This is a genomic window from Niallia sp. HCP3S3_B10 (genome assembly GCF_052064465.1).
In the GTDB taxonomy this organism is placed as follows: Bacteria; Bacillota; Bacilli; order Bacillales; family Cytobacillaceae; genus Niallia; species Niallia hominis.
Map to the genome: position 1 here is coordinate 1 of NZ_JBQHVO010000044.1, position 46,362 is coordinate 46,362.

General features: G+C 34.3%; 39 protein-coding genes. 32 read left to right on the forward strand and 7 right to left on the reverse strand.

Annotated elements, in window-relative coordinates; genetic code table 11:
• Window positions 1-675 precede the first annotated feature (675 nt).
• Entirely contained in the window at window positions 676-2,550 is a 1,875-nt protein-coding gene (locus tag ACTNDN_RS17250; protein WP_031534978.1) for a sensor domain-containing diguanylate cyclase, read from the forward strand.
• 66 nt (window positions 2,551-2,616) lie between these two features.
• Here ACTNDN_RS17250 and ACTNDN_RS17255 read toward each other — a convergent pair whose 3' ends face one another.
• Window positions 2,617-3,102: a GAF domain-containing protein gene (locus ACTNDN_RS17255; RefSeq protein WP_031534976.1), complete on the reverse strand. Its 486-nt coding sequence runs from the start codon at window positions 3,100-3,102 to the stop codon at window positions 2,617-2,619.
• 275 nt (window positions 3,103-3,377) lie between these two features.
• Between ACTNDN_RS17255 and refZ the strand changes: the two genes are divergently transcribed.
• The gene (refZ, locus tag ACTNDN_RS17260; RefSeq protein ID WP_031534972.1) at window positions 3,378-4,004 is read left to right on the forward strand and encodes a forespore capture DNA-binding protein RefZ; all 627 of its coding nucleotides are present in this window, start codon (window positions 3,378-3,380) and stop codon (window positions 4,002-4,004) included.
• Here the strand turns inward: refZ and hisJ are convergent.
• The gene (gene hisJ / locus ACTNDN_RS17265) at window positions 3,987-4,793 is read right to left on the reverse strand and encodes a histidinol-phosphatase HisJ (RefSeq protein WP_031534970.1); all 807 of its coding nucleotides are present in this window, start codon (window positions 4,791-4,793) and stop codon (window positions 3,987-3,989) included. The two genes, refZ and hisJ, sit on opposite strands and share 18 nt — an antisense overlap.
• 409 nt (window positions 4,794-5,202) lie before the next feature.
• Here hisJ and ezrA point away from each other — a divergent pair, with 409 nt between their 5' ends.
• The 19 genes from ezrA to argH all read left to right on the forward strand — a co-directional run bounded on the left by ezrA (window position 5,203) and on the right by argH (window position 28,329).
• Window positions 5,203-6,906 carry a septation ring formation regulator EzrA gene (gene ezrA, locus ACTNDN_RS17270; RefSeq protein WP_031534968.1) on the forward strand — a complete coding sequence of 568 codons (1,704 nt, stop codon included), beginning with the start codon at window positions 5,203-5,205 and terminating at the stop codon, window positions 6,904-6,906.
• Window positions 6,907-7,254: 348 nt separating this feature from the next.
• On the forward strand, window positions 7,255-8,400 hold the full coding sequence (locus ACTNDN_RS17275) for a cysteine desulfurase family protein (protein WP_031534966.1): 1,146 nt from the start codon (window positions 7,255-7,257) through the stop codon (window positions 8,398-8,400).
• Window positions 8,397-9,605 (forward strand): tRNA uracil 4-sulfurtransferase ThiI, encoded by a 1,209-nt coding sequence (gene thiI / locus ACTNDN_RS17280; RefSeq protein WP_031534964.1) that lies wholly within the window; start codon window positions 8,397-8,399, stop codon window positions 9,603-9,605. Before ACTNDN_RS17275 ends, thiI begins: the two co-directional genes overlap by 4 nt.
• Window positions 9,606-9,743: 138 nt before the next feature.
• Window positions 9,744-9,950 carry an alpha/beta-type small acid-soluble spore protein gene (locus ACTNDN_RS17285; RefSeq protein WP_031534962.1) on the forward strand — a complete coding sequence of 69 codons (207 nt, stop codon included), beginning with the start codon at window positions 9,744-9,746 and terminating at the stop codon, window positions 9,948-9,950.
• Window positions 9,951-10,136: 186 nt separating this feature from the next.
• Window positions 10,137-11,711: an acyl-CoA synthetase MbcS gene (gene mbcS / locus ACTNDN_RS17290; RefSeq protein ID WP_031534960.1), complete on the forward strand. Its 1,575-nt coding sequence runs from the start codon at window positions 10,137-10,139 to the stop codon at window positions 11,709-11,711.
• A 149-nt stretch (window positions 11,712-11,860) separates the two neighbouring features.
• Window positions 11,861-13,462 carry an amidohydrolase gene (locus ACTNDN_RS17295; RefSeq protein ID WP_031534958.1) on the forward strand — a complete coding sequence of 534 codons (1,602 nt, stop codon included), beginning with the start codon at window positions 11,861-11,863 and terminating at the stop codon, window positions 13,460-13,462.
• A 721-nt stretch (window positions 13,463-14,183) separates the two neighbouring features.
• Window positions 14,184-15,110: an EamA family transporter RarD gene (gene rarD, locus ACTNDN_RS17300; protein WP_031534956.1), complete on the forward strand. Its 927-nt coding sequence runs from the start codon at window positions 14,184-14,186 to the stop codon at window positions 15,108-15,110.
• A gap of 92 nt (window positions 15,111-15,202) precedes the next feature.
• Window positions 15,203-16,216, forward strand: coding sequence for a signal peptide peptidase SppA (gene sppA, locus ACTNDN_RS17305; RefSeq protein WP_031534954.1), 1,014 nt, complete (start codon window positions 15,203-15,205; stop codon window positions 16,214-16,216).
• 11 nt (window positions 16,217-16,227) lie between these two features.
• Complete coding sequence (locus ACTNDN_RS17310; protein WP_031534952.1) at window positions 16,228-16,791, forward strand: RDD family protein; 564 nt, start codon at window positions 16,228-16,230, stop codon at window positions 16,789-16,791.
• A gap of 255 nt (window positions 16,792-17,046) precedes the next feature.
• Entirely contained in the window at window positions 17,047-17,733 is a 687-nt protein-coding gene (locus ACTNDN_RS17315) for a DUF2953 domain-containing protein (protein WP_031534950.1), read from the forward strand.
• 18 nt (window positions 17,734-17,751) lie between these two features.
• On the forward strand, window positions 17,752-18,204 hold the full coding sequence (gene ytfJ / locus ACTNDN_RS17320) for a GerW family sporulation protein (protein ID WP_031534948.1): 453 nt from the start codon (window positions 17,752-17,754) through the stop codon (window positions 18,202-18,204).
• 178 nt (window positions 18,205-18,382) lie between these two features.
• Window positions 18,383-18,883, forward strand: a complete 501-nt coding sequence (tpx, locus tag ACTNDN_RS17325; RefSeq protein WP_284561508.1) for a thiol peroxidase — start codon at window positions 18,383-18,385, stop codon at window positions 18,881-18,883.
• 191 nt (window positions 18,884-19,074) lie between these two features.
• Window positions 19,075-20,064, forward strand: coding sequence for a class I SAM-dependent methyltransferase (locus ACTNDN_RS17330; protein WP_031534944.1), 990 nt, complete (start codon window positions 19,075-19,077; stop codon window positions 20,062-20,064).
• Window positions 20,065-20,338: 274 nt separating this feature from the next.
• The gene (locus tag ACTNDN_RS17335) at window positions 20,339-21,529 is read left to right on the forward strand and encodes an acetate kinase (RefSeq protein WP_031534942.1); all 1,191 of its coding nucleotides are present in this window, start codon (window positions 20,339-20,341) and stop codon (window positions 21,527-21,529) included.
• 194 nt (window positions 21,530-21,723) lie between these two features.
• Window positions 21,724-22,542 (forward strand): EcsC family protein, encoded by an 819-nt coding sequence (locus tag ACTNDN_RS17340; RefSeq protein WP_441131617.1) that lies wholly within the window; start codon window positions 21,724-21,726, stop codon window positions 22,540-22,542.
• Complete coding sequence (gene helD / locus ACTNDN_RS17345) at window positions 22,543-24,858, forward strand: RNA polymerase recycling motor HelD (protein WP_441131618.1); 2,316 nt, start codon at window positions 22,543-22,545, stop codon at window positions 24,856-24,858. It begins immediately after the preceding gene.
• 18 nt (window positions 24,859-24,876) lie between these two features.
• Window positions 24,877-25,383, forward strand: coding sequence for a MogA/MoaB family molybdenum cofactor biosynthesis protein (locus ACTNDN_RS17350; RefSeq protein WP_441131619.1), 507 nt, complete (start codon window positions 24,877-24,879; stop codon window positions 25,381-25,383).
• 349 nt (window positions 25,384-25,732) lie between these two features.
• Window positions 25,733-26,941, forward strand: coding sequence for an argininosuccinate synthase (locus ACTNDN_RS17355; RefSeq protein WP_031534933.1), 1,209 nt, complete (start codon window positions 25,733-25,735; stop codon window positions 26,939-26,941).
• Window positions 26,938-28,329, forward strand: coding sequence for an argininosuccinate lyase (gene argH, locus ACTNDN_RS17360; RefSeq protein WP_284561501.1), 1,392 nt, complete (start codon window positions 26,938-26,940; stop codon window positions 28,327-28,329). The genes ACTNDN_RS17355 and argH overlap by 4 nt, the downstream gene beginning before the upstream one ends.
• A gap of 260 nt (window positions 28,330-28,589) precedes the next feature.
• Here argH and ACTNDN_RS17365 read toward each other — a convergent pair whose 3' ends face one another.
• Entirely contained in the window at window positions 28,590-29,030 is a 441-nt protein-coding gene (locus ACTNDN_RS17365) for a universal stress protein (RefSeq protein WP_031534929.1), read from the reverse strand.
• 110 nt (window positions 29,031-29,140) lie between these two features.
• Between ACTNDN_RS17365 and ACTNDN_RS17370 the strand changes: the two genes are divergently transcribed.
• Entirely contained in the window at window positions 29,141-29,287 is a 147-nt protein-coding gene (locus tag ACTNDN_RS17370; protein ID WP_284561500.1) for a hypothetical protein, read from the forward strand.
• A 144-nt stretch (window positions 29,288-29,431) separates the two neighbouring features.
• Here ACTNDN_RS17370 and ACTNDN_RS17375 read toward each other — a convergent pair whose 3' ends face one another.
• Together ACTNDN_RS17375 and ACTNDN_RS17380 are read right to left on the reverse strand one after the other, a co-directional pair.
• Complete coding sequence (locus tag ACTNDN_RS17375; RefSeq protein ID WP_284561499.1) at window positions 29,432-30,046, reverse strand: cupin domain-containing protein; 615 nt, start codon at window positions 30,044-30,046, stop codon at window positions 29,432-29,434.
• A gap of 204 nt (window positions 30,047-30,250) precedes the next feature.
• Window positions 30,251-31,351, reverse strand: coding sequence for a M24 family metallopeptidase (locus tag ACTNDN_RS17380; RefSeq protein ID WP_284561498.1), 1,101 nt, complete (start codon window positions 31,349-31,351; stop codon window positions 30,251-30,253).
• A 246-nt stretch (window positions 31,352-31,597) separates the two neighbouring features.
• On the opposite strand from ACTNDN_RS17380, the gene ACTNDN_RS17385 reads away from it, so the two are divergent.
• From ACTNDN_RS17385 to ACTNDN_RS17395, 3 genes are all read left to right on the forward strand, one after another.
• Window positions 31,598-31,843 (forward strand): hypothetical protein, encoded by a 246-nt coding sequence (locus tag ACTNDN_RS17385; protein WP_284561497.1) that lies wholly within the window; start codon window positions 31,598-31,600, stop codon window positions 31,841-31,843.
• A gap of 370 nt (window positions 31,844-32,213) precedes the next feature.
• Window positions 32,214-33,533, forward strand: coding sequence for a CBS domain-containing protein (locus ACTNDN_RS17390; RefSeq protein WP_031534921.1), 1,320 nt, complete (start codon window positions 32,214-32,216; stop codon window positions 33,531-33,533).
• A gap of 15 nt (window positions 33,534-33,548) precedes the next feature.
• Complete coding sequence (locus ACTNDN_RS17395; RefSeq protein WP_284561238.1) at window positions 33,549-34,481, forward strand: DHH family phosphoesterase; 933 nt, start codon at window positions 33,549-33,551, stop codon at window positions 34,479-34,481.
• Window positions 34,482-34,635: 154 nt separating this feature from the next.
• Here ACTNDN_RS17395 and ytrI read toward each other — a convergent pair whose 3' ends face one another.
• Window positions 34,636-35,145, reverse strand: a complete 510-nt coding sequence (gene ytrI, locus ACTNDN_RS17400; protein WP_284561239.1) for a sporulation membrane protein YtrI — start codon at window positions 35,143-35,145, stop codon at window positions 34,636-34,638.
• A 1-nt stretch (window position 35,146) separates the two neighbouring features.
• A complete protein-coding gene (locus ACTNDN_RS17405) occupies window positions 35,147-35,479 on the reverse strand; it encodes a YtrH family sporulation protein (protein ID WP_284561240.1) in 333 nt (110 codons plus the stop codon).
• A gap of 535 nt (window positions 35,480-36,014) precedes the next feature.
• Between ACTNDN_RS17405 and dnaE the strand changes: the two genes are divergently transcribed.
• The 7 genes from dnaE to ACTNDN_RS17440 all read left to right on the forward strand — a co-directional run bounded on the left by dnaE (window position 36,015) and on the right by ACTNDN_RS17440 (window position 46,203).
• The gene (dnaE, locus tag ACTNDN_RS17410; RefSeq protein ID WP_441131620.1) at window positions 36,015-39,377 is read left to right on the forward strand and encodes a DNA polymerase III subunit alpha; all 3,363 of its coding nucleotides are present in this window, start codon (window positions 36,015-36,017) and stop codon (window positions 39,375-39,377) included.
• A gap of 159 nt (window positions 39,378-39,536) precedes the next feature.
• Window positions 39,537-40,157 (forward strand): FadR/GntR family transcriptional regulator, encoded by a 621-nt coding sequence (locus tag ACTNDN_RS17415; protein ID WP_441131621.1) that lies wholly within the window; start codon window positions 39,537-39,539, stop codon window positions 40,155-40,157.
• 69 nt (window positions 40,158-40,226) lie between these two features.
• Window positions 40,227-41,096 carry an acetyl-CoA carboxylase, carboxyltransferase subunit beta gene (gene accD, locus ACTNDN_RS17420; protein WP_441131622.1) on the forward strand — a complete coding sequence of 290 codons (870 nt, stop codon included), beginning with the start codon at window positions 40,227-40,229 and terminating at the stop codon, window positions 41,094-41,096.
• Window positions 41,090-42,043 (forward strand): acetyl-CoA carboxylase carboxyl transferase subunit alpha, encoded by a 954-nt coding sequence (accA, locus tag ACTNDN_RS17425; RefSeq protein ID WP_441131623.1) that lies wholly within the window; start codon window positions 41,090-41,092, stop codon window positions 42,041-42,043. Before accD ends, accA begins: the two co-directional genes overlap by 7 nt.
• A 556-nt stretch (window positions 42,044-42,599) precedes the next feature.
• Entirely contained in the window at window positions 42,600-43,565 is a 966-nt protein-coding gene (gene pfkA, locus ACTNDN_RS17430; RefSeq protein ID WP_441131624.1) for a 6-phosphofructokinase, read from the forward strand.
• Between the two features lie 121 nt (window positions 43,566-43,686).
• The gene (pyk, locus tag ACTNDN_RS17435; RefSeq protein ID WP_441131625.1) at window positions 43,687-45,447 is read left to right on the forward strand and encodes a pyruvate kinase; all 1,761 of its coding nucleotides are present in this window, start codon (window positions 43,687-43,689) and stop codon (window positions 45,445-45,447) included.
• A gap of 366 nt (window positions 45,448-45,813) precedes the next feature.
• Window positions 45,814-46,203: an FxsA family protein gene (locus ACTNDN_RS17440; RefSeq protein WP_441131626.1), complete on the forward strand. Its 390-nt coding sequence runs from the start codon at window positions 45,814-45,816 to the stop codon at window positions 46,201-46,203.
• Window positions 46,204-46,362: the final 159 nt, after the last annotated feature.

Here is a 46,362-nt window from a genome sequence, read left to right on the forward strand (position 1 = left end):
CTACCGCGCTTGCGTTTGGTTGGCGGTCTAACGACCACCAACCAAACCAGAGGGTAAATTATTTTCTACCCACAAACATTTTACTCATACTTACTATTAATTTGAATGGATGAGAACAGAATGACATAAGTTAGAGATCATGGGAAATGTTAACGAAAGTAAAAAAATATTTTTGTCTAATCTATTTATTGCCAATATGGTATAATTAGTATAATTTAACTATATAATTAGGTGGAGTTCAAGAAATAATTAATTCTATTATATCCATGATAAAATAAAACCTAGTGTATAGTAATATTTAGTGGTATTGCAAACTAGATTCCTCCTATTCACATTTGTGAATAGATATGTAATTAGTACTATATTATAGGCTTTATCATTGTTGGTTTACATCCTCAATAGAAAAATATTTCCCGTTAATTTTATTCTGATTGGTTACATATATAAGTTGTTATTTTGGTACTTATTCTAAAAGGGAATCTATTTATGAATCAGTACAAAAGTATTATAATTACGACAATAAATAAAAAATCAATATATATAAAATAAAGATTGTTCCTTGGAAAAGTGCTTCGATTAATTTTTACTCTTTATTAAATTTATCTCGTATTTATATTTTAAATAAGAATTACTAAATCAAAGAATGAATAGTTAGGTGAATTAGGTGATAAATACATGGACTTCCTTGGCCACCAAAAAATATTAATATTAAAAAGTCGTTTTTTTGAATTGTATGATATTAAATTAATAAACGATGATTACGACATAATTATCCAAGAAGCGCTCCAAGCGATAAAAGAAGTATTTGGGGCTGTTGAAGTTACTCTATATACCAGTGAAGAATGGGATTTGAATTGGTCAATCGTATCCACCACAGCTAGTAGAGATGATTTAGGAAAGAATACCTGTATAAAGGAAAATTTACAATTGGCAAGTGGGTATAAATTTTTCCGGTTGCCTATTACGGAAGATACAATACATGATTATATGATGCTAGCCCTGAAAAGTAAGGAGAAACTTGACTATATTCTAGCAATAAAGATCAAGAAGGAATTATTGGACGAGCCAAATGGAGAAATTTCTTTATTCGATATGGTAGCAAAGGAAGTCGGAATATTATTTAGAAATATGCAAAATATGTTAAATGTTAATAGAGATAAGAAGAAATATAAGCAGTTATTTAAAGTGACTGAAAAATTTCATTCCTCTATGAAAATGGAAGATGTATTAAGAGAGGTTATTTTTACCTTAAAAAAAGTGTATCCTTCGTATCATTATTATCTTTTGCTATCACATGATAATAATAGTCCAATGGATCTGCCAATAAAGGATTTAGAATATGACAGTGAAAACATGGCCGCTATGGAAGCATATGTTACGGCTGAATTGCAATTCGAAAATTTGAAAGAAGAAAAAAGTTCTGTTATCTATGCTCCTTTAAAAGGAAAACAAGGAGTATACGGAGTTCTGCAAATTATTGTTCCAGATGTTAGCTCTTTTCCGAAAAATGAAGTGGAATTTATTTCTTTATTGGCAAATACGGCAGGAGGTGCATTGGAAAATGCTCAGCTGTATCAGCAATCAAAAAAATTAGTTACTGATTTACAGTTAATAAATGAGGCGTCGGATCAATTAAATTCTAATTTACGCTTAAATGAAATGATGACATATATTTGTGAAAGAATATCTGCGAGTTTTAATGCAAAGGAAGTAGGATTTATTCTGTTTTCCATCGAAAATGATTCAACAAAAGTGCTACAAGGAAGCTCTTCTTTCTTTTTTGAGCCGGAATCGAAGAATTATATTGATTATTTTAAAGAGAAAATTCAAATGGAGAAAGATTCCCTCTTTTTAGGAGATTTCAGTATGCAGCTTGAGGATGTTCGGTATAAGTCTGTAATGGCTGTGCCTATGATGCAAACAGGGGTATTAAAGGGGTTTGCTATAGTAATGCACCCAGATGCATACCATTTTTCATTTGATACATTTAAACTGTTACAGTCTTTAATACATCATTCTACTCTTGCCTTAACTAATTCCTTGTTAAGAGAGGAGTTGGAAAAAATGGTCGTAACAGATCATTTAACAAAACTTTTTTCTAGAAGTTATTTGGATGAAAAGATTCAAAGGTCCTTAATAGAAGATAAGGAAGGAACATTTATTTTAATCGATATTGATGATTTTAAATTAATAAATGACACATATGGACATCAAATTGGCGATGATATTATCATTCAAGTGGCGAATATTATTAAAGAAAATATTCGGAGTTCAGATGTTGGTTCCAGATGGGGTGGAGAAGAGCTAGCTATTTATTTGCCAAAAGTCACTCTTTCTTTAGGTGTTACGATTGCTGAAAGATTGGTGAAAAAGGTAAGGGATTATTCTAAGCCATCTGTTACCATTTCCTGTGGAGTTTCTTATTGGAATAAGCAAACTAATGATACGTATAATACGCTTTTTAAGCGTGCAGATAAAGCATTGTATATAGCAAAGGAAACAGGAAAAGACAAGGTAGTTATCCAAAATACTCTCCTTGTTAGCGAATAAAAAAGGTGTTCTGCCTCTCATGAAGAAGGGCAGGACACCTTTTTATATTTGGAAGTACATCCCGATTTATTTTATAAACTTAACTAATGTAGATACAAAAATCTCTAAATATTTTTGATCTAATTCATCAAATCTATTCTTTTCTGGAGAGTCAATATCAAGGACGCCTATTAAAGTACCGTCTTCCTTGACTAATGGGATGACGATTTCGGATTGAGAGGCTGCATCACAGGCAATATGACCTGGAAATTGATGAACATCTTCAACTCTTACTGTTTCTTTATTAAAGGCTGCGGTACCACAAACACCTTTTCCCAATGGAATACGGACACAAGCAGGTAAGCCTTGGAATGGTCCAAGAACAAGCTCATTGTCTTCAACTAGATAAAAGCCCACCCAGTTGGTTTTTTCTAGAAATTGATTTAATAATGCTGATGCATTAGAAAGATTTGCAATTGTATTATGTTCTCCCTCTAATAAAGCACGTAATTGTTTTTCAACTAATTGGTACTGTTCTTCTCGTTTACCTTTATATGTTTCGACGCTAAACATGTATATCACCAATCTTTCTCATTTTTTTTGTTGTTTTTTGACGATAAATACAGAAGGAACCCATACTTTGTCGGTAATCTTTTAAAGGATTCTCCCTCTTTATAAAGAAGTGTAAGGAATAGCATATTTGTAGATTTAATGGCTGTTCTCCAAAATACTGATATGGAAACTCATACACACTCTTCCTTGAAAAAACAGTCTTTATCATAAAGCGAAGTTTTTAATAATTCAACCATACTTTTTAAGGATTCGCAACAGAAAAGAGGTTAGGCTAGATGAAAGAAATTTCAACAAGGGATGCCATTGTAGAAGCTGCCATTTCGTTATTTAATCAGAAAGGTTATCATGGTACTTCTATCCGAGATATAGCTGGGCTGGCTAAAGTGAATACAGCAAATATTTCCTATTATTTTAATGGTAAGCAAGGATTGTTAGAATATTGTTATATGAATTTTTTCGAAACCTATTTAGAATTGTTAGAACAAGTTTATTTACAATCCTGCAATCCAACGGAAAAGTTAAAAAAATTAGTAGACAGTATTATCACCTATCAATGCAAAAATCCTCAATTAACCAGATTTATATTAAGAGAAGTTACGATTGATTCACAAGTTGTAAGGGAAATAATGTCGACTTATTATGTGAAAGAAAGATATATCTTTACACAAATTTTGGAAAAAGGGATAGAGAAAAAAGAATTTAGGAAACAGTCTATTTCCTATAGTATCATTCAATTAAAAGGGCTACTCTCCATGCCTTTTATTCACTCTTTCTATGTTACCGAGGTTCTTCATATTTTTCTAAATGAAGATTATTTCAAAAGAAAATATTCAGAAGAGATCCATCGATGGATACATGACGTTGTTTGTATGAATGAAAATGAATTATCGATTATTCCATAACATAACGTTCCGGCCTTGTCCTAAATCTTTTGCCTGGTGAGCATCAGAACCATATACTAAGGGGATACCACGTTTAACCGCTTCTTCAGCTATCCACTTTGAAGGATATGGTTCTTTGCAATATGGCTTATTTACTCCTGCTCCGTTATAATCCAGTTCATAATTGTTATTTTTCACTTCGTCTAAAATGGTGAGTATAACAGTTTGAAAGTCTTGGTCAATGGGATACAAATGCTGGAATTTATGTATCAGCGTCATATGACCTATTCGTTTTGGTTTGTTAGGACCTAAGTCTGCTTGAATCGATTTCAAAAGTGTTTGGTAATAAGTAGCATATACTTTTGATATTCCTCCGTACTGCTCTACAATATTTCCAAAAAGCTCGGGGCTGTAATCGACACAATCATAGTGATTGTTTAAAGGATTTTTCAGGAAGTGTACACTTAAAATGCTGTCGTCTAATAAATGACCCCAATCTGCTAGAAAGTTTTTTATTTCTAGTTCAAATCCCTCCATATAATCAATTTCTAGTCCTACATTTATCTTGATTGTTTCTTCATATTCTGCTTTGATACACTGTATTTCTTTTAAATAAATGGGTAATGTTTCGATTGTTATACTGCTGTCTTGCGTTGGTGTTGTATCGATAAACCCTTCTGGTAAGGGGGCGTGCTCGGTAAATGTCATTTCTTTATAACCAAGGGCTAATGCCTGTTCTACGTATTGTTTAAGAGAATCTTTAGAACCATGTGGACAAAATGGAGTATGGATATGTCCGTCTTTTTGCATGGGAATAATCACCCTTTCTATATTTGCTAATATTGATATATACCTAATATAGCAGGAAGACTAATAAAGAAGTAGTTATACGTGTTATTTTTGAAAAATACTTATATAATTTAAGTTATCTAGCGAACTTTGAAAAAAGTAAACGAAATTATGAAAAAAACGTAAAATAATAGTCAAAAAATGTCGTTTACATGTTATCATAAATACAAAGAAATTTACCTGCAAAAAGGGAGATATCTAATATAGCTTAAAACATTTTGCTTGGATTTTGAAAAAGTAATCTTTTTTTTACGGCAGTTACCTTTATGCGTATTATTTTTGTGGAATACTGCTCTTTACTATTAGATAATTATTAGCTTAATTAAAATAGATACGGAATTATGGCCGGTGTATGAACAGGGGGCTTCAAATGAATTACATAATTGGTGGAATAGGTTTAGTTATTTGCCTATTTGTAGCGGGATATTTTATTAAACGAAAATATTATAATGGTGTCGATGAATTAGAAAATTGGAAAATAGACATGATGAATCGTCCCGTATTAGAAGAGCTTGCAAAGGTTAAACAATTGAATATGATTGGACAAACCGAAGAGTTGTTCGAAAGATGGAGAAAAGAATGGGATGACATTGTTACTACCGAATTGCCTACTATTGAGGAATTGCTTTTTGATACGGAAAATTATATTGATAAATATAACTTTCCGAAAGCCAAGAAGACACAAGATACTATTCGCTTTAAAATGGAAAGTGTAGATAAAAGAATTGATACTATATTAGAAGAACTTAATAATCTAGTTGGTAGTGAAGAAAAGAACAGATCGGAAATTGAAGAACTTAAAGAATCCTACCGTGTCAGCAAAAAAAATCTTTTAGCACATCGTCATACTTATGGTGAGACAGAGAAAAAGATTGAAACAATGCTTCACGAAGTTGCGGAATTATTTATAACTTATGATGAAAAAACGAATAATGGGGATTATTTGGAAGCAAGAGAGATTGTTTATAAAATGCAAGAACGTTTAACAACGATTACTTATCTGATGGAAAAAATTCCTCCATTACTGATTGAATGTCAGACAAAATTGCCAGAACAACTTGATGAGTTAAAAGATGGCTATGTAGATATGTTGGAGCAAGGATACATCTTGGAACATTTGCAAATGGAAGAAGCAATCGAAAACTTAATGAATGAACTTGCATCAACTGAAAATGATTTAAGAGAAGGAAAAGTTGAGGCAGTAGAAAAGGTTATTGCAGAAATACAGGAAAAGCTGGATTTGCTATATGATTTATTAGAAAAAGAAGTACTTGCAAAAAATTATTGTAGTAATAATATCAACGTAACCAAGGAAATCTTAGAAGATGTTCAGCAAGGAAACGCACAGCTTCAAGTAGAAGTTGGATTATTGCAGACAAACTATAATCTAGATAATGAAGATATTGAACTGCAATTTAAGCTTGAGAAGAAATTAAATCATCTCTATAAGCAATATGAAGTATTAGAACATAAGCTCTTGACTGAATCAGCAGCACATACTCTGTTGGGAGAAGAACTTAAGGAACTGAAAGGGCAATTAGAAAATGCCTCTTTAGAACAAAAAGAATTATTTGATAGGCTGCATGCTCTACGTAAAGATGAAGTTTCTGCACATAATCGTATAAGAGAACTAAGTAAACAAGTGGCAGAAGCTATTAGAAGTGTTACTAATAGCAATTTGCCAGGTGTGACAGATGAGTATAATGAGCTAGTACGAGAAGCAAAAGAAAGTATTGATGAAGCAAAAAGAATGTTAGATCGAACACCATTAAATATGGTTGAAGTGAAGAACATAATAGAAGTGACAGAAGAAAAAGTGACGGTGCTAGTTAATGCAACACTTGAATTGGTAGAAACCGTTTATTTAGCAGAGAAAATCATTCAATATGGGAACAGGTATCGTCGCCAATATCAAAAAGTCCATCAAGGCTTATTAGAGGCAGAAGCACATTTTAGAAATTATCGCTATAAAGAAGCATTGCAATATGCTGCAGCAACCATTGAAGAGATAGAGCCTGGAAGTACTAATAAGATTCAAGCTTGGTCACATGAATGGAAAGAAAATGAAAAGTAATGATGAGTAACATCTAATTCCATTATAAGTAGAAAAAAGTCTGAGGGACATGTCTCAGACTTTTTTTGTGGAAAGCGAAAAATTTCTCCGGTTATGGAAAGAGTTAACATTTTATTTCCAGTAAGAATAGATATAATGAATTTTTATGAAGCTTATTCTTTTATTTGAAAAAGTTTTTTGGTAGCATAATAAAGTGAAACTTCGATTAGTGAATATTATTCCGCTTTATAGAGGATAAAGTAGAGAGTTAAAGACGTAACAATTATAACGTTATGTGAGTGAAAATGATTGTCGCTAAAGGAAAAGCGGATTAACGAATTTTTATAATGGAAAGGAAATTCCAATGTAATGATATATTTAGATAATAGTGCAACAACTAAGCCTTTTCCAGAGGTTATTGAGTCTTTTACGACTGTATCCCAAAAATATTTTGGAAATCCATCCTCAATCCATCGAATAGGAATGGAATCAGAGAAGCTGTTAATACAAGCAAGAGAACAAATTGCGGGACTTTTAGAAGTGAAAAGCAATGAAGTATTTTTTACCTCAGGTGGTACAGAAGGAAATAATACCGTTTTAAAAGGAATTGCTCGTTCATATAAAAGTAGAGGGAATCATATTATTACCACAGCAATTGAACATGATTCCATTCACAAAGTAATGGAGCAATTAGAAGATGACGGTTTCACTATTTCTTATGTCCCTGTCGATGAGTTTGGTCAAGTATCAATCGAGGATATAATCAAAAATATACGCAAAGAAACCATCCTTGTTTCTATTATGCATGTAAATAATGAAATAGGATCTATTCAGCCAGTTGAGGAAATCGGTAAACGATTAACCAATTATCCAAATATATTTTTTCATGTAGATGGTGTTCAAGGAATTGGGAAAAAAGCCCTCTCAATAAATAAGGCAAACATAGATGCTTATACCATTTCTGCCCATAAATTTCATGGCTTAAAAGGAAATGGGGTTTTATATATAAAAGAAGGAAAAAGAATAGAACCTTTATTGGCAGGTGGCGGGCAAGAGAATACTTTTCGCAGCGGAACGGAGAATGTTGCTGGTGCAGTTGCTACTGCCAAGGCATTACGAATGCAGCTGCAAAATCAAAAAGAGAAACTGCCTATTCTGAAACAGTTGAATGTTTATTTGCGTGAGGAATTATCTAAGATAGAAGGTATCTCCATTCATACGCCAGCAGCAGAGAAAAGTGTACCTCATATTGTTAACTTCTCCATCGAAGGAATAAAGGCAGAAGTATTTGTTCATGCATTAGAAGAACGTGATATATATATATCCACTACAAGTGCCTGTTCATCAAAGACAAATAAAATTAGTAAAACATTATTAGGAATAGGAGTACCAGAACAGCTTGCAGAAAGCTCGTTCCGAATTAGCTTATCCTATGAGAATACAATAGAAGAAATGGAAAGCGTAATTGCAGCTATAAAAGATATTCAGGAATGGTTGAGAGGGGTAATGAAGTGAAATATGATCGTATTTTAATACGTTATGGAGAGCTATCTACGAAGGGGAGAAACAGAAAGCAATTTGTAGATAAACTAAAACGAACAATTGCAAAGTCTCTAGAGGGCTATCCATCTGTTTCAATTGAAGCAAAAAGAGAAAGAATGTATGTAATGTTAAATGGTGAAAAGGAAGAGGAAATTTCTAAAGTGCTTAAAAACATCTTTGGTATTCAATCCTTTAGCCCAGCAGTAAAGCTTGAGCGGGATATAGAGAAAGTAAAAGCAGCTGCTTTAGATATTGTTTCTTCTTTATATAAAGAGGGATGTACCTTTAAAATAAGTGCAAGACGAGCTGACAAAGAATTTGAACTAGATACAAATGAAATTAATCAGGCGATTGGTGGGCATTTGCTAAAAAATATCTCTGGTTTAAAAGTTGATGTTAAAAATCCTGATATAAATGTTCAGATTGAAGTTAGAACAGAAGCAATCTATCTTTCCTGTGAAAATATTCCAGGGGCGGGGGGGCTTCCTTCAGGAACGAGCGGGAAAGCAATGCTAATGTTATCTGGTGGATTAGATAGCCCGGTAGCAGGATATTTATCTATGAAAAGAGGATTAAAAGTTGAAGGGGTACACTTCTTTAGTCCTCCGTTTACAAGTGAAAGAGCAAAACAAAAAGTAATTGATATTTCGGAAAAGCTTGCAAGTTTTAATGGTCACTTTGTGTTGCATATTGTTCCATTTACAACTATTCAGCAGTTAATTCATAAGCAGATTCCAGAAAATTATACAATGACCGCAACGAGAAGAATTATGCTAAGAATAACAGATGAAATTCGCAGAAGAAAAGAAGCGCTGGCTATTATCACGGGCGAAAGCTTAGGGCAAGTTGCTAGTCAGACATTAGAGAGTATGTATGCAATCAACGATGTAACAAACACACCTATTTTAAGACCTTTAATAACTACAGATAAAACAGAAATAATCGAATGGGCAAAAAAAATTGATACACATGATATCTCTATTCGTCCATATGAGGATTGCTGCACGGTATTTGTGCCGGCATCGCCTAAGACTAAACCAAAAAAAGAAAAAATACAATATTATGAAAGCTTTACTGACTTTGAACCATTGATTGAAGAAGCAGTTAATCATATTGAAACGATTATCCTTAAAAGGGAAGAGAAGAAGAAGGAGACCGAAATAGATTCACTTTTTTAAAGTGTTTTGCATGACCGCCATAAGGGAGAAGTGGTATGATACAAAAATTTCCTGTTTTTTTGTGAACAATTACCAGTAAAAAGAACGAATGAATGCTATGTGTATTACACATTCTATTATCACAAGGAGGTGATACACATGGCAAGCAGCAACAATTCAAATCAATTATTAGTACCTGGGGTTTCTCAAGCTCTAGATCAAATGAAATATGAAATTGCTACTGAGTTTGGTGTAAACTTAGGTGCTGAAACAACTTCTCGTGCTAACGGTTCTGTTGGTGGTGAGATCACTAAACGTTTAGTGCAAATGGCTGAACAACAATTAGGCGGCGGTTTCTCTAAATAATTGAATAGTAATGGCTACAAGAAGCAAGGCATCATGCCTTGCTTCTTCTTTATGTAGGCCTATTTTTTGCTTTTATTGGTAAAAGATTGGCTCCTTAAAGGAACGAAATTTAATTAATTCAAAAATTGGAGATAGGGTAGTATAATGGGTTAAGTATTTACTTTTAGAAACAGGAGGAGACTACATATGCGGACGGAGGATTTAATTGCTCCAGAACAATATAATTTTGTTTCGGAGATTGAGAAATTTGCCCAAAATACAGATAGACTTGCTTTAAAATGGGAGAATGAAGAGGGCGAAACAAAGGAAGTTACTTATTCCTCCTTAATGAAAGCAGCAAATAGAATAGGAAATGTTTTCAAAGAAGAGGGCCTACAAAAAGGAGATGTTGTTCTTGTTATTGTTCCAAGGATAATAGAAGCCTATCAGGTATACTTAGCAGCTTTAAAACTGGGAATAACTGTCCTTCCAAGTTCAGAAATGCTTCGCGCAAAAGATTTACAATATCGCATTAAGCATGGAGAAGTAAAAGGGGTAGTTAGCTATTATCCATTTTTAGAGGAATTAGAATTAGTGGAAGAAATACATACTATTAAACGTTTTGTATTAGGTGAAGCAAAAGAAGGTTGGATGCTTTTAGATGAGCGAGTACTGGAGGTTTCAGATGAACTAGAACTGGTAAGTACACATAAGTCAGATACAGCATTTATTTCCTATACATCAGGAACAACTGGAAATCCAAAAGGTGTCGTACATACGCATGGTTGGGCATATGCTCACCTCAGAACAGCAGCACCAAATTGGCTGAATATTGAAGAAGGTGACCTTGTATGGGCAACGGCAGGTCCAGGATGGCAGAAATGGGTTTGGAGCCCACTATTATCTGTTTTAGGATCTGGTGCAATTGGACTAGTCTATCATGGAAGATTCAACCCGGATAAATATCTGCAGCTTTTGGAGAAATATGAAGTAAATGTTTTTTGCTGTACGCCAACAGAGTATCGCTTAATGGCAAAAGTGGAAGATATTCAAAAGTATCAATTAGATCAATTACGAAGCGCAGTTTCTGCTGGAGAACCACTAAATAGAGAAGTTATTGATGTATTTAAAGCGAATTTCCAACTAGATGTCCGTGATGGATATGGACAAACGGAAAATACGTTATTAGTAGGGATCACAAAGGGAGTAGAATTACGCCCTGGATCTATGGGGAAACCAACTCCAGGAAATAGCGTCGAAATCATAAATGAAGATGGAGAAATTTGTTCAGTAGGGGAAGTTGGAGATATCGCAGTACACAAAGATACTCCTGCATTATTTAAAGAATATTTAAAAGAACCAGAAAGAACAAAAAATCAATTCCGTGGAGATTACTATATCACTGGTGATCGTGCTAAGAAAGATGAGGATGGTTACTTTTGGTTCGAAGGCAGAAGAGATGATATTATTATTAGCTCTGGCTACACGATTGGACCTTTTGAAGTAGAAGATGCTTTAGTTAAGCATAAAGCAGTTAAAGAGTGTGCGGTAGTGGCAAGTCCAGACCCAATTAGAGGAAATGTCGTGAAAGCATTTATAGTTCTTCGAGATAAAATAGAAGGAACAGAAGAATTAATAAAAGAACTGCAAACACATGTAAAAAAATTAACGGCTCCATATAAGTATCCACGTAAAATCGAATTTATGGAAGAATTGCCTAAAACGACTTCAGGGAAAATTAGAAGAGTGGAATTACGAGAGAAAGAAGAGCGTAGCAACTAAAGAAGAAAATAAACTTCTCGTTCTCAAAACAGAGTGCGAAAGGTATTAAAAAGGGCACTAAAGTTAGTGTCCTTTTTAATAAAACAGAACTGATGATTTATAGAGTTTATTGCCATTCAATCGAAATTTAAGATAGTAGGAGGATTTGCATGGGGAAACTGATTTATGGTGGGAAGATGTATACGCTTAAAGAGGAAGGACAAGTAGTTGAGGCAATTTTTACAGAGGAGCAATATATCGTGGATTTCGGCGATAAAAAGTACTTGGAAGAAAAATACGAAGGAAGGATACAAGAAAAAATAGACTTAGAAGGTGAAGTTCTCCTTCCGGGATTTGTAGATAGTCATATGCACCTAGTTGGGCATGGGGAAAAGCTATTAAGATTAAATTTATCCACTTGCACATCAAAAGAGGAAGCTTTGCGGTTGCTAGCTAATTATGCAGAGAATATAGAAGAAGGGCAATGGATTATAGGAGATGGATGGAATGAAAATATGTGGCAGGAGCAACAGGTACTGACTTCTATAGATATTGATCAGTATGTTCCAAACCATCCAGTCCTCCTAAATCGTATATGTAAGCATGCAATTGCAGTAAATTCATATGCTTTAAAAATTGCCAATATTACAAATGATACTTCCTCTCCAATTGGTGGAGTTATGGAGAAGGATGAGGAAGGCACGATTATTGGAGTTTTTAAAGATCAAGCACAAGAGTTAATAACAAGAGTCTTGCCTAAAGTAACCGATGAATATGTGGAAAGAGCATTGCGAGCAGGTATTAAAGATGCCTATAAGTTAGGACTAACTGGAGCTCATACTGAAGACTTACACTATTATCATGGCTATGAAGGAACATATCGTTCCTATAAAAAAGTAATTGAAGAAGAAGGAAATCACTTTAGAGCCCATTTGCTTGTGCATCATGAAGTATTTGATGAGATGATACATGATGGCGGGAAATATCTAGGTGGTACCGAATGGGTGGAGCTTGGCAGTATGAAAATATTTGCTGATGGTGCTTTTGGTGGAAGAACCGCTCTTTTAAGTAGACCATACCTTGATGATCCTTCAACAAATGGAGTAAGCATTTTTTCACAAGAACAATTAAATGAATTAGTAGAAAAGGCAAGGAAGAGAGAAGTTCCGATTGCTGTACATGCAATAGGCGATGCAGCTTTTGAAATGGTCTTACAAGCTATTGAACAACATCCTTTACAAGGATTTGGAAGAGATCGCCTTATTCATGCAACGATGCTTCGCAAGGATTTAATGGAACGTATGAAAGACTTGCCGTTAATATTAGATATCCAGCCTAGCTTTGTAACTTCAGACTTTCCTTGGGTAATAGATAGACTGGGGAAAGAAAATCTTGCCTATTGTTATGCTTGGAAAACATTATTAAAAGAGGGATTACATTGTGCAGGGGGTTCTGATGCTCCAATTGAAAGTGCAAATCCTTTAGTAGGAATTCAAGCAGCTATTACAAGAACTAATGCAGAAGACATAGAAGGAAACGGATACCTTCCAGAAGAGGCGTTAACAGTATATGAAGCAGTGAGCCTTTATACAAAAGGAAGTGCTTATGCCATTTGTCATGAAGAAGATCGAGGGAAAATTGAAAAAGGCTATTTAGCAGATTTTACTGTATTGAATAAAGATATTTTTGAAGTAAGTCCAAGTGAAATAGATAAAATAGAAGTAACAAAAACAATTGTTGGAAATGAAATAATGTATGATCGATTAAAGTAATAACAAGTGAAAGAGGCAGGGACATAAGTATTTCAACCAACAACAAATACGAACTATAATGTAATTAGATTACATTATAGTTCGTATTTATTTTTTAGAAAAAGGTTTAAAAACGAAGTGAAATGGAGCAGAGGACGCTCGACTTTTGCGGGAATTAGAGACGCTTTAGAACCAGCAACGCAGTGATGAGGGCACTGAAAAAGTATAGTTTTTCCAAATTAAATAAGAATTTATTTATTTGAAAGCGAATATTAAGTTGGTTTGGAGAGGTGACCGCTTAACTCCTATGGGAGCAGCGAGAAAGTCCGAGACCCTGCAGGAGCGGAGCGACGAAGCGGCTCAGCGCTCGCCCCAATGAGTCATGTGGTCACCTTGGAAAACAATTTGCACATCTAAGTTTAAAAGGCGGTTACGACCAATCATCAATAGCTATCTGTTTTTCAGTGGTCGCGTAGTGAGGCTCAGCTTCCTCTCCGGCGCATCCGTGCATCTGTAGCACAATGAACGACTTATTTTATACACTTAACTATATTTAAAAACATAGATAGTGTAGCATTATTTAAGAGCTAAATTAGAGATTGTTCGTCTTTAAAGATTAGTTATTTAGTTTTGTCCCAGTCTCTTTTGGCTGTATTTGACAAACATTTCTAAAAAAGATTGCCAGTTACCAAAATAATATATATAATATGGAATATTTCGAATATGGAAAGAAGCGATGAAGATGGAGAAAAACAACATTAAAAACGGGGTAATATTTGCTGGTATATCTTACTTAATATGGGGACTATTCCCGATATATTGGAAGCATCTGCAAGGAGTTGGGGCAGATGAAATTCTCGCAAATCGAATTTTTTGGTCATTTATTTTTATGTGCATTTTACTAACATTTACTCGTAAATGGGAATTATTCTTTCAAACATTAAAATCATTTAAGCACCAGAAAAGACAGGGTATCATGCTGTTTATTGCATCTATATTAGTAAGCTGCAATTGGTTTATCTACATTTGGGCTGTAAATGCGAATAAAATAATCGAAACGAGTCTAGGGTATTATATAAATCCACTGGTAAGTGTATTATTAGGCATTTTTGTAATGAAAGAGAAATTGTCTAAAATACAGTATGTTTCTGTAGGATTAGCTGCAATTGGAGTTTGTATTATTACTTTTGCTCATGGAGCATTTCCATGGATTGCTATTTCATTAGCATTAACATTTGGCTTATATGGATTAACAAAGAAATTAATCAAAATTAATTCGGATGTAGGATTAACCTTGGAAACCATGTTTATTACTCCATTTGCCTTAATGTATATTGGCTATTTATTTTTAAAAGGAGATCATGCATTTTTAGCTGTATCTACTAGTTTAGACTTCTTATTAATTATTTCTGGTGTGTTAACAGCAGTGCCATTGTTGTTTTTTGCAAAAGGAGCGCAAAGGATTCCGCTATCCATGCTCGGGTTCATTCAATATTTAACACCTACATTAACACTAATACTTGGGGTATTCGTTTATCATGAACCATTTACAACCTCTCATTTATTGGCATTTATATTTATTTGGTCAGCATTATCCATTTATTCTTTATCACAAACAAAACTATTCTCTAATTCAAAAAAGCAACAGCAAGCAAAGGGAATAGCGTAAAGAATCTATTTAAGTAATCCGACATTTTCCTGAAACAATATCGGTACTTATACGTATAAGAAATAGAAAGAAATAATAGGGGGTTATAAGTAATGAGTGGAAAACGTTGGGCAGCTTTAGGGATAGCTGGTATTATTTTTGTCTTTTCCATTATTACCAGTATGGTATCTGTAGCGTTCACAACGGACGTAGAAGATTTATTTGGACAATTTCTTAGTGAAGGGGAAGGGCCATATGTAGAAGAATACATAGAGGACGGAGATTTCTCTGAGAAGATAGTTGTACTGGAAGTGTCTGGGACCATTCAAGATACTGGAGATGCCGAATCTCTTTTTTCGACAGTAGGTTATAATCATACTTCCTTTATCGAAAAATTAGATTACATAAAAGAGGATCCTAGTGTAAAAGGTGTAATTTTGAAAGTAAATTCTCCTGGTGGAGGAGTTGTAGAAAGTGCACAAATCCATGATAAATTAGTAGAAATTCAAAAAGAATCAAAAAAACCAATATACGTATCAATGGGATCTATGGCAGCGTCTGGAGGGTACTACATTTCTGCACCTGCTGATAAAATTTTTGCTAGTCCGGAAACATTAACAGGCTCACTTGGAGTTATTATGAGTGGATATAATTTCGAAGGGCTTGCTGAAAAGTATGGAGTAGAGTTTGTCACAATTAAGAGTGGGAAATATAAGGATATCATGAGTTCTACAAGAGAAATGACAGAAGATGAAAGAGAGATTTTACAAAATTTAATTGATAATTCTTATGCCGGTTTTGTTAAAGTCATTGCTGATGGTCGAGGAATGACAGAGGCAGAAGTGAAGAAAGTCGCTGATGGACGGATTTACGATGGTAGACAGGCGAAGGAACTAAATTTAATCGACGATTTTGGCTATTTTGATGATGTAGTAGAACAGATGAAAAATGACTATGATTTAAAGGACGCAGCTGTCGTTACCTATACCGACAATACTGGTTTTGCTTCCCTATTTGGAATGACTGCCAAAAAATTAATTACAAGTGAGGATAAAGAATTAGCAAATATACTAAAGATTGTCACCAATGCTAACTCGCCTCGACTAATGTATTTATATGCAGAATAGGAGGGGGACAAATGAGTAATAACCGTGAAAATATAGAATCAGAATCTTCCCTGAAGGACGAGGAACTATCCGAATTAACGGTATCATTAAATGAAACCGTTGAATCAAAGGAACAAAATCTGAATGTTGGTGATAGTAAGTTAGATTCTAAAGGCAAAGTTTCGTATGTATATGCCGGCTTTTGGATGCGCTTTTGGGCTTATTTAGCAGATATAGTGATTGTATCGAGCGTTAATCGTATTCTTATTTATCCGATTTTAAGAATAATAGATGTACCGTTACATGAATCGAGTATTTTTTCTACCGTTAACATTTGTACGGCCATTACGTTTTATTTATATTTTGTTTTAATGACACTGTTTTTAAAACAAACGTTAGGAAAGATGATTTTTGGCTTGAAGGTTATACCGATGAACAAAGAAAGATTAACATGGGACACTATCCTTTTCCGTGAATGGATTGGTCGATTTATCTCTGGCAGCTTTATTATTTTATATGCGCTAGTTGCCTTCTTGCCGAAGAAACAAGGTCTTCATGATTTATTTGCTGATACAGCAGTCATTCATGATCGATAATAGGAACCGAGGTTGGGACATAAGTTTTAACTAATAATAAAAACGGACATTTATGCAGTTGGTATGCATTAGTGTTCGTTTTTTGTGTTTTGGAAAGATGATTTTTAAAAAAGTAAATTGGTTATTTCGTTTTGTCACATCCTAGTTTTTATTTTTGAATACTAATTCCATAGCATAGAAAAGAATCAGGAAGAAATAGGTTTATTTTTTCATATTTTATCCAATAATAATAGGCTGAAGGGAAGTGTTACCAAAGTGAAAGTTCTTTCCATAATTGGTCTTATTATTGGTGCTCTTTTTTTAGTGCTTATTTTTCTGTGTTTTTTAAAATTAACGATACATATACGCTATTATCATAAGAAAGATAATGATGATTTAAAGATAGAGCTTCGAGCATTGTTTGGACTCATAAAATACAAAAAAACCATTCCTTTGATAAAAATAGATGAGGACTCTCCAACACTGGTGATGAAAGAGGAGACGGAATTACAGGGTAAACAGGAAACTGTAGAGGAAACAAAGCAATTTTCCGCCTCTGATTTATTAATTTTTTTATCTAATTCAAAAGAATTATTAAACCATGTTGTACAGTTTCATCGCATAGTAAGGTCATTTTTAGCAAAACTAACAATTAAGCATATCGAATGGAGCTCGATTGTTGGTCTAGGAGATGCAGCACATACTGGAATGATTTCTGGTGCTATTTGGGCTGTTAAAGGAAGTATTATTGGCATTATTAGTAATTATATGAAGCTTAAAGACATGCCCAAAATCAACATATATCCACAATTTCAAGGAATGGCCTCTGAAACATTATTTTCTTGTATGATTCAATTTCGGATAGGGCATGCTATGATGGCAGGAATTAAACTGGTTAAATATTGGAAAGATGGTTTTCCAAAGTTTAAAACAAGTGAACCATCTATTCCAAGTAAACAATAGCAACGGAGGAATGGGAAAATGTCAGATCATCCAATTCAAGGCTTAATGACAACTGCAATGGAAAACTTAAAAGAAATGATTGATGTCAATACGATTATTGGCGATCCTGTTGAAACACCTGATGGCAGTGTCATCTTAACCGTATCTAAAGTGGGATTTGGATTTGCTGCTGGTGGTAGTGAATTCACACTTGAAAATCATTCATTAAATGATTCGTTGACTAAACATCCTTTTGGAGGGGGAAGTGGTGGGGGAGTAAGTATTACTCCAATTGCTTTTCTTATTGTAAATGGTGAGGGCGTAAAAATGGTGCATTTAGATGAAAGTACCCATCTATACGAAAAAATATTGGACATTGCTCCACAAGCTGTTGATAAGATTCAACAAATGTTCGCTAAAAAAGATTCATCTTCTGAATCAAGCAACAACAACGCTCATACAAACCAGCCGAAAGAAGATATTGAGTTTTAAAAAAATCAATTAGATGTAGTTTAAACGAGTTCACACAAAATAGTGGACTCGTTTCCTTTTTTTTATAAAAAAAGCCAATTATATTTCTTAAGAAAGTACGTTTTTTTTGCAAATAAAAAAAACTATCGATATTATGGTAGTAAATACATAGAATGAAATCGAAAATGGAGGAGAGGCAATGGCAAATATAACGTTTAAGCATAACCCGGTAACATTGATTGGAAATGAAGTGAAAGTCGGAGACAAAGCTCCAGATTTTACCGTGTTAGCAAATGATATGTCAGAGGTAACATTAGCAAGCTCAAAGGGAAAGGTCCGCCTTTTTAGTGTTATCCCTTCTATTGATACAGGTGTTTGTGATACTCAAACAAGAAAATTTAATGAGGAAGCAGCTAGACTTGAGAATGTGGAGATAATAACAGTAAGTGCTGATTTACCTTTCGCTCAAAGAAGATGGTGTGCTGCAAGTGGCTTGGACAATGTTATTACTGTATCAGATCACAGGGATTTATCTTTTGGAGAATCATATGGTGTGGCGATGAAAGAATTGCGATTGTTAGCTCGTGCTATTTTTGTTGTTGATTCAACTGATACTGTAACTTACGTTGAATATGTTAGTGAGGGCAGCAACCATCCGAACTACGAGGCAGCGATAGCAGCAGTGAAAGCAGCGAAATAACGATAATAACTTATAGGTAATACAATCGATTATCTGGTTAAATTTTTAACCGTATGATAAGCTAGAGTTTGGCCTTCTATATAAAGGACAGGCTCTTTTTATTTGGCTGTATCCTATTATGCAAAATTCAGAGATAGTTATGTAACGGAAAATTTATGTTTAGAAATCTACAATAAATTAGGTGATAATAGATGAACATTTCTCCAGTAGAAGAATTATTTACAGTATTTAATGAAACAGCATTAATTATTCAAGAAGAATTGGAATATACGTATTTAGAATCATTAGCTTTAACAGGAGAAAATATCTTTCAAGAAGCTATATTACAAGAAGAATTAAGTGAATTAAGTAAGAAAAGATTAAGAAACGCCTATGAAGAAATCAAATTGGCCAAATACACAAAAGAAGAAATTCGCAAAGCTTTTCAACTTGTCATTTTAAAAGGGATGAAAGAAAATACACAACCAAATCATCAAATGACACCTGATTCTATCGGCATTCTTTTTGGCTATTTAGTGCAAAAGTTTTGTACGAAAGTGGAACTGCGTTTGTTAGATTTAGCGGTTGGAACCGGTAATTTATTAACTACTGTTATGAATCACCAGCAAGGGAAGAATATAGCTGCATACGGTGTAGATGTTGATGACTTATTATTACAACTAGCACTTGTAAATGCAAATCTACAGGAACAGCCAATTGAATTTTTTAACCAAGATAGTTTAGAGCATTTATTTATTGATCCAGTAGATGTTGTTGTAAGTGATTTACCAGTTGGTTATTATCCGAATGATGTTCGTTCTAATGAATTTAAAGTCAAATCAAATAATGGGCATACATATGCACATCATTTATTTATAGAGCAAAGCATGAATTATCTAAAACCAGGTGGCTATGCATTCTTCGTTATACCAAACAATTTATTTGAATCCGAACAAGCCGCAAATCTGCATGATTATATAAAAGAAGAAGTACACATACAGGGGATTATGCAATTGCCGGAAACGCTTTTCAAAAATAAACAGTCGGCAAAAAGTATATTGATTCTGCAGAAAAAGGGGAATAATATAGTTGCACCGAAACAAGTTTTACTTGCAAAAGTGCCTAGCTTCTCCAATATGCGTGGAATGGAAAAAGTTTTAAATGAATTGGACACTTGGATTCAAACAAATAAAAAAGATTAACCGGAAAATTTTCTGGGTAAATCAATTATTGTTATAAAACAGATTCTCTCTATTATATAGTAGGAAATCGACAAAAATTTGTCTTTTTTTTGAAATATCGACGAAAATCCAAAAAAAAATGAATAACTAGGCATAATGTGCTTGAAATGTTTCTAGTAGAATGTTTTAATGAAAAACTGAAAGAAGTAAATCTTGTCTGTTGTATGATTCGATCTGTTCAATGTCAGACAAAGTAAATAAAAAGTTGTTATACAAAAGGGGAGTAAAACATTTTATGGCAAAAATTATTGCGATTAATGCTGGTAGTTCTTCATTAAAGTTTCAATTATTCGAAATGCCAAGTGAAGAAGTAATTACAAAAGGTTTAATAGAGCGCATTGGATTAAATGATGGAGTATTCAATATTAATTTTAATGGCGAAAAAATCAAAGAAATATCTGATATCCCAAATCATGAAGTAGCGGTAACAATTCTATTATCAAAATTAACAGACCTTGGAATTGTTGCATCGTTTGATGAAATCGATGGAATTGGACATCGGGTATTACATGGTGGGGAAGAGTATGCTGATTCTGTTTTAATCACAGAGGAAGTAATGGTTAAACTTGATGCTTTATGCGAATTAGGACCATTACACCAACCAGCAAACTTAACTTGTATTCGTGCATTCCAACATGTATTACCAAATGTGCCAGCTATAGCAGTATTTGATACAGCGTTCCATCAAACAATGCCGGAAAAATCTTATTTATACAGCCTTCCATATGAATATTATGAGCAATACGGAATTCGTAAATATGGTTTCCATGGAACAAGCCATAAATATGTGTCACAACGTGCGGCAGAATTATTAGGTCGTCCAATTGAACAACTACGTTTAATTTCTTGTCACTTAGGAAATGGGGCTAGTATTGCGGCTATTGAAGGTGGGAAATCTGTTGATACTTCTATGGGATTCACTCCACTTGCAGGTGTAACAATGGGAACACGTTCAGGTAATATTGACCCGGCGTTAATTCCATTTATTATGGAAAAAACGGATCAATCTGCTGAGGAAGTAATCCAAGTATTAAATAAAAAGAGTGGCCTTTTAGGGATTTCTGGTTTCTCAAGTGATTTACGTGATATTACAGAACAAGCACAAGCTGGAAATGACCGTGCTGAACTAGCTTTACAAATCTTTGCAGATACCATCCATAAATACATCGGATCTTATGCTTCTGGCATGAATGGTGTAGATGCAATCATCTTCACAGCTGGTATCGGTGAAAACAGCGAAATCGTTCGTGCTAGAGTCCTTCAAGGTCTTGAATTTATGGGCGTTTACTGGGATCCAACATTAAACAAAATTTCTGGGGAAGAGTCATTCATTAACTACCCTCACTCTCCAGTAAAAGTAATGGTTATCCCAACAAATGAAGAAGTAATGATTGCAAGAGACGTTTGCAGATTAGCTGGTATCTAAGTTAACTAAATAAAAAATCTTGTTTGTATCATTATTAATTAAAAGGCAATCTACTCGTAGAACAATATACGAGGTAGATTGTCTTTTTCCTGTATGAAAAAAAGGAATCCAATTTGAAATAACAAAAATATTGTCTTTCCTTAGATTCTTTTAGTAAAATAAGGAATGATTCGTTATGAAACTGGGGGGATTACATGCTATCGAAAGCAGAAAACTTTTATTTGGATAAAATAGAGCAATGGGAAAATGAATTAATCAACCAGCGACCAAATAAACTCTTTTATATTTATTCCGATTATATTAATGCCAGTTTATCCTATATTCCAGATATGCATAAACAAATAATATTACAATCACTTGATAACATCCTATTTCATCTTCATGCCATCTTATTTAATTCCACCTTTCAACGAAATACCGCACAAAAATTAATGCATCAGGCAAGAGTGCATAATGAATCCATCTTCACATTAAAAGACATGAAAAAATTAAATATTGACCAATTACATGCAATTGCAAATAAACAAATGGCAAATTATAGAATACTTGCTTCCGCTCAAGGAGCATTAGCATCGAAGCATACAGGATTTCTATTGGGAGATTTTCTTTCCATGGTTATTATCAATCTTCGCTCTGTACAGGTTCTAGCTTCAATATATGGGAGACCAGCAGATAGTCCGAATGAAATTATGACTACATTGAAAGTATTCTGTGCAGGATGCTTGCCATATCCTTACCGAGTGCAAGCTTGGGATGAATTAATGATTGAGCAGGAGAAGGAACAACATGTTTTCTTTTATAATGGAAACGATGAAATTGTCCAAGAAAAGATGTTGCATACGTTAATGACAGAGCTAATAAAGCTTTGTTTTCTTCAGTTTTATAAAGGGTCCCTTACCGGAGCTGTAATTGGGACTGCGGCAAACTATCGATTTACGAGAAATATTACAGAATTAGCACATCATTATTATCAAAAATGCTATTTATTAAGTAAACGGAAAGAGAATGGATAAATGGAGAAAGGAATAAACATGGAAGATTACTCATTAGATGAACTGGAACAGGAAAAAAGTAGACTTGAATACACAAAAAACTACATGAATATCGTCTTAAAAGAGGCTCAAATTAATCAAGGTGCATTACAGGAAACCGTAAGAGATGCTATTAGTAATGAAGAAGCTCTTGATAGTAGTTTAAGTTATATCAATTATTTAACAAACAGTAAGTTTTTACAGCTAGCAACAACAGAGTTAAATATTTTGAAACGGATTTTAGATGCACCATATTTTGCACGGATTGATTATCAAATGAAGGGCAAATCACAAAAAGATGTTTATTATTTAGGGAAGACCTCTTTGTACGAAAAAGATACGCAAAAACCAATTATAGTAGACTGGCGTTCCCCGATTGCGAATGTTTATTATGATGGACGTCTTGGAGAAGTTGCTTACGAAGTTAATGAAGAAACAATCGAAGGGGATTTATCCTTAAAAAGACAGTTTAAAATCGAAAAAGGAAAATTGCTTCATTTTCAGGATATTGACCTAACAACAACGGATGAGTTATTACAGCAATCACTTGCCGGAAAAGCTGATCAGCGTCTAACTGAAATTATATCCACTATCCAGGCAGAACAAAATGAAATCATTCGGGCGGATTTAAACCGGCCGATTATAGTGCAGGGAGCTGCAGGTAGTGGGAAAACGACTATTGCCTTACACCGAATATCTTACTTTATATATAACTATGCTCGATACTTTCAACCAGAGCAGCTAATGATTATTGCGCCAAATAATATGTTTATAGGATATATAGCAGAGGCATTGCCAGACTTAGGCGTAGAGAAGATACGCCAAACGACTTTTCTGGACTATGTCCTATTATGCATTGGGAAAAAAATGAAAGTAATCCAGTCCAATAAAAAACTTCTATCTTTTATTAATCATGAGAATAAACAAGAAGAAATGATCAAGTGGCTTTCTCGTTATAAAGGTTCTTTAGCTTATAAAAAAGTAATGGATAATTATCTGATTGATATTTGCAATGAAATGAGCCCAAAGCAAGAGTTCCGTGTGGAAAAATTCCCTTTATATGGGGCAAAAAAATTAGAACGATTATTTAAGAAGGAATATGATTACCTTCCCTTAATCAAACGGAAAGAGAAAATAAAGGGGATATTGCAAGCAGATTTAAAGCGGAAAAAGAAAGTGATTTTAAGTAAGCTAGAAGATAAATATGAAGATGCATTGGATCGTGCTTTACGGATTAAAGAGGATGATAAGCGAAAAGAGAGGGTAGTCTATTTTTTGGATACAAAGCAAGAACGATTAGCCAATGTCAAAAAAGAAGCTTCGACTGCCGTTAGAAACTATATGAAAACGATGCAGACAAATGATTTATATGGATACTATAGCCGATTATTTTCTGATAAGGAGCTCCTTCGAAAATATACAGAGGATGCCTTAACAGAAAGGCAATTGGATTATATGATTGCCTTTCAGCAGCGGATATTGAAGCAAAAGAAAGTAGAGATCGAGGATCTTGGGGCATTATTTTATTTGCAATATAAAATCTTTGGTATTGATAAAGAATATCGCGCTAAGAATATCGTGATAGATGAAGTACAGGATTATAGCGAATTTCAATTATATGCCCTAAAAGCAGGATTGGAGACTGATATGTTTACCCTCGTTGGAGATTTAGCACAAGGCATTCATTCGTATCGAGGGTTACAAAACTGGAATACACTGCAGCAAGCTGTATTTCCACGAGCTAATTATATGACCTTGCAAAAAAGCTATCGTACTACAATCGAAATTATGTTTTTGGCAAATGAAATTCTGCATTTACTAGATGAAGATTTACCAAAGGTGAAACCTGTTGTACGTCATGGAGAAAAACCAACTGTTCATTTGTATGAGCATAAAGAAGCTTTAGTAGATAAAATAGTTCAATTAGCAAAGGGTTTACAGGATGAAGATTTTCACTCTATTGCTATCATTGGCAAAACAGAAGCAGAGTGTAAGACTATATTCAAAGAAATGCAAAACAGAAAAATTCCAAATGTTCAATTCTTACGAGAAAATGAAGAGTTAGAAAAAAATTATTTGATCATTGTATCAAGCTATCTTTCAAAGGGATTAGAATTTGATGCAGTATTTCTTTTCACCCTAAGCGAGAGTTTTACACAAGAAGAAATAGATTTAAAGCTATTATATGTAGCAATGACAAGACCAATGCACCGACTTCATTTATTTACTAGGGAAAAATCAGATTTATTATTGGATAAAGTGGATGAGCAGCATTATACAGTAGAGATAAACAGATAGAATTAAAGGGAGGAAGGTATGAATAAACAAACACATATCAACGATCATTACTGGCAAGTGGGCTGTAAAGTGATAACGGTTAGTGATACAAGAACAACCGAAACCGATAAGAGTGGCAAACTGATGATTGAATTATTAGAACAAGATAATCACTCAATAGAAGACTACATTATTATTAATGATGATAAACAACGAATTCAACAGGAAATAGTTAAAGGAGTACAATCAGAGAAAATTGATTGTATCCTTCTCAACGGAGGTACGGGCATTTCTCCAAGAGATGTGACAGTTGAAGCGATAAAGCCACTTCTGACAAAAGAATTGTATGGATTTGGAGAACTTTTTCGCATGCTAAGCTACACAGAAGATATCGGCTCTAGTGCCATTTTATCAAGAGCAATTGCTGGTACCATCCATAATAAGGTCGTTTTTTCAACTCCCGGATCAACTGGGGCAGTACGCCTTGCGATGAAGAAGCTAGTTCTTCCAGAATTAAGCCATGTAGTAAGTGAATTGCATAAGTAATGGATGAGTAAGGTTAGCAACCTCTTATATAAGAGGTTGCTGACCTTTTTTTGTTTGAATAAAGATATATCTTTCATTGTAAATAAAAGTATCTATACTTCTAATGAGAAAATGTATAAATTCATGCATAAATTATAGACTTCGAGATAGAAGGATTTAAAATGATTTAGCTGTACAATGAGATAAATTAGGATGACAAAGAAATGGGTATGTATAAAAATGAAATAATTTATATTTTTATAAAAATTCTATTGAAATTATTAGAAAAAGTTGTTAAAGTGATACATATAGTTTTTGAATAAAAATATAAATAAATGAATATTTATTCGCATATAGGAGGAATTAGGTAATGGCAAATCCAAAAGTTGTTTTAGCATATTCAGGTGGATTAGATACATCTGTCGCAATAAAGTGGTTACAAGATCAAGGTTATGATGTAGTAGCTTGCTGCTTAGATGTTGGGGAAGGAAAAGATTTAAACTTTATTCAACAAAAAGCATTGTCAGTTGGGGCTGTTCAATCTTATGTAATTGATGCAAAAGAAGAATTCGCACAGGATTTTGCACTTACTGCTATGCAGGCACATACCCTTTATGAAGGGAAATATCCACTAGTTTCTGCATTATCAAGACCTTTAATATCGAAAAAATTAGTAGAAGTGGCCGAAAAGGAAAATGCTGTCGCAGTCGCACATGGATGTACGGGAAAAGGAAATGACCAAGTGCGTTTTGAAGTATCGATTCAAGCATTAAACCCAAATTTAAAAGTACTAGCCCCTGTTCGTGAATGGGGATGGTCTCGTGAAGAAGAAATTGCCTATGCAAAAGATAAAAATATTCCGATACCTGTTAACTTAGATAGTCCATTTTCTATTGACCAAAATCTATGGGGAAGAAGCAATGAATGTGGTATTCTAGAAGATCCTTGGGCTGCTCCTCCAGAAGAGGCATATGATTTAACGGTTAGTCTTGAAAATGCACCTAATCAAGCAGATGTTATTGAAATTGAATTTAAAGAAGGTGTTCCAGTTAGCATTGATGGCATCTCTTATTCCCTTTCTGAGCTAATCCTTCAGCTTAACAAAATTGCTGGAAAACATGGTGTTGGTAGAATAGATCATGTAGAAAATAGATTAGTAGGAATTAAATCTAGAGAAGTGTATGAATGTCCAGGTGCTTTGACACTTATTAAAGCACATAAAGAATTAGAGGATATCACACTTGTCAAAGAAGTAGCGCATTTTAAACCAGTAATTGAAAAGAAAATTACAGAAGTTATTTATGAAGGACTTTGGTTCTCTCCAATAACAAAAGCTTTACAAGCGTTCTTGCAAGAAACACAGAAAAATGTTACGGGAACTGTTCGTGTGAAATTATTTAAAGGACATGCGATAGTAGAAGGAAGAAAATCACCTAATTCTTTATATGATGAAAAACTTGCTACGTATACTTCAGACGATGAGTTTGATCATGCAGCAGCAGTAGGTTTCATTAAACTTTGGGGACTTCCAACAAAGGTTCAAAGCATTGTGGAAAATGGCAAGAAGGTGACTGTGTGAAGAAATTATGGGGAGGCAGATTTACAAAATCTGCGGAGGAATGGGTGGATGAATTTGGTGCCTCCATTTCCTTTGATCAAGAACTAGTATTAGAAGATATCGAAGGGAGCATAGCCCATGTGGCTATGCTCTCTAAAACAGGAATATTGCCTGTTGAAGATGCGGAAAAAATTAAAGATGGTTTGCTAACACTAAAAAAACAAGCAGAAAATGATGAATTAACGTTTTCTGTAAAACTAGAAGATATTCATCTTAATTTAGAAAGTCAGTTAACGGATTTAATTGGTCCTGTTGGTGGAAAGCTACATACTGGAAGAAGTAGAAATGACCAGGTAGCTACAGATATGCATCTTTATTTACGAAGACAAGTGAAATTAATCATTCAATTATTAAATGAATTGCAGGTTGCTCTTTTAGAAAAGGCAGAAAATCACATCGAAACAGTAATGCCTGGCTATACACATCTTCAACGTGCACAGCCTATTTCTTTTGCACATCATTTAATGGCGTATTTTTGGATGTTTGAAAGAGATAAACAAAGATATCAGGAAAATTTGGCAAGAATCAATCTGTCTCCACTAGGTGCAGGTGCTCTAGCAGGAACAACTTTTCCTATTGATCGTGTATATAGTGCTGATTTACTTGGATTTGATTCCATTTATGAAAATAGCATGGATGCAGTAAGTGATCGTGATTTTATCCTAGAATTTCTGTCAACTAGCTCTATTTTAATGATGCATCTTTCCCGTTTTAGTGAAGAAATTATCCTTTGGTCTTCTCAAGAATTTAAATTTATTGAATTGGACGATAGTTTTTCGACGGGAAGTAGTATCATGCCGCAAAAGAAAAATCCGGATATGGCCGAATTAATCAGAGGAAAAACGGGACGGGTTTATGGTAACTTAATGGGATTATTAACTGTACTGAAAGGACTACCTCTTTCCTATAATAAAGACATGCAGGAAGACAAAGAGGGAATGTTTGATACAGTAAAAACAGTTGTCGGCTCGTTGCGTATTTTTGCAGGGATGATTCAAACAATGAAGGTTAATGAACAAGGAATGGAAAAGGCAACAAAAAATGACTTTTCGAATGCAACGGAACTAGCTGATTATTTATCAGATAAAGGGATGCCATTTAGAGAAGCACATGAAGTAGTGGGAAAATTGGTTTTGTATTGTGTGAATAAAAATTGCTATTTACAGGATTTAAGTATAAATGAGTTAAAAGAGGCAAGCAGCTTATTTGAAGATGATATTTACCATGTCCTAAATCCAAGAACAGCAGTAGAAAGACGAAATAGTGCGGGAGGAACTGGATTTAAACAAATCGAGAAAGCAATCGAAAAGGCAAAGCTTTGCATTTTAGAAAAAGAAGAAGTGAAGTAATAATTTGTTTGCAAAGTGAAAAGAATATTCTATTTGAATGCAACTTTGCAATCGAATAGAATATTCCTTTTTACCGTTCGAAAGGATATGCATTTTAAAGGATATTTGACGTTTAGTGTAAATACCTGTGAGCTGAGCGATGGTGCCTCTTGCCACAATCCATTCCCTATAATAAGTATCCTTATCTTTTCTCTTGATTGCTGTATGCTAGAAAGGGGCCGTATAGCCCTGTGCATTTGCTATTATACTTAATTTTTCACTTAACTATTTCGCACAATTAGCACATCACAAGGTGCGTTTCTTGTTATTCCTTCCGAAACACTTCCAATGATAAATCTCTCAACTGCATTTAATCCAGTTGCTCCACAAACAATTAAATCTGCTTCGTATTTTTTTGCAACCTCTCGTGGAACTACTGCTCTTGGTGATCCGAATTCAATTGCTTTTACTACATGTTGTATTCCTTCAGCTGTTGCTTCGGTTACATATTTATCTAATAACTCATTTGCGAATTCATCTGATTTCGCTGCAATGGACTGATCATATGCAGCCACTGTTGCGAACGATCTTGTATCAATAACGTGAGCAATGACAAGCCTAGAGTTATTTTCTTTCGCGATTGAAATCGCTTTCTTCATTGCTTTGTCTGCTTCTTCTGAACCATCTACTGCCACAATAATGTTTTGATAGTTTACGTTCATAAGCGTTCACTCCTTTATTTAATCTACTTCTATTATATACCCATTTCATGCATAAGTTTAACTTTTCAATCAGATAATAGATAAGAAATTAAGGAAAGAAGGAATAGAAAATGGATAAACTAAACGGAAGTACCAACCATGATTTTCAATTTGATGAAAAAGGAAGAGAAGAAGTAACCGCACAAGTAATGGAATCCTATAATGATGGTGCTATTGATGCTTTCTTGGATCCTGAAAAGAAACAGAGTCGAAAGTGAACTTTCATAGTGAGTGAAAGAACAAATAGACTGAACAAATGGTGTTCAGTCTATTTTATTGCTAGGTGTAATTTCCTTCGATTAATCAGATTTAATGGAGCAGTAGAAATTGCACAGATTTAATCAAGGGTATGGATTCTATTATTAATAATATCTTGGGAATTGGTAAGGATGTTGATAAGTTGGCTGGGGAGGATAAGTGTGAGCTGGGTAATTGTCCCTTTGACTACTTCTGTTAATCGATGGACCGAGAATGGTTGTTTGATTAATAGGCGAGATAGTAGATTTCCATTTATTTACGTCCATGGAATAAGTATGAGCCATTATTTCGGGTGGTGTTAGACGAAGTAAATCAGAGCCAAAGATAGCTTCAGGTGTAGGTGCGTCAAATATAGCTAAAAGATGAGTATTATTTGTATTCGCTATCTCATAATGCCACCATCCTTGAGGAACATTCGCGACTTGACCTGCTGTAATTGTATAGTTTTGGATTTCCTTCGAAAATGGATTTAATAGCGACACCGTTGCAGAACCAGAAATACAATAAACGAGTTCAGCAGCATTTTGATGTACATGTGGTTCCACTACTATATCTTTACTTAAATAAATATCTAGTAATGATACATTTTCCAATGAATTTAATTGTTGCTCTCCTAAGACATTAATATAGTTGTAATTATCTCTTTTAAAAAAATTGCTCTTATTTACATCATAAGTAAATGATGTTTTTGGATCTGTATAATCCATATATTTCACCATTCTATTTACCCTTCTTCCCCTTAAAGTCTAGGTATTTTATGATGTATTTTTTAAATAAGTGCAAGTACCGCATCTAAATGGAGACAGATTATAGAAAATTCGTATGATAGAAGAGTAACGATGAAATAGAATGAAAGGTAAAGAAGGGTGTTCCATAAGGAAATAATTAGCTATTCCTTATGGAACATGAAGGTTTGTTATAGCTTATGAGATTACTTGAAGCTCTTTAGGAAATTTCGTTAATATTTCCACAACTTCTTTTGTAACGTAGACATCATCCTCAATTCGAACTCCTGCAACATTAGGAACGTAAATTCCAGGTTCAATTGTATAAACCATGCCTTCTTGTAGTAACAAGGGATTTGTTTCCGTTAAGGAAGGGAATTCATGAACACTAATACCTAATCCGTGACCTAAACGATGTGGGAAAAATTCTCCGTACCCTGCATTTCTAATTGTGTTACGTGCAACTTGGTCAATGGTTGCACATGAAACTCCAGCCTTAGATACTTCAATTGCGGCAAGCTGTGCTTTTAAAACTGTGTCATAGATGTCCTTTTGTTTTTCGCTAATATCTCCATATGCAACAGTTCTAGTAATGTCTGAACAGTAACCATCCACAACTACCCCTAAGTCAAATAAAACTAAATCCCCTTTTTTTATTTGAGTTTCTCCAGGATTACCGTGAGGAGAAGCACCATTTATACCGGTAAGTACCATAGTAGAAAAGGACATTTTGCCGATCCCCTTTTTCTTTAATTCATATTCAATACTTGCGAGAATCTCCATCTCTGATTTACCTTCCGCAATTTCATTACAGCCAACTTCTATAGCATAATCCGCCCATTTACAAGCTTCTTTTATTTTTGCTAGTTCATCAGCAGTTTTAATCATACGTAAGGTATTAATTTTTTCTTCGGCAGAAACATATGATTGGATAGTAGGGAAAGAAGTCTGCAGTGCGTGATATCTAGCAACATTCATATGATCCATCTCAAGAGCTACTTTATTTCTACTGCTTGTTCGAGCTTCAACCATAGTTTGAATGGTTTCCCAAGGATTGTCGGTATCACTATATCCGATGATGTCATGATCCCAACCAGCGTTTTTCGCATCATTTTTTTCCATAGAAGGACAAACCAATATGGGATCTTTTTCTGGGAACACAATCAAAGCCAATAATCTTTCATGTGGGTCACTATAAAATCCGCTAAAATAAAAAATATTATCTGTTGATGTGAGAAAAGTGAAATCAATTTCTTCTTGCTTCATCCAATTCGCTAAAGACTCTAATTTTTGTTCCAATTAAACCAACCTCCGTGTTTCTTAAAAAATATAGGATTCGTTATTCTTACGTTTTATCCGTAGGACTAGGTGAATGCATTCCTTATCTTATAAGAGTAACAACTAAAATCAAGCATGTAAATATTGAGCTTCCCTAAATTTTTTCAGATCGTTATGCTAATTATTGTTAGTATAATAATTTGCTGATTTTTAAATACTTTTTTAACCCTTGTCCGCATAGTATGGAAACAAGGAGGTTTTACGACTATGAATAAAAATAGATATTTATTATGTATCTTATTGTGTGGAGTCTTTTTATACTATGGCATGCCAAGACTTTCCCCATTTTCCGAAGGAGCAGAAGGAATATTCTCGATTACTTGGCTAGCCTTTGCCTTGATGGTGATAGCAGGAAATTTAACTGCATTACTATATACTCCCAAAAAATCAAGAATAGTGAAAAAATCATCTAAAAAAGTACAGAAAAAGAAAAAAATATATTATTATCAATAAAGTGAAAAAAGCTAGTATGGTGAACCTTCTACTAGCTTTTGCTTTTTATAATAATTGTTGATTAAAGTAAAATCTTTCAATCCACACCATCCCCCCTTTAACTTCCATATATGTTGGAATGTTTTATACCGATTAGTCGAGAAGTCATTGAATACCCTAGTAGTTCACTCTATAATAAAGATATGTAAGCTTTTCAATAGTTGAATGATAATAATTTCAGATAAATAGAAAAAAAGGTATTAAAATGTCTAGTGCAAGTCGTTCTCGTCTAGCCTAAACTTCAAGAAGTTTCCTTTCCTTATCAAAAGAACAGGACTTTTTAAAGGTTAGATTGGATGCAATGCGCTGTTCTTAAAAAGAGGGTGGTAATTTGGCTACAAAACATGAGCAAATATTAAACTATATTGATGAATTACAAGTAGGAGAGAAAATCTCTGTCCGTCAAATCGCAAAAGCATTGAATGTAAGCGAAGGTACTGCTTATCGAGCAATTAAAGAGGCAGAAAATAAAGGATATGTAAGTACAATTGAAAGAGTCGGTACGATTAGAATTGAACGGAAAAAGAAAGAGAATATTGAGAAATTAACATACGCTGAAGTAGTAAATATTGTCGATGGACAAGTTCTTGGCGGAAGAGCTGGTTTACATAAAACATTGAACCGTTTTGTTATCGGAGCGATGAAATTAGATGCAATGATGCGTTACACGGGTGCTGGTAATCTTTTGATTATTGGGAATCGAGTCCGTGCACAGGAGCATGTTTTAAAAGCAGGAGCAGCGGTTTTAATAACGGGCGGATTTGATACAGAGGATCATGTGAAAAGATTAGCAGATGAATTGCAGCTGCCCATTATTTCAACAAGCTATGATACATTTACTGTTGCAGCAATGATAAATCGAGCAATCTATGATCAGCTAATAAAAAAAGAGATTGTTTTAGTGGAAGACATTTTAACGCCACTTAAAGATACAATCTATTTAAAGACAACAGATAATGTTGCATTGTGGCATCAATATAATAAAGACACTTTGCATGGACGCTTTCCAGTAGTTGATCAAAGCTTTAAAGTGCAAGGAATGATTACTTCTAAGGATATTATCGGAAAATCGATGGATATGACTATTGATAAAGTCATGACAAAGCATCCAATGACTGTTAGTGGGAAAACAAGTGTTGCTTCTTGTTCTCATATGATGGTATGGGAAGGTATCGAAGTACTACCTGTTGTAGATGAAGCAAATAAGCTAGAAGGAATCATAAGTCGACAAGATGTATTAAAGGCATTGCAAATGAACCAAAGGCAGCCTCAAATCGGGGAAACAATTGATGATATTGTAACAAAGCATGTATTGTTGGCAAAAGGGAAAAATAAGGGGGAAACTACCTTTTCCTGTGAAGTGACACCGCAAATGACAAATCATTTAGGCACTATCTCATACGGGGTTTTTACAACAATTGTATCAGAAGCAGCGAATAGAATACTAAGAGGTTTTAAAAAAGGGGATTTAGTTGTAGAAAATATGACAATCTATTTTATCAAGCCTGTTCAAATGGATAGTGTTATTGAAATTTCCCCAAAAATTCTAGAAGTTGGACGAAAATTTGGGAAGGTAGATGTGGAAGTATTTAACCATGGGATCCTTGTAGGAAAAGCGATGATGATGTGTCAATTAATTGACCGTCATTAAGGAAGGGAGAAATAAATGAAACAGCAAATACTAGATGCAATTAAAGTGTTTGATACAATCATTATTCATAGACATGTACGTCCAGATCCTGATGCATATGGATCTCAAGGGGGATTAGCTGAAATCATTAAAGCCTCTTTTCCGGAAAAAAACGTGTACACCGTAGGGAAAGAAGAAATCTCATTAAACTTTCTTAGAAGATTAGATGAGATTGATGATAGTACATTTAAAGATGCTTTAGTCATTGTATGTGATACAGCTAATCAAGAAAGAGTTTGTGACCAGCGATATCAAACAGGTAAAATGCTGATTAAGATAGATCATCATCCAAATGATGATGCATATGGGGATATTGCTTGGGTAGAGACTACAGCTAGTTCAACTAGCGAGTTGATTTATGAGCTTTATTTGTTTGGAAAAGATCAAGGATTAAAGATGAGTGATGAAGCTGCTAGGCTTCTTTATGCTGGAATTGTTGGAGATACAGGGAGATTTCTATATCCTAGCACATCAGAAAAAACATTTCATTATGCTGGAGAATTAATCAAGTATTCGTTTTCGCGTACAGATATATATGACCAAATGTACGAACTTGACCCTTCTATTGTAAAGCTGAGTGGATTTGTGCTCCAGAATTTTAATGTTCATGAAAATGGTGTTGCAAGCATGATGATTAACAAGGAGATACTAGATCAATTTCATGCTACTCCAGCACAGGCTTCTTTACTTGTTAGCAGTCTTGGAAGTGTAAAAGGTTTAAAAGCATGGGCCTTTTTCATAGAGGAGTCTGATCAAATACGAGTAAGGCTGCGTTCGAAAGGACCAGTTATTAATGGTATTGCAAAAAAGTATAATGGTGGAGGGCATCCTTTAGCTTCAGGTGCAACAATATATCATTGGGATGAAGTAGGTACAGTAATAAGAGATTTAGAGGAAGTTTGTAAATAAATTTTACTAGTAAAGAGGTGCTGTCTCATTTTTATGGAGCAGCACCTTATTTCAAAAGCTAAGTAAGTGTCGTTTTTTAGTGAACTATCTTCATTTACTTCATGAACGGAACAATTCTTTGGTAAGGAAAGGTTGCTCCTTCTCGTGCTGCTTTTTAATCGGCAAAGGTAACACTTAATTCAACATGAACTGTTGTATAGATAATCAACTCTGTTACTTTAAATTTATAGCGCTTCTTATCAGATTCTACTACTTTGTTTTCGATTGATTTTTTCAGTAATGCCCGACTTTTATATACCATATCAAGGTCTTTGGCAATAATGGTCGATAAATCTTCTTTCATCGCATCTTCCATCTCAAGGGCATTGAATGGCTTAATGTCATATTTTTCTTTATCTGTATTGTTTATTTTTACAACAATGCTTTCAACTGTCAGCTTTTCCTCGGTTGTTTTGTTTTGTGCAGCAAACTCCTCTTGCCAAATTTTCTTCTCTCTTTCTAAATCTTCAATGGTAGCTTTTTGTGTTTTAATTTCTGAACTATATCTTTCCTGCCATACGCCAAAAATAAAGACAAAAATGCACCAACTGATTATCCCGCCGATTACCATCCCGGCAAAAAAACGCTGCACTGCCTGATTTTTATAATATGGTGGAATTCTCATTTTAAATATACTCCTGCGTTATCCATTTTATAATCGTTATTCCAGTATGCGCGCCACCAAAAGCAGAGACAATTAATAAGATTTGCTTAAATAAATCCTTTGTTCCGGCATCATAAATTCCTTTTTCAATTGTATCAATCGCATCAAATGTACCACCAATTGCGGTGACGATTGCCCAGATTTTTATGATTCCAGATACACGGATGATTTCTGTGATGAGTGGTTTTCCTGTTAGAAATGCGGCGAGACCGCCTAAAAGTGCTCCACCTAATATAACGCCTAATGCAATAAAGTAACTTTCAATGAAGGTAGGGAAGAATGGCTGTTGGTTCATATGTTTACCCTCTCTATCTTTTTTAGTTTTGTCCATTGCTAAAAAGACCGCAAAGTTATTAGCAAGGACTAAAGATTGTTTGTCGTATTCATCACGCTTATTAGCAACACTTTTGAAAAATGGTAAAACCGTTATCTAGTATTCTTCTATTCTTATTACTATGGACAAACTATCAGTTTTATGAGTGTTTTTAACAACTTCCTTTTATATGTTTTAAAGGGGGGATGTTTGCATCGTTTTTTGATTATAAATCGTATCCCATTTCCTATAAATGCAATGGGAATATTTCTAAATACTCGGAAAGCTCCATAAAGAGAACATATTTTCTTTTTTTGCTGTGAACAACTATAATGAAAGGAAAAAGGTTTATTTCCCCAAACATTTTTAAGGGGAAAATGATATTTTTAAAAATTATCCTAAAAGGACGGTAACCGAAGATTTTCGGTTGAAATTCGTTCTTTTTAAAGGAATGAGCATAATAATATATTTTCTGTTAATAGGAAATTGAAAAATTTACAAGAAAAGTGGTGAATTTATGTCTTTTGTACATCTTCAGGTTTCTAGCGCATATAGTCTTTTATCTAGTACTCTTTCGATAAAAGAGTTGGTCAGCAATGCTAAATTGCAAGGGTATCATTCCATTGCTTTAACCGATCGAAATGTTATGTATGGTGCAGCTTCTTTCTATAAAGAAGCATGGAAGCAAGGAATAAAACCGATTATTGGACTAACAGTAGATGTAATAAGTGAAAGGGAAAAGGAAAATGCATATCCATTAATCTTATTAGCTAGAAATAGTCTTGGGTTTAAAAATTTATTAAAAATTACCAGTGCCATTCAAACAAAGAATCCACAAGGAATTCCGGTGAAGTGGCTAAAGCATTATGCAAAGGGCTTGATAGCCATTTCCCCAGGATTCGAGGGAGAAATGGAACAAAGTATTCTGAAGGATGATATGGAATCGGCACGAAATACATTATTGTTATGGAAGACTATTTTTGAACGTGGCCAATGCTTCTTATCGATCCAAAGACATGGTTTATCCATAGAGGAAACGTTCAATGAACAATTAAGGAAATTAGCTATCGAAGAAGAAGTGAAGCTTGTAGCAACAAATAATGTACTTTACCTAAAGGAAGAGGATCATTTTGCTTATGAATGCTTAAAGGCAATTAAAAATTCGGAAAAGCTATCAGATTTAGAGCAAAATGAATGGAATTCCAATCAGCATTATTTAAAAAATAAAGAAGAAATGATAGAACTATTTCATGATGTTCCAGAGATTCTTGAGAATACTTGGAATGTAGGAGAATCTTGCCAGATAGAGATGAAAGGTATACTTGCTACCTTGCCTAAATATACTGTACCTACAGGGAAAAACGCACTAAGCTATTTGAAAGAATTATGTCTTGCTGGATTAAATGAAAGATATCCAGAGCCTACTCCAGAACATAGAGCGCGGTTAGAATATGAACTTGGTATAATTGGAAAAATGAATTATAGCGACTATTTTTTAATTGTTTGGGATTTTATGAAGTACGCACGAGAAAATGGTGTTTTAACAGGTCCAGGGAGAGGATCGGCCGCTGGGTCAATCGTTGCCTATGTTTTACATATTACAGATGTAGATCCTATTAAGTATCAATTGCTTTTTGAAAGGTTTCTAAATCCGGAGAGAATTTCCATGCCTGATATCGATATTGATTTTCCGGATAATAAGCGTGAAAAAGTTATTTCATACGTGAAAAATAAATATGGAGAACTTCATGTTGCACAGATTATTACCTTTGGGACATTGGCAGCTAAAGCTGCTTTGCGAGATGTTGGCAGAGCGTTTGGTCTTTCTGTAAAAGAGTTGGATGAACTTTCAAGGATGATTCCATCCAAGTTAGGAATCAATCTTAAACAAAGCTATCAAGAATCAACCAGATTGCAGCAATTTGTTGCATCATCTCCTCGTAATAAAAAACTATTTGATACCGCTTGTAAAATTGAAGGGCTTCCAAGGCATACTTCTACTCATGCTGCTGGCGTAGTGCTTAGTCAGCAACCGCTTGTGGAAATTATTCCGATTCAAAGTGGGCATGAAGATATATACTTAACACAGTATAGCATGGAATATTTAGAAGAACTTGGTTTATTAAAAATGGACTTTCTCGGATTAAGAAATCTTTCTTTCATGGAATCCATTCTTGAAATGATTTACAAAACAACGAAGAAAAAAATTGATATTAGAAAAATACCGATTGATGATTCAGCTGTGTTCAGTCTTCTAAGTAAAGGGGAGACAACTGGGATATTTCAGTTGGAGTCAGAAGGAATGCGCAATGTGTTAAAAAGGCTACAGCCAACTGATTTTGAAGACATAGTAGCCGTTAATGCGCTTTATCGTCCAGGACCTATGGAAAATATTCCTCATTACATCAATAGAAAACATGGCAAAGAGTCGATTAACTATTATCATCCTGATTTAGAAGAAATATTAAGCAGCACATATGGAGTAATTGTTTATCAAGAGCAAATAATGCAAATTGCTTCTAAAATGGCTGGTTTTTCGCTAGGAGAGGCAGATTTGTTAAGACGAGCTGTGAGCAAGAAACAAAAAGATATTTTAGAACAAGAAAAGATTCATTTTGTAAAAGGTGCGGAAAGAAAAGGATATCACGAGAAAACGGCGAATGAAATATATGAGTTAATAGTACGATTTGCTAATTATGGTTTTAATAGGAGCCATGCAGTGGCATATAGTATGATTGCTTATCAGCTTGCTTATTTAAAGGCTAATTATCCCCTATATTTTATGGCTTCGTTACTGACATCGTCTATTGGAAATACAGGGAAAATACTTCAATATATCCAAGAATTAAAACAAATGAATATCGAAGTGGCTCCGCCATCCATTAATAAAAGTAATTACTTTTTCCGAGTCGAAAAGAACAAAATTCGTTATAGTTTAGTTGCGATAAAAGGAATTGGCGGAAACGTAATGAAAGAAATAATAAAGGCAAGAAATCAGAAAAAATTTGAGGATTTATTTGATTTTTGTATTCGTGTTTCTCCAAAGACGATAAATAGAAAAGTGATGGAAATGCTAATCTATTCAGGAAGCTTTGATGAATTTGGCGTAGACCGGGCTACACTGCTTGCTACCGTTGATGTTGCCATTCAGCATGCACAATTAGTACATCCAGAGGATACAGACCAAAATGATTTGTTTAGTGACGACGATTTCTTTTTTAAGCCGAAATATGTAGAAGTGGAGCCACTTAAAGTCGAGGATAAATTAACTTTAGAAAAAGATGCATTGGGTTTTTACTTGTCAGACCACCCTGTATCTATTTATAAACAGTATCAGACTCCTTTACAAACTACTCCCATTAATGAGTTAGAAACAGGGAAGAAACAAAGATGTATTGTATATATTACAGAATTGAATGCAATACGTACAAAAAAAGGCGAACCGATGGCTTTTATACAGTTAAGCGATCAAAGTGGTGACATTCAAGGCGTTATTTTTCCACTTGTCTTTAAAAAATATCATGAACTGCTAAAAATAGGTGATACAGTCTATATGGAAGGGAAATGTGAAGACAGAAATGGAACGAAACAACTAGTTATTCAAATGGTTGAATCGATTGGAACGATAGTCCAATCACTTCCAAAAAAAAATCATAAGCTATTTATTAAAGTGATGAGTGAGAAAAAAATGATTAACCAAAAAGCAAAGCTTCTTACGATTATTAGGAAATATCCAGGAATCACACCTGTTATTATTCATTATGAAGAAACAGGAAAAAATATAATTTTGAGCGAAGAATATAAAATTTCTCCAAGTAAGGAATGTATCGAAGAATTAACTGCACTGCTTGGTACTAATCAAGTTGTCTTAGCCGAATAAAACTTTACAACTTTTCAAAGATAGTATATTGTTTAATAAGCTAACTGGTCAGACCACTTAGTGGAATTTTTTGGGGTTGGATTATTGTACTTATACTTTATTTATTTTCTAATTATATTTGCCCTATTATGGCAAGAAAGAAGTGAGTGATGACATAAGGTGAAAGAATCATCTTTAAAGGAATCCAAATTATATGTGGATATCGTCAATCATTTACGAGAAATGATTGATCAGAATGGTCTTAAGCCGGGGGACAAGCTTCCATCTGAACGGGTATTAAGTGAAACGCTAGGAGCTGGAAGATCGTCTATTAGGGAAGCCTTGAGGGCATTAGAGCTACTTGGACTTATTGAAACAAGAAAAGGGGAAGGAACCTTTCTTCGTGATTTCCAAGGTCATAAACTAGTAGAACTGATCAGTACATTTATCTTGCAGAATGATAAAGCAAAGAAAGATGTTTTGGAGACGAAGAATTATATTCAATTAAACGCTCTATATATTGCGATGGAAAAAATAACAGCAGATGAAATTGAATATTTAAAACAATGGGTGAAAGCGCAAGAACGATCAGAAAGTGAATTTTTCTTTCAGTTAATCAAAATAGCTGATAATTTTTTGGTCCATCGTTTATGGACAATTTTGAATGACTATTACCACTCCTTAACGATTCCTACAAAAAAATGGAGGAGGGAAGATTTCCTCCTTCTTTTAGATGCATTACATGATAAGGATCAAATGAAATTATGGGATGTGTATGGTAGTTACAATAACTTTAAATGAATAATGGTGCATGGAAATGACAGGAATCCGATTCAAATCTAAATTGTTACTTATGGGGAGGTTTCCATATTGATAAAGGGGATATTTTCGAAATCGAAAAAACTTAAATATGCTACATTGCCTTCAGAATTATCGAAAAATGAAGTTCCTGAAGGTATTATGACAAAATGTTCTAATTGTAAGAAAATAATGTATACACGTGAGCTACAGAAGAATTTAAAGGTTTGTTTGAATTGTGGGTATCATTTACCAATGAAAGCATATGAAAGAATGGATAGTATCCTTGATGAAGCAACTTTTATCGAACTAAATGAGGACATGAAAACAGGAAATCCGTTACATTTTCCTGGCTATGAGGATAAGATTGCTGGAGATATTAAGAAAACGAATATGAATGAAGCTGTTGTTACTGGCACTGGCGAAATAAATGGAAATAAAGTAGTAATAGCAGTAATGGATTCTTCTTTCCGAATGGGGAGTATGGGATCGGTAGTTGGAGAAAAAATAACGCTTGCTATTGAAAAGGCAGACGAGCTTTCAGTACCGTTTATCATTTTTACTGCTTCAGGTGGAGCAAGAATGCAAGAAGGCGTATTAAGTTTGATGCAAATGGCTAAAACGAGTACCGCATTAAAACGATTTAGTGATAACGGTGGTTTATATATAACGATTATGACACATCCAACGACAGGAGGAGTTTCTGCAAGTTTCGCCTCGCTTGGAGATTATAATTTTGCTGAACCAGGTGCATTAATTGGTTTTGCAGGACGTCGAATTATTGAGCAAACAATTGGAGAAGAACTTCCTGAGGATTTTCAAACAGCAGAGTTTTTACTAAAGCATGGTCAATTAGATGCAGTCATACCTAGATTAGAGTTAAAAGAAAAGCTTAGCTTAGTGCTGGAAATGCATCAAAATGGTGGTGATTTAGAGTGGTAGGATTAGATTTTGATAAGCCTATAAATGATTTGAAAGATAAAATTAAAGAGTTGAAAGATTTCTCGGAAAATGCAAATGTTGATTTAAGTACAGAAATTGAAAAATTGGAGCTTCGCTTAAAAAAACTTGAAAATGATATCTATGATAATATGAAGCCATGGGATAGGGTTCAGATTGCTAGACATCCAAATAGACCAACGACTCTAGATTATATCTCTCATTTATTTACAGATTTTATCGAGTTGCATGGCGATAGAGGATTTGGAGATGATGAGGCAATTGTAGGCGGAATTGCAAAATATAGAGGTTTGCCTGTAACAATTGTTGGTCATCAAAGAGGGAAGGATACAAAAGAAAATATCCGTAGGAATTTTGGAATGCCCCATCCAGAAGGATATCGAAAAGCGCTTCGTTTGATGAAGCAAGCGGATAAGTTCAATCGTCCCATTATTTGTTTTATTGACACAAAAGGTGCATATCCAGGTAAAGCTGCCGAAGAAAGAGGACAAAGTGAAGCCATTGCAAAAAATTTATTTGAAATGGCATCCATGCAAGTTCCAATTGTTTGTATCGTAATTGGGGAAGGTGGTAGTGGTGGAGCATTAGCTCTTGGTGTTGGTAACCATATCCATATGCTGGAGAATTCTACTTACTCGGTTATTACTCCTGAGGGTGCAGCATCTATTTTATGGAAAGATGCTGGACAGGCAAAACAAGCTGCCGAAAAAATGAAGATTACAGCTCCAGACTTAAAAGGATTAGGTATTATCGATTCGATTATAAGAGAAGTCAAAGGTGGAGCACATCATGATATAAAAGAACAAGCAGTGCAAATCGATGAGGTTTTATATGCATCTCTGAAAGAATTAAAAGCGATGACAAAGGAAGAACTTGTGAATCATCGTTATAATAAGTTTAAAAATATCGGAGCATATAAAAATAGTTAAAACGCTAATAACAAGCATTAAGACTGTAGACATAGATAAAAACTGTCTACAGTCTTTTTGATGAAACTATAGGAGTAACTATTTAGAATTTACGCTTTCAGTTGTATGTAGGGTAAAACTAGTGAATGCTAGACATAATTTTACAATAAACTAAGAAAACATATACATAAAAAAAAGTGAAATGTGTATGATAAAACTGTTTAAATGATTTTGTTCTTATGGTTTAAAGTGATAGAAATAGGGAAAGATCAAAAATACGTATTATTATAAAACGATTTCAATTTGCTGATTATTCCGTCTTTTATTTTTTTCATAGTTTAAGTTGAGATGCGCGATTCTTCATGATATGGTAGTATTGTTTAATGGAGAATTGGATACAAATATCGGGAATTAATAGAGGATAAACAATTTCTAGATTAATTTACAAAAGTTAGCATTACATAAAATTATATATGTAAATTTTGTGAAAAATGTTGCAGACAGATAATTTGTTATATAATAGTATATGTATGTTATGCTACATAATTTATTTGTTAAGAAATTATGAGGTGAGGAAATGACAGTTAAAAGAATTGGTGTATTAACAAGTGGCGGTGACGCACCTGGAATGAACGCTGCCGTTAGAGCAGTAGTTCGTAAAGCGATTTTTCATGGAGTAGAAGTATATGGAGTTATTGGTGGTTATGCGGGACTAATTAGCGGCAACTTCAGAAAGTTAGAAGTTGGTTCTGTTGGCGATATAATTCATCGTGGTGGAACATTCCTTTTTTCTGCACGTTGTGAAGAATTCAAAACAAAAGAAGGACAACAAAAAGGAATTGAGCAATTAAAAAAACATAATATTGATGGTCTTGTTGTTATTGGCGGAGACGGATCTTATATGGGTGCGAAGGCGCTTACAGAACAAGGTTATCCTTGTGTGGGCGTTCCTGGTACAATTGATAACGATATACCTGGAACAGAATTTACCATTGGCTTTGATACAGCACTAAACACAGTTATTGATGCAATTGATAAAATCCGTGATACTGCAACTTCTCATGAAAGAACATTTATTATTGAAGTTATGGGGAGAAATGCTGGCGATATCGCATTATGGGCTGGTTTAGCTGGTGGTGCTGAAACAATTCTTATCCCTGAAGAAGGCTTTAATTTAGAAGAGATTGTTGGCAGATTGAAAAAAGGGCAAGAACGCGGCAAAAAACATAGTATTCTTGTCGTTGCTGAGGGTGTTGCAAGTGGTGTTGAAATTGGTAAATTAATTGAAGAAAATACCGATTTCGATACACGTGTATCTGTGTTAGGTCATATGCAGCGTGGTGGTTCCCCTACTGCTCAAGACCGTGTATTAGCGAGCCGCCTAGGTGCTTATGCAGTTGAGCTTCTTGTAGAAGGTAAAGGTGGTCGAGCTGTAGGTATCGAGAAAAATCAACTTGTTGATTATGATATCATTGAAGCTTTAGCGCGTAAACATACGATTGATAGTAATTTATATCACTTATCAAAGGAATTATCTATTTAATAAATCGATAGGAATTTATGATTATCTCGTCTATTTAATTGTACAGATAACTCATAAATTCCTAAAATGCTGTGAAATTAGCTATTATTTTTTTACTATTATTTATCGGAGGTAATTATTAATGCGTAAAACAAAGATTGTATGTACTATTGGTCCTGCAAGTGAAAGCGTGGAAAAATTAACGCAATTAATGGAAGCTGGAATGAATGTTGCTCGCCTTAACTTTTCTCATGGAGATTTTGAAGAGCATGGTGCTAGAATAAAAAATATTCGTGAAGCAGCAGAGATTACTGGAAACAATATTGCGATTCTTTTAGATACGAAAGGTCCAGAAATCAGAACAAATAACATGAAAGACGGCGCAATTGAATTAGTTGCTGGAAATGATATCATCGTTTCTATGACAGAAGTGGAAGGTACTACAGAAAAGTTCTCTGTTACTTATGTAGGATTAATTGATGATGTTGAACCAGGTAGCAAAATTTTATTGGATGACGGCTTAATTGGTCTAGAAGTAACGAAAATAGATAAATCAGCTGGTGAAATACATACAAAAATCTTAAATTCAGGAACATTAAAAAACAAAAAAGGTGTTAACGTTCCTGGGGTAGCTGTAAAGCTTCCTGGTATGACTGAAAAAGATGCAAATGATATTCGTTTTGGTATTGAACAAGGAATTGATTTTATCGCAGCATCTTTTGTACGCCGTGCATCTGATGTTTTAGAAATTAAACAATTATTAGAAGATAACAACGCTTCTCATATCCATATTATTCCAAAGATTGAAAACCAAGAAGGTGTGGATAATATTGATGAAATTTTAGAGGTTTCTGATGGATTAATGGTTGCTCGTGGTGATTTAGGAGTAGAAATCCCTGCTGAGGAAGTACCATTAGTACAAAAATTATTAATTAAAAAATGTAATACTTTAGGAAAACCTGTTATTACTGCAACACAAATGTTAGATTCTATGCAACGTAATCCACGTCCTACTCGCGCAGAAGCAAGTGACGTAGCAAATGCAATCTTTGATGGCACAGATGCAATTATGCTATCAGGTGAAACAGCTGCAGGATCCTATCCAGTAGAAGCTGTACAAACAATGAATAATATTGCTTCAAGAGCAGAAGAAGCATTAAATTATAAAGAAATATTATCTAAACGCAGCAAAGATTCTGAGCATTCCATTACTGATTCAATCGGACAATCTGTTGCCCATACAGCATTAAATTTAGAAGTAAAAGCAGTAATTACACCAACTGGTAGCGGTCACACTGCAAGAATGATTTCTAAATACCGTCCAGAAGCTCCAATTGTCGCTGTGACATATGATGCAAGTATTCAAAGACAATTAGCGCTAGTTTGGGGAGTATATCCACGCCTAAGCCAAAAATCAGAATCAACAGATGAAATGCTAGATGTAGCAGTTCAAGAAGGTGTTAACAGCTCTATTGTTACACATGGTGATTTAGTAGTTATTACAGCAGGTCTTCCTGTTGGAGAAGCAGGTACAACAAACATCATGAAAATTCATGTAATTGGAGATGTACTTGCTAAAGGACAAGGAATTGGCCGTAAGACAGCATTTGGTAAAGCTGTAATCGCTACTAGTGCTAAAGAAGCACTAGATAAAGTTAAATTTGGTTCAATTCTTGTGACAAATGCAACGGATCGGGATATGGTACCTGCATTAGAAAAATGTAGTGCGGTAATTGTTGAAGAAGGCGGCTTAACAAGCCATGCAGCTGTTGTAGGTTTAAACATTGGGATTCCTGTTATCGTTGGAGTAGAAAACGCAACAAGTATCTTAAAAGATGGACTAGATATTACTGTTGATTCCCGTAGCGGTTATGTTTATAGCGGACATGCTAGCGTACTATAAAAAATGATTAAAAGAAGAATATCCTTGCTATAAGGCAAGGGATATTCTTCTTTTTTTAGTTAGAAAAGGTTAAGCTATATGATGATAGCCACGATAGTAGTTAGAAAGAAAAAGTAGTGTTCAAGGAAAGGAAGAAAGCTACATTGGCAACGGAAATGAAAAATAGCTTTTCATAATATTCACCGAAAAATGGAAACAGAGCACCTCCAAGCCCCCTCCGCCAAACCACCTATAAAAATAATGCTAATGATAAATTAAAAGATATTACCATAAATAAACAGTAGGACGAAAGGCGGTCTACTATCACCAGCAAAGGAATAAAGGTATAATATAAGTAGGTAGACAAGAGAAGGGCGGTGACAATTTTTGCGAAATTTTTTCATTAGCTTGCTACTATTGCCAATAATAGAGCTTATAATCTTTCTCTTAGCAGGGAATTTAATTGGAATACCAGAAACTTTATTTGTTGTAATAGGAACAGGAATTCTTGGAGCTATGTTATTAAAGAAACAGGGATTAAAGGCAATTCGTAATGTGCAGGTTCAATTAAATCAAGGAATCGTGCCTGGAGACGCTATACTAGATAGCTTTTGCGTTTTAATTGGGGGATTACTATTACTTTTCCCTGGATTCTTAACAGATATTGTAGGAGCTATTATGTTAATTCCTCCTACAAGAAGAAGCGTAAAGCTACTCTTAATGAGGGGCATACAAAGAAAGTTGCAAAAGAAAAATAGAGTAACAATTATTCAATAAGTATAGACAAAAAGGAATAAATAATGATATATAGTAATAAAGAAAGAGTCTGAACTTCTTACAAAAGAGGTACTGTCAATATTTTTGTGTAAATGACTTTTCAACTTCTCAAGGTAGATGATCACCTTCGTATTCAAATAGATTTGTTCGAAGTGTTGA

What these genes read in the sequence shown, in the direction of transcription:
- ACTNDN_RS17250 (WP_031534978.1), top strand. Translation starts at nt 676, where the DNA reads ATGGACTTCCTTGGCCACCAAAAAATATTAATATTAAAAAGTCGTTTT.
- ACTNDN_RS17255 (WP_031534976.1), bottom strand. Translation starts at nt 3,102, where the DNA reads ATGTTTAGCGTCGAAACATATAAAGGTAAACGAGAAGAACAGTACCAA.
- refZ (WP_031534972.1), top strand. Translation starts at nt 3,378, where the DNA reads ATGAAAGAAATTTCAACAAGGGATGCCATTGTAGAAGCTGCCATTTCG.
- hisJ (WP_031534970.1), bottom strand. Translation starts at nt 4,793, where the DNA reads ATGCAAAAAGACGGACATATCCATACTCCATTTTGTCCACATGGTTCT.
- ezrA (WP_031534968.1), top strand. Translation starts at nt 5,203, where the DNA reads ATGAATTACATAATTGGTGGAATAGGTTTAGTTATTTGCCTATTTGTA.
- ACTNDN_RS17275 (WP_031534966.1), top strand. Translation starts at nt 7,255, where the DNA reads ATGATATATTTAGATAATAGTGCAACAACTAAGCCTTTTCCAGAGGTT.
- ACTNDN_RS17285 (WP_031534962.1), top strand. Translation starts at nt 9,744, where the DNA reads ATGGCAAGCAGCAACAATTCAAATCAATTATTAGTACCTGGGGTTTCT.
- mbcS (WP_031534960.1), top strand. Translation starts at nt 10,137, where the DNA reads ATGCGGACGGAGGATTTAATTGCTCCAGAACAATATAATTTTGTTTCG.
- ACTNDN_RS17295 (WP_031534958.1), top strand. Translation starts at nt 11,861, where the DNA reads ATGGGGAAACTGATTTATGGTGGGAAGATGTATACGCTTAAAGAGGAA.
- rarD (WP_031534956.1), top strand. Translation starts at nt 14,184, where the DNA reads ATGGAGAAAAACAACATTAAAAACGGGGTAATATTTGCTGGTATATCT.
- sppA (WP_031534954.1), top strand. Translation starts at nt 15,203, where the DNA reads ATGAGTGGAAAACGTTGGGCAGCTTTAGGGATAGCTGGTATTATTTTT.
- ACTNDN_RS17310 (WP_031534952.1), top strand. Translation starts at nt 16,228, where the DNA reads ATGAGTAATAACCGTGAAAATATAGAATCAGAATCTTCCCTGAAGGAC.
- ytfJ (WP_031534948.1), top strand. Translation starts at nt 17,752, where the DNA reads ATGTCAGATCATCCAATTCAAGGCTTAATGACAACTGCAATGGAAAAC.
- tpx (WP_284561508.1), top strand. Translation starts at nt 18,383, where the DNA reads ATGGCAAATATAACGTTTAAGCATAACCCGGTAACATTGATTGGAAAT.
- ACTNDN_RS17330 (WP_031534944.1), top strand. Translation starts at nt 19,075, where the DNA reads ATGAACATTTCTCCAGTAGAAGAATTATTTACAGTATTTAATGAAACA.
- ACTNDN_RS17335 (WP_031534942.1), top strand. Translation starts at nt 20,339, where the DNA reads ATGGCAAAAATTATTGCGATTAATGCTGGTAGTTCTTCATTAAAGTTT.
- ACTNDN_RS17340 (WP_441131617.1), top strand. Translation starts at nt 21,724, where the DNA reads ATGCTATCGAAAGCAGAAAACTTTTATTTGGATAAAATAGAGCAATGG.
- helD (WP_441131618.1), top strand. Translation starts at nt 22,543, where the DNA reads ATGGAGAAAGGAATAAACATGGAAGATTACTCATTAGATGAACTGGAA.
- ACTNDN_RS17350 (WP_441131619.1), top strand. Translation starts at nt 24,877, where the DNA reads ATGAATAAACAAACACATATCAACGATCATTACTGGCAAGTGGGCTGT.
- ACTNDN_RS17355 (WP_031534933.1), top strand. Translation starts at nt 25,733, where the DNA reads ATGGCAAATCCAAAAGTTGTTTTAGCATATTCAGGTGGATTAGATACA.
- ACTNDN_RS17365 (WP_031534929.1), bottom strand. Translation starts at nt 29,030, where the DNA reads ATGAACGTAAACTATCAAAACATTATTGTGGCAGTAGATGGTTCAGAA.
- ACTNDN_RS17370 (WP_284561500.1), top strand. Translation starts at nt 29,141, where the DNA reads ATGGATAAACTAAACGGAAGTACCAACCATGATTTTCAATTTGATGAA.
- ACTNDN_RS17375 (WP_284561499.1), bottom strand. Translation starts at nt 30,046, where the DNA reads ATGGTGAAATATATGGATTATACAGATCCAAAAACATCATTTACTTAT.
- ACTNDN_RS17385 (WP_284561497.1), top strand. Translation starts at nt 31,598, where the DNA reads ATGAATAAAAATAGATATTTATTATGTATCTTATTGTGTGGAGTCTTT.
- ACTNDN_RS17395 (WP_284561238.1), top strand. Translation starts at nt 33,549, where the DNA reads ATGAAACAGCAAATACTAGATGCAATTAAAGTGTTTGATACAATCATT.
- ytrI (WP_284561239.1), bottom strand. Translation starts at nt 35,145, where the DNA reads ATGAGAATTCCACCATATTATAAAAATCAGGCAGTGCAGCGTTTTTTT.
- ACTNDN_RS17405 (WP_284561240.1), bottom strand. Translation starts at nt 35,479, where the DNA reads ATGAACCAACAGCCATTCTTCCCTACCTTCATTGAAAGTTACTTTATT.
- dnaE (WP_441131620.1), top strand. Translation starts at nt 36,015, where the DNA reads ATGTCTTTTGTACATCTTCAGGTTTCTAGCGCATATAGTCTTTTATCT.
- pfkA (WP_441131624.1), top strand. Translation starts at nt 42,600, where the DNA reads ATGACAGTTAAAAGAATTGGTGTATTAACAAGTGGCGGTGACGCACCT.
- pyk (WP_441131625.1), top strand. Translation starts at nt 43,687, where the DNA reads ATGCGTAAAACAAAGATTGTATGTACTATTGGTCCTGCAAGTGAAAGC.